General features: G+C 44.2%; 42 protein-coding genes (2 of these 42 cut by a window edge). 40 read left to right on the top strand and 2 right to left on the bottom strand.

Features of this window, described 5'->3' with window-relative positions; translation table 11 throughout:
* The 38 genes from VNM22_09155 to VNM22_08970 all read left to right on the top strand — a co-directional run.
* A protein-coding gene (locus VNM22_09155; protein ID HWP47315.1) for a glycosyltransferase crosses the window boundary here: on the top strand, positions 1 to 841 show its 3' portion. Its footprint begins 275 nt before the window's first position; 841 of the gene's 1,116 nt are visible here — the last part of the coding sequence; the start codon falls outside the window, past its left edge; its stop codon occupies positions 839 to 841.
* 185 nt (positions 842 to 1,026) lie between these two features.
* The gene (locus VNM22_09150; GenBank protein HWP47314.1) at positions 1,027 to 1,869 is read left to right on the top strand and encodes a class I SAM-dependent methyltransferase; all 843 of its coding nucleotides are present in this window, start codon (positions 1,027 to 1,029) and stop codon (positions 1,867 to 1,869) included.
* 10 nt (positions 1,870 to 1,879) lie between these two features.
* On the top strand, positions 1,880 to 3,781 hold the full coding sequence (gene asnB / locus VNM22_09145; protein ID HWP47313.1) for an asparagine synthase (glutamine-hydrolyzing): 1,902 nt from the start codon (positions 1,880 to 1,882) through the stop codon (positions 3,779 to 3,781).
* Positions 3,772 to 4,152: a hypothetical protein gene (locus VNM22_09140; GenBank protein ID HWP47312.1), complete on the top strand. Its 381-nt coding sequence runs from the start codon at positions 3,772 to 3,774 to the stop codon at positions 4,150 to 4,152. The genes asnB (VNM22_09145) and VNM22_09140 overlap by 10 nt, the downstream gene beginning before the upstream one ends.
* A gap of 104 nt (positions 4,153 to 4,256) precedes the next feature.
* Complete coding sequence (locus tag VNM22_09135; GenBank protein ID HWP47311.1) at positions 4,257 to 5,831, top strand: hypothetical protein; 1,575 nt, start codon at positions 4,257 to 4,259, stop codon at positions 5,829 to 5,831.
* A gap of 178 nt (positions 5,832 to 6,009) precedes the next feature.
* Complete coding sequence (locus VNM22_09130; GenBank protein HWP47310.1) at positions 6,010 to 9,513, top strand: FG-GAP-like repeat-containing protein; 3,504 nt, start codon at positions 6,010 to 6,012, stop codon at positions 9,511 to 9,513.
* Positions 9,514 to 9,809: 296 nt separating this feature from the next.
* On the top strand, positions 9,810 to 10,784 hold the full coding sequence (locus VNM22_09125; protein ID HWP47309.1) for a glycosyltransferase: 975 nt from the start codon (positions 9,810 to 9,812) through the stop codon (positions 10,782 to 10,784).
* A gap of 8 nt (positions 10,785 to 10,792) precedes the next feature.
* Complete coding sequence (gene asnB / locus VNM22_09120; GenBank protein ID HWP47308.1) at positions 10,793 to 12,721, top strand: asparagine synthase (glutamine-hydrolyzing); 1,929 nt, start codon at positions 10,793 to 10,795, stop codon at positions 12,719 to 12,721.
* 43 nt (positions 12,722 to 12,764) lie between these two features.
* Entirely contained in the window at positions 12,765 to 13,937 is a 1,173-nt protein-coding gene (locus VNM22_09115) for a glycosyltransferase family 4 protein (GenBank protein HWP47307.1), read from the top strand.
* A 106-nt stretch (positions 13,938 to 14,043) separates the two neighbouring features.
* Positions 14,044 to 15,522 (top strand): sugar transferase, encoded by a 1,479-nt coding sequence (locus VNM22_09110; protein ID HWP47306.1) that lies wholly within the window; start codon positions 14,044 to 14,046, stop codon positions 15,520 to 15,522.
* Positions 15,523 to 15,543: 21 nt separating this feature from the next.
* Entirely contained in the window at positions 15,544 to 16,551 is a 1,008-nt protein-coding gene (locus tag VNM22_09105; protein ID HWP47305.1) for a Gfo/Idh/MocA family oxidoreductase, read from the top strand.
* Positions 16,551 to 17,024: an acyltransferase gene (locus VNM22_09100; protein ID HWP47304.1), complete on the top strand. Its 474-nt coding sequence runs from the start codon at positions 16,551 to 16,553 to the stop codon at positions 17,022 to 17,024. The genes VNM22_09105 and VNM22_09100 overlap by 1 nt, the downstream gene beginning before the upstream one ends.
* A 127-nt stretch (positions 17,025 to 17,151) precedes the next feature.
* On the top strand, positions 17,152 to 18,285 hold the full coding sequence (locus tag VNM22_09095) for a hypothetical protein (GenBank protein HWP47303.1): 1,134 nt from the start codon (positions 17,152 to 17,154) through the stop codon (positions 18,283 to 18,285).
* Between the two features lie 136 nt (positions 18,286 to 18,421).
* Positions 18,422 to 19,684 carry a Wzz/FepE/Etk N-terminal domain-containing protein gene (locus VNM22_09090; GenBank protein HWP47302.1) on the top strand — a complete coding sequence of 421 codons (1,263 nt, stop codon included), beginning with the start codon at positions 18,422 to 18,424 and terminating at the stop codon, positions 19,682 to 19,684.
* A gap of 128 nt (positions 19,685 to 19,812) precedes the next feature.
* Positions 19,813 to 21,399, top strand: coding sequence for a Gfo/Idh/MocA family oxidoreductase (locus tag VNM22_09085; protein HWP47301.1), 1,587 nt, complete (start codon positions 19,813 to 19,815; stop codon positions 21,397 to 21,399).
* Positions 21,400 to 21,495: 96 nt separating this feature from the next.
* Complete coding sequence (locus VNM22_09080; protein HWP47300.1) at positions 21,496 to 22,629, top strand: DegT/DnrJ/EryC1/StrS family aminotransferase; 1,134 nt, start codon at positions 21,496 to 21,498, stop codon at positions 22,627 to 22,629.
* Positions 22,630 to 22,652: 23 nt separating this feature from the next.
* Positions 22,653 to 23,093, top strand: a complete 441-nt coding sequence (locus tag VNM22_09075; protein ID HWP47299.1) for a Uma2 family endonuclease — start codon at positions 22,653 to 22,655, stop codon at positions 23,091 to 23,093.
* A 261-nt stretch (positions 23,094 to 23,354) separates the two neighbouring features.
* Complete coding sequence (locus VNM22_09070; GenBank protein ID HWP47298.1) at positions 23,355 to 23,915, top strand: Uma2 family endonuclease; 561 nt, start codon at positions 23,355 to 23,357, stop codon at positions 23,913 to 23,915.
* An 86-nt stretch (positions 23,916 to 24,001) separates the two neighbouring features.
* A complete protein-coding gene (locus VNM22_09065) occupies positions 24,002 to 25,516 on the top strand; it encodes a flippase (GenBank protein HWP47297.1) in 1,515 nt (504 codons plus the stop codon).
* A 1-nt stretch (position 25,517) separates the two neighbouring features.
* Complete coding sequence (locus VNM22_09060) at positions 25,518 to 26,768, top strand: glycosyltransferase (protein ID HWP47296.1); 1,251 nt, start codon at positions 25,518 to 25,520, stop codon at positions 26,766 to 26,768.
* Between the two features lie 95 nt (positions 26,769 to 26,863).
* Positions 26,864 to 28,837 carry an asparagine synthase (glutamine-hydrolyzing) gene (gene asnB / locus VNM22_09055; protein HWP47295.1) on the top strand — a complete coding sequence of 658 codons (1,974 nt, stop codon included), beginning with the start codon at positions 26,864 to 26,866 and terminating at the stop codon, positions 28,835 to 28,837.
* Positions 28,838 to 28,847: 10 nt separating this feature from the next.
* Positions 28,848 to 29,945, top strand: coding sequence for a UDP-N-acetylglucosamine 2-epimerase (non-hydrolyzing) (gene wecB, locus VNM22_09050; GenBank protein HWP47294.1), 1,098 nt, complete (start codon positions 28,848 to 28,850; stop codon positions 29,943 to 29,945).
* Between the two features lie 14 nt (positions 29,946 to 29,959).
* Positions 29,960 to 31,147, top strand: coding sequence for a hypothetical protein (locus VNM22_09045; protein ID HWP47293.1), 1,188 nt, complete (start codon positions 29,960 to 29,962; stop codon positions 31,145 to 31,147).
* Positions 31,144 to 32,220: a glycosyltransferase gene (locus VNM22_09040; protein HWP47292.1), complete on the top strand. Its 1,077-nt coding sequence runs from the start codon at positions 31,144 to 31,146 to the stop codon at positions 32,218 to 32,220. Before VNM22_09045 ends, VNM22_09040 begins: the two co-directional genes overlap by 4 nt.
* Positions 32,217 to 34,709: a glycosyltransferase gene (locus tag VNM22_09035; protein ID HWP47291.1), complete on the top strand. Its 2,493-nt coding sequence runs from the start codon at positions 32,217 to 32,219 to the stop codon at positions 34,707 to 34,709. Before VNM22_09040 ends, VNM22_09035 begins: the two co-directional genes overlap by 4 nt.
* A complete protein-coding gene (gene asnB, locus VNM22_09030) occupies positions 34,697 to 36,589 on the top strand; it encodes an asparagine synthase (glutamine-hydrolyzing) (GenBank protein HWP47290.1) in 1,893 nt (630 codons plus the stop codon). Before VNM22_09035 ends, asnB (VNM22_09030) begins: the two co-directional genes overlap by 13 nt.
* Positions 36,590 to 36,618: 29 nt before the next feature.
* A complete protein-coding gene (locus tag VNM22_09025; GenBank protein ID HWP47289.1) occupies positions 36,619 to 37,521 on the top strand; it encodes a class I SAM-dependent methyltransferase in 903 nt (300 codons plus the stop codon).
* Positions 37,509 to 39,668: a bi-domain-containing oxidoreductase gene (locus VNM22_09020; protein ID HWP47288.1), complete on the top strand. Its 2,160-nt coding sequence runs from the start codon at positions 37,509 to 37,511 to the stop codon at positions 39,666 to 39,668. The genes VNM22_09025 and VNM22_09020 overlap by 13 nt, the downstream gene beginning before the upstream one ends.
* Entirely contained in the window at positions 39,658 to 40,851 is a 1,194-nt protein-coding gene (locus tag VNM22_09015; protein HWP47287.1) for a hypothetical protein, read from the top strand. The genes VNM22_09020 and VNM22_09015 overlap by 11 nt, the downstream gene beginning before the upstream one ends.
* A gap of 9 nt (positions 40,852 to 40,860) precedes the next feature.
* Positions 40,861 to 41,607: a WecB/TagA/CpsF family glycosyltransferase gene (locus VNM22_09010; GenBank protein ID HWP47286.1), complete on the top strand. Its 747-nt coding sequence runs from the start codon at positions 40,861 to 40,863 to the stop codon at positions 41,605 to 41,607.
* Between the two features lie 168 nt (positions 41,608 to 41,775).
* Positions 41,776 to 43,206: an undecaprenyl-phosphate glucose phosphotransferase gene (locus tag VNM22_09005; protein ID HWP47285.1), complete on the top strand. Its 1,431-nt coding sequence runs from the start codon at positions 41,776 to 41,778 to the stop codon at positions 43,204 to 43,206.
* 396 nt (positions 43,207 to 43,602) lie between these two features.
* The gene (locus VNM22_09000; GenBank protein HWP47284.1) at positions 43,603 to 44,781 is read left to right on the top strand and encodes a tetratricopeptide repeat protein; all 1,179 of its coding nucleotides are present in this window, start codon (positions 43,603 to 43,605) and stop codon (positions 44,779 to 44,781) included.
* Positions 44,778 to 46,832 (top strand): hypothetical protein, encoded by a 2,055-nt coding sequence (locus tag VNM22_08995; protein ID HWP47283.1) that lies wholly within the window; start codon positions 44,778 to 44,780, stop codon positions 46,830 to 46,832. The genes VNM22_09000 and VNM22_08995 overlap by 4 nt, the downstream gene beginning before the upstream one ends.
* Positions 46,833 to 47,473: 641 nt before the next feature.
* Entirely contained in the window at positions 47,474 to 48,205 is a 732-nt protein-coding gene (locus VNM22_08990) for an ABC transporter permease (protein HWP47282.1), read from the top strand.
* 92 nt (positions 48,206 to 48,297) lie between these two features.
* Positions 48,298 to 49,593: an ABC transporter ATP-binding protein gene (locus VNM22_08985; GenBank protein HWP47281.1), complete on the top strand. Its 1,296-nt coding sequence runs from the start codon at positions 48,298 to 48,300 to the stop codon at positions 49,591 to 49,593.
* A 185-nt stretch (positions 49,594 to 49,778) separates the two neighbouring features.
* Positions 49,779 to 50,516, top strand: coding sequence for a class I SAM-dependent methyltransferase (locus VNM22_08980; protein ID HWP47280.1), 738 nt, complete (start codon positions 49,779 to 49,781; stop codon positions 50,514 to 50,516).
* On the top strand, positions 50,509 to 51,282 hold the full coding sequence (locus VNM22_08975) for a glycosyltransferase family 2 protein (protein ID HWP47279.1): 774 nt from the start codon (positions 50,509 to 50,511) through the stop codon (positions 51,280 to 51,282). Before VNM22_08980 ends, VNM22_08975 begins: the two co-directional genes overlap by 8 nt.
* Positions 51,282 to 52,781 carry a methyltransferase domain-containing protein gene (locus VNM22_08970; protein ID HWP47278.1) on the top strand — a complete coding sequence of 500 codons (1,500 nt, stop codon included), beginning with the start codon at positions 51,282 to 51,284 and terminating at the stop codon, positions 52,779 to 52,781. The genes VNM22_08975 and VNM22_08970 overlap by 1 nt, the downstream gene beginning before the upstream one ends.
* An 8-nt stretch (positions 52,782 to 52,789) precedes the next feature.
* Here VNM22_08970 and VNM22_08965 read toward each other — a convergent pair whose 3' ends face one another.
* Complete coding sequence (locus tag VNM22_08965; protein ID HWP47277.1) at positions 52,790 to 53,392, bottom strand: DedA family protein; 603 nt, start codon at positions 53,390 to 53,392, stop codon at positions 52,790 to 52,792.
* 436 nt (positions 53,393 to 53,828) lie between these two features.
* A complete protein-coding gene (locus tag VNM22_08960; protein ID HWP47276.1) occupies positions 53,829 to 54,914 on the bottom strand; it encodes a lysylphosphatidylglycerol synthase transmembrane domain-containing protein in 1,086 nt (361 codons plus the stop codon).
* 612 nt (positions 54,915 to 55,526) lie between these two features.
* Between VNM22_08960 and VNM22_08955 the strand changes: the two genes are divergently transcribed.
* Together VNM22_08955 and VNM22_08950 are read left to right on the top strand one after the other, a co-directional pair.
* The gene (locus VNM22_08955) at positions 55,527 to 56,930 is read left to right on the top strand and encodes a radical SAM protein (protein HWP47275.1); all 1,404 of its coding nucleotides are present in this window, start codon (positions 55,527 to 55,529) and stop codon (positions 56,928 to 56,930) included.
* Positions 56,931 to 56,986: 56 nt separating this feature from the next.
* On the top strand, positions 56,987 to 57,671 hold the 5' portion of the coding sequence (locus VNM22_08950) for a DegT/DnrJ/EryC1/StrS aminotransferase family protein (GenBank protein ID HWP47274.1). It continues 605 nt past the right edge of the window; the window shows 685 of its 1,290 coding nt (coding positions 1–685); its start codon is at positions 56,987 to 56,989; its stop codon lies beyond the right edge, outside the window.

Genomic DNA, 57,671 nt, shown 5'->3' with positions numbered 1-57,671 from the left:
GCCACCGGCCAATACCTTTGCGGTCATAGCCGGGCTAATAACCTGGCGGCCTGTAGTTATGGGTGTCCGTGCCTCTAACGCGGGTTATCCAACTCTTCGTAGCAAGTTATATCTACATACGGATGGCCTGCTAGGTCGTTGGATGGCTCGAGCGATAGTTTGCAACTCCGAACGAGGTCGGCTTTACCACGTTGGTATTGGCTATCCAAAAAATAAATTACTTGTAATTCCTAATGGAATTGATATACCCGAGGATTATAAGTTCCCCCCACCTTTGGCTCATGAGCCCCCCTGGCATATAGGAATGCTGGCACGTTTCGATCCCATGAAAGACCATCCTACCATGTTTCAGGCTCTGCGCATTCTCTTGGATCATGGAGAGAAAGTGATACTTCACCTATATGGAGATGGACCGGTAGATTACCGCACAGAACTTATGATCCTGGCAAAAAACCTTGGAATCTCCGAATGTGTGAAATGGTATGGGCCGGTGGAGGATATCTGGTCAGTTCTGGCTGATATGGATATTCTTGCCTCCTCCTCTTATGGAGAAGGAATGTCTAATGCTTTACTTGAAGGAATGGCAGCAGGACGGATAATAGTGGCGACAGATGTTGGAGATGCCAGAGCTTTGCTTGGAGGTTCCCATGGTCTTTGCGGTTACCTTGTTCCTGCCAAAAATCCAGAAGCTTTAGCCTTCGCCATCAAAAAGGCATTGAAAAATCCAGAAAAGGCCCGGCAATACGCTCAACGGGCCCAAAGTATCGTTAGAGAGTATTACGATAAGACGATTATGATTGAACGTTATCATCACCTATACGATCAGATTTTATCAGGTTAAACGACCATAGGATAATCCCAGAAGGATGGAAGAAAATGAAGCTGCAGTTATTGGAGTTCTTAGTTTGTTCAGATTGTAACAGGTCCCTTGATTTAAGCGGTAATACCTGTAGGGAGGGTGAAGAGTTGGTAAAAGGAACCCTAACCTGCAGGGGTTGTAAGCGCTGTTTCCCCGTATTAAAGGGTGTGCCACGTTTTGTTCCTGATACGAATTATGCGGATTCTTTTGGATTGCAATGGAATCGGTTTGCAACGACCCAGCAAGATAGCCTGAACCGTACAGAAATTTTCAGGGGGCGTTGGAATCGAATTATTGGGGAAGGACCGGAAGTTACGAAGGGGAAAGTAGTCTTAGATGCCGGGTGTGGTGCGGGACCTTTTATAGAGCTGATCTCAGACTACGCCCAGGAAATTCTTGCCGTCGATCTATCTTCCGCTGTGGATGCCTGTTATGAATTACATGGAAAAAAGTCGAATGTACATGTTATTCAAGGGGACCTCTTTCATCTTCCACTTCGTGACGGGATTGCAGATCTTATCTATGCCATCGGTGTGCTTCAGCACACCCCAGATCCTTTAAGAGCCTTTATGGGTATTTTATCAAAGGCAAAGCCTGGGGGGATGGTGATCATCTGGAATTATCCTTATCGTTGGTGGCGATGGCTGACACCGCGTGCCTGGTGGAGGATGTGGGTTTCGCGGTTATCACCCAGAACCACTTATGATTTTATCCGTATTTATACCCCTATAGCTTTAGGGTTGCGCAGATTGGCAAGAAAAGTACCGGTTGTCGGGAGAAAACTACAAAAGATTATCTTTGTTTGTGATTATGAAGAAATTTACCCGGAACTTAGCGAGGTTCAGCTTTACGAATGGGCATTGCTGGACACTTATGATTCTCTTGCTACCCGCTATGAGAATTGCTTACCCGATGAAGCTTACATAGAGATAGCAACTAAATCAGGCTTCACCCTTTATAGCCGGGGAATCGATGGTAAAGGGCCGGTCTTACGTTTTCAACGTAATTAGGAGTATTTTTATGTGCGGCATCACAGGTTATTGGGCCAGGGAAGGACAATCAGAAGACAAATTCTGGGAGGACCTTCCCCGGGCAGTTACTAGCCTTCATCATCGCGGGCCTGATGACAAAGGACTTTGGAGAAATTCCCAGGGTGTTGGATTAGGGCATACCCGTTTATCTATTCTAGATTTATCAGAACGCGGTCACCAACCCATGGTAAGTCAGGATGGTCAGATCGCTATGGTTTTCAATGGAGAGGTTTACAACTTTCGTGAAATACGTAAAGATCTGGAAGCTAAGGGGTATACCTTTTGTGGGAGTGGTGACTCAGAGGTAGTATTGGCCGCGTTTTGTGAATGGAGAGAAAAAGCCGTTGAGCGCTTCATCGGTATGTTTGCCATTGCCTTTTGGGATGGGAAAAATCAAAAGTTATACCTATTTCGGGATCGCCTGGGGGTCAAACCCCTGTACTATGGCTGGGATGGGCGGAATTTTTGGTTTGGTTCCGAGCTGAAAGCTTTACGTGCTTTTCGCCACTGGCAGCCAGATATAGACCGACAGGCTCTTGGTGAATTCTTCCAATATGGATACATCAGCGATCCAAGAAGTATTTACCGGCAGGTTCGTAAACTCCCGCCGGGCCACTGGCTGATATTGAGAAAAACCGGGGAACCTATCGTTCAGCCATACTGGTCTGTACTGGATGCTCTGGATAATCCCCTTCGGGGTCCTGAGAAAGAACTGGAAAATCAGTTGGAATCCCTTCTGATCGATGCCTTTCGCTACCGCCTGGTTTCAGACGTGCCCGTAGGGGTTTTCCTTTCGGGAGGAATTGACTCGTCCACGGTTACAGCCATTTTGCAGCGCCACTCCGGCCAGTCTATTCATACCTTTACCATCGGCTTTAAAGAAAATCAATTCGATGAATCCCCATGGGCACGGCGTGTAGCAGAGCACCTGGGAACCCACCATACCGAATATTTACTTTCTGTGGATCAAGCCAAGGATATTCTCCCCCGGTGGGCTACCCTGTATGATGAACCTTTTGGAGATTCGTCTGGAATTCCCACATGGCTGGTATCTAAGGTGGCCCGGGAGCAGGTAAAAGTCGCCCTATCGGCGGATGGAGGAGATGAACTGTTCGGAGGGTATACCAGTTATGATTTCATACCCAGAAAAGTTGCCACCTTGCAACGGATTCCCGGCTGGCTATGGAATATGGTAGGAACCCCGTTGAAGGTTATACCAAGGGATGTTCTGATTTTATTAGGTCGGATTTTACCGGCGGGCAAAGGTTATAAAATGATCGACCGCCTGATTAAGCTGAAATATATACTTCCTACCCTGGATCCTGCTCAATTTTTCGATTTAGCCTCATCCCATTGGATAGTACCTGAGATTGATGACCTGATAGGAGGTTATTCTCCCCAAAGACACTTGTTGGACGTTTATACCGGTTCTTATGAAGAACAAATGATGTTGTGGGATCTTCATTATTACCTGCCTGCCGATATTCTTACTAAAGTAGATAGGGCCAGTATGGCCGTAAGCCTGGAAGGACGGGAGCCTTTGTTAGACCATCGGTTGGTAGAATTTGCTTTTCGTCTCCCTTTGAATTTACGCCGGGGTCATTTAGGCAGTAAGCACCTTCTGCGTAGAATTCTCTATAAATATGTCCCCCGTGAATTGGTGGATCGGCCTAAACAGGGTTTTGGTATTCCTCTCAGAGAATGGCTGCTAGGGGATCTCTTGGACCTTTTGGATTACTACCTGGATCCAATACGCATCCGCAATGCGGGAATTCTGAATCCAAAACTGGTTCAACGAACTGTTTATGAATTTAAAAGAGGGCATAGTATCGATGTAAATAGAATATGGCTCCTGTTGGTATTCGAAATGTGGCGGGAGAAATGGGCCTGAAAAAAGCCAAGAACCTTTTCCTTAACCTGGGTCTGTTTTTTATTGCATTATCTCTCACTTTGTTTTGTATCGAAGTCTATTTAACGCTCTTTGATAAACCCGAGTTAGTAGGTACCAGCGGCCCTAAATTTTTATATCGTTACCATCCCCAGGCAGGCTATGCATTGAATTACAACTTTTACTCCAAAGACATTGAAGTGACCGATAAAAATAATCATTGGGTAGCCACCTATACGAATAAATTCGGTTTTAGAAGCTGGAAAGATATCAAGGAAAAAAACGATATTCTGCGTGTGATGATGTTGGGGGATTCATTTACTTTCGGATATGGGGTGCGAGATTACGAAACCTTTTTTACTAGATCAGGGTAGAAGTATCTTTGTTACAAAACCTATAGGCAGAGTAAAAAATTTAAAAATTGAGCTTTATAGACCGTCGGGAACAAAGGCCTTTGCTTTAAGAGGGTTTACCTTCTATGGTGAGGTTTTATAAGAATCCACTTTGGGCAGCCATGGGACCTATTCCGGTTGTAGGTACGGGTAAAAATTTCTTACTGTTGTCCTCTTTATTATTAATTCTCATCGGTCTCAACAAGCACTTTGCCTGGGTTCCAGAAATCATCTTCCTGATCCCGATTCTCTTATTTATAGTCACCTCATTTATATCAGGTTCTCCTATCAGCAGGTTACTTTCTATTATCCTGGTAGTATTTACACCTTTTGAGTATTTAGCCTATATCATTCCGTTCTTATACATTCCCAGGGTTTTGCTTTCCCGGCATAACTCCAGATTGTCTAAATCTATAAAATTTTTTTTGTTGCTTTTACTTTGTTGGGTCCTCATCGACTGGGGAGTTAGTCAGGTCAGGGAGTTAAATTTACTCTCCTTAGTTTTATTTTTCATCACTTTTTTATCACCCTTTATAGTTATGGTAGGAATAAGTATGGAGAGAATATCCTGGAGAGAAGTAGAACTTTTATCACATGCTTTTATAAGGTTCTCCCTCCTTCAGCTCATTCCTGTTCTTGTCGGTCAGATCTTTCGTAAGGACTGGTTTCCTGGCGACTCAAACTTCGGATCTTTGAGATCTACTAACGAAATAGCATTGATCATGATTGTTGCCCTCACGGTCATTTTATTCGATCGAAGTCGAAGGATTTCAAATATAACTTCCTGGAGAGAAGGGGTATTAATTCCATCAATTGGATGTGCTTATCTCCTATTCGAAAGTGAAACTAAACATCTCTTGATTTCTTTGATTATTGCAGGATTTTTGTATATTATCATAAGAATTATCGCTTCAAAAAAACTACCCATAAAAACAAAGATCCTCTTTTCAGGTTCCCTGGTATTTGGAAGCCTCTTTATAGCTTTTATTACTCCGTATGTTGGAAATCTTTATATAAAATATCTAGTCGGGGATGAAAACAGAACCCTTCAGGATTACCTTGCAACATATACAGATCCTAACCATAAGTTAGTTTTTGCACAACGCATACTCTCAAGAGATTATCCATGGCTCATTGGGGCCGGTCCGGGAACCATTTCCTCAAAGGCTTCAAACAGTCGAGCTTCTGATACCATGTACAAGGAACAGGGGAGTCGATTATTCAACCTCGTTGAACCTTTCACGAGTAAACTGGCAAAGGAATATTATGTAGATTTATATGACGAGGAGTGGGCTGTCCAGGCACAATGGCGGAGCGCTGCTTTGACAAATCCCTTCTCTTCCCATCTGGCGATTATTGCAGAACTCGGAATCATGGGATGGTGGCTTGTGGCTTCCCTCTATCTTTCTATGGTGCTAAGTGCTGAGGGTTTGAAAACCGGGGATAGCAGGAAAGATTCTATTATTGTTGCAGGGCAGGTGTGCGCCCTGCTGATATTTGTAGCATCTCTTTTTGATACTTATATGGAAGTAGCTCAATTTATGTTGGTTACGATCCTGTTTGTAGGATTACCCTATGCAAGTTTAAAGCCTATGGTTTCTATACGAAGCCGGATTAAAGTAATAGAGAACAATATAGATGGGCAGTATGGAACAGTCTAATTTTGATCAATAAATCCCTGAGAGATGATCTCAGGCTATATCTGCTAAAATAACGACAATGAGAGAAGCTATAGATCCGGGGCCTTCAAGGGTATCTTCCATCCCCCATCGTAGAGTTTCAAAAAAATTCTTATATATTGGATTGTTACCGGTAGTAATGTTGGGAGGGATTTTATTTTTGCTATTTAACAGATGGGTTAATTCCTCTATTTACCTGTCTGGGGAATTCCTTCAGAGCGATTGGTCGGGAGGTATTGGGACAGGAGCTAAACAATTTGAATCCAGTCAGAATATCATCACAACCGCAGCCGGACATCTCCAACTTGCTGAAGGAGCTATAACGGGTGTATTAACCAGTCGGATTTTTGATGCAGGTAAACCGGCCGGCTTTGGGCGGGTTGAAATTACCGGAACCCAGGGATTAGTGAGTATTCCTGGAACCCACAATCTACTCCCCAATGCCAGTTTTGAGTGGGGACCTCAGGGGAGTTTGGAATACTGGGAGGCAACCGGTTCCGAAAATGGTTTTATAACTCATACTTTGGTGAGTGATCTACCCTTCCAGGCCAGCGCTGGGCATTGGGCTTACTTGGGCCAGAACAGTATTCAACCTTCTATTGCTCCTGTGGAGGTTGGTTTACGTACCAGCATACCCATTGCCGTTAACCCCTTTCTCACGTATGCGTTAAGTGTCGATTTTAGAACCCCCGATGGGCCATCAGGTACTTTAACCGGTAGTGTAATCGCTTATGATAAACTGGGGCAAGAAATTGGGAAAATTGTTGCTTTCACTCAGACTACAACATCAACAGAATGGCAGCGCTACACAGGTACGATCTCTTTTTCATCTATACCTTCTGAAGTAGCAACCGTACGTCCACAATTCATCTTCAATGCACCGATCATTATGCGTTTTATGTTAGATGCCATCCAATTCGAACCGGGAATAGCGACTCCCTTCCATGAAGGTTATGACCGATCCACCTTTGCCCTGTATGTTCGTACAGGTCCTACACCTACTCCGGATACCAGTTGGACACGCTGGCAAGAAGTAAGTACCTATGTGCCTACCGAACTCGGTCAGAAGCGATATTTACAATATCAAATTAAAATGACAAGGACCAACACTGAAGCTCCTTCTCCATTGGTTACACGAGTTCGAATTAAGTATATAACCCCATCGGTCTTGGATTGGCCGGTTATAGGACGAGACCTACAGAAGACAAGTTTTCAACCAGGATCTTCTGATATTACAAAACCCATGGTTCGCTGGCGAGTCTCTACGGGAGGCCGGTTGCGAAGTTCAGAAATGACCGACCTTGATGCCGATGGATTTCCGGAGTTTATTTTTTCTGAAGCCGGACGAATACGTGCAGTATCCATAAAGGATGGACGGGATCTATGGGTTTCTCCTTATCTCCAACCAGAGGTATCCCTGGTCCGTGTAATTGACGTAAACGGAGACAACCGGAAAGAAATTCTGGTGACCGCAACACCCCGGTTCACCTTTATAGTACTGGATGGACTGACTGGCCAAACTTTGTGTCACTTTGAAAACGGGTGGCTTCATGGTTATGATGCCGTTTGGAATACCTTCAAAGATGTTTCTGGAGATGGGATTACAGATTGGGTTTCCACAGCCTTTAATGGAACCAATTGGGTCACCTATATGTGGAGCTTTGCCAAAGGCTTTGGAGAGGGCGGTATATGTCATCCGGTCTGGCAAACCCCTCATCCGGGTTGGAATCACCATGCTACAGAAGCCGGGGATTTAGATGGAGATGGTCATAACGAAGTCGTTGTATTTGACCCACCCATCGTTAAGGTTCTGGATGGATCAACGGGTAAAATACTGGCAGAATATTCACAACCTGGAATTTACGGAGAATTAACCGAATTAGTTCTTCAAGATATGGATAACGATGGTTCTTTAGAAATTATTGCCCATTCCTGGAGTGGACGGGTTATTAATGGAGGTAATCTCTCTGTGCTGAAATACACAAAGAATCAGTTAACTCCCCTTTGGACTATCTCAAATGATACGACGTGGTATTATGAAAATACCCAAAAAATTGTAGATGCTTCCCACGATTGGAATGGAGATGGGTTCCCAGATGTGGTTTTTAATGTTTCGTTAAGAGATATGGTACAACATGTATATATTTATGATGGACAAAATGGTCATCTCATTAAGGATTTAATAAGATGTTGGGCCGTGGCCGGAGCTGATTTTGATGGAGATGGACAGATTGAGTTACTAACGGTTCTTAATAAACCGGTCAGAGCTTTACAGTTGCTGAAGTCGACGAATTCGAAATGGGAGAAGCGTTGGTCCTTGGAGGGCACATTGCTGGGAATCCTAAGGCTGGAAGAGGGAACTATCCCCTTGATTGGGTTATATCATCAAGGAAAACTCTGGATCTATCAGGATAAGAATAACGAGACTCCCCGGTTAGTAAAAACATTGCCTGTTGATGTACCCATATCCGGTTTATATATAACCGAAACAAATTCTGGAATCTTCCTGGGAGTTTCATACCAAAATGGTAAGGTTACCTTCTGGAATTGGGAGACAGGCCTTCAGCAGAGTGAGTTCCAGGTTGGAAATTGGGCAGCACCGGTTTGGGCTATACCGGAGAGACAAGCCAGAGCTACTCGCTTGATTTTTTGGAGCAGTACGGATCAGACCGCTCAAGTAAAGTTTCCCTCTCATACCTGGCGAGAAACTGTAGATCCCACATCCGTATCTAATAACCTTCTTTATCCGCTTTATTTAACTGATAATTTAAATTTACAGTATTTTACCCAACTAGGACCCCAAGAGAAATTGATTCGATCAGATACAGCCCAGGTATGGGAAACCCCGATACATTTAAAGGTACTGGGATACGGAAATTTTAATGGAAAAGGACGATTAGATATTTTTGGGTTAAGCCCTCTGGGATATATAGCCTTAGATGGGGATAACGGCAAGATTCTATGGACACGGGCTTTTTCTGCCTACTTCCCAAATGTATTGGCAATTAACGACTTGAATAATGATGGTTATGATGACATAATAGGAATCTGGGGCTATGCCATGAGCGGAATAGATGGAACCCTCTTTCGGCATTACCCCAGTCATGAAGATGCTCGTTTCTTTACTGTTAATTTAAATGAAGATCCTGAACCGGAGATTATCTCTGCAGCAGGAGGTTATCAAGTAGGAGTTTTTGCGCAGGATGGCCGCCTGCTGTGGTCACTCCCTTTAGCCGATGACGGCTATGAGACGACCGACATCCTGCCGACCTTTCTGGACGCAGACGGCGATCAGATAATGGATATAGCTATCCCCAATGCCAGTGGGCGATTACGGATCTTACGGGGGAAAGACGGAAAAGTCTTGCAGGATTTATTCCTAAGCCAGGGTAAAATCGTTTCCCCTGAAACCCAGAAACCGTCTGCCTTGAGCAATGCGGTCAGTACAGATATAAATGGAGATGGCCAGGTTGAAGTCCTGGTAGGGAGTGGAGACGGCTGGTTATATGCCATTCGGGCCAGGGATGGTCAGATTGTGTGGACCTATAATTTTGTTTATCCGATCCAGGACTTGATCCTGGCCGATGTAGATGGAGATGCACAGGTAGAAGTCATTGTCAGCGTTAGTGATGGTTACCTTTATGTAGTGGATCAAACTCCATAAGAGTCAAAGAGCCGGTTATACATATTAAAACCAATGCCATAAATTCAAAGGTTTTCTCTTACTCCGGGCTCTGGTAGAAGGATATTAAGAGAGGAAATTCCTACCGGAGAGGTTTCCACCTGCTCTTTTCCACCCTAGAAGGGAAAGAACCTGATTTTAACGTTTCTTCCCCTTGCGACAGTGGACAAAGTTGAAGGAGAAACCTTAACCTCGCACCAGCGTAGATTTTACTACCATTGATGCAAAACCTGGAAAGGTAGGCGAGGGAACTCCTTGAGTTATCGTCTAAACGCAGAATGAAAGTCTTACATGTGACCGGTGTATATCCCAGTCCAGAAAATCCCCATACGGGATCCTTTATTGGCTTCCAGGTTGATTCCCTTAGAAAAAAGGGCATACAGGCGGACGTTTGCGTTTTGAAGGGACGTGGTCTCAAAAAATACCTTGGGGGTATCTACCAGGTCAGAGAAAAGCTCAGATCGAAGGAGTATGATATTGTACACGCCCACTACATGTATGCAGGCTGGACAGCAAGGCTCGCCACAACCCTTCCTCTTGTTGTTTCCTATATGGGGAATGATGTTTTAGGCAATTGTGATGATTCAGGAAGATATACCCTGAGAACGATTCTAAGCCATCGTTTTTTGAGCAATTTACTGTCTATTTTATCCTCCTATAGTATTGCTAAATCCCATGAACTTGCAAACTGCTTAATAACCAAAAAAAAATCCGTGATACCCAATGGGATAGATCTGGAGATATTCCGGCCAAAGGAAGTAGACCGCCTGGAATTAAATCTCCCTGAAGAGAAGTTCTATATACTTTTTGCAGGTAGGAAGTCTGACCCGGTAAAACGTTATCCGTTGGCGAAAGCCGCTGTAGATTTGCTCAGACAGTCAATCTCTTCGGTTGAACTAATCACAGTAGAAGGAAAACCCCCTTCTATGGTTGCAGACTATCTAAATGCTGTGAATTGCCTGCTTTTAACCTCTGCCCATGAAGGGTCACCTAACATTGTGAAAGAAGCCTTAGCCTGCAATCTTCCGATTGTTGCAGTAGATGTGGGAGACATCCGTGAGCGTTTGGAAGGCGTAGAAAATTGTTACCTTGTTAAACATGATCCTGTTCATATCTCCTCGGCTCTTCAGAAAGTTTTACAGACTAACACCCGTTTAAGAAATGGTCGTAATAAAGTTCTGGCATTAAGTTTAGAAGCGGTAGCAGATAAAATTATTGAAATTTATAAAATAATTCTCAAAAGAACAGGGTAACCTCAACTATGTGTGGTATTGCAGGGGTATTCATCTTTAATTGGGCTCAGACCCTTAATCGGGAATTGCTGACCCGGATGTGTGATTGCATGACCCATAGGGGGCCTGATGATGAAGGCTTCTTTATCGATGAAACCCAAAAGGTGGGGCTTGGCCACAGACGACTGAGTATCATTGACCTGGCAACAGGTAAACAACCCATGTCCGATCAAGAAGGTAGAATTTGGATAGTGTTCAACGGAGAAATCTATAATTTCCGTGAATTGAGGAAAGAATTAGAGCAGAGAGGCCATATATTCCAGACAAAATCAGATACCGAGGCTATCATCTACCTATATAAAGAATATGGTGAAACCGCTTTTGCACGCTTGAATGGAATCTTTGCCTTTGCAATTTACGACCAACAAAAACATGTTCTCATATTGGCCAGAGACCACTTTGGGGTAAAACCAGTTTATTACACCATAAACAACGGAAAACTGCTGTTCGGATCTGAAATAAAAGCTATTTTTCAGGACCCTTCCATAGAAAAAGAACTGGATTATGAAGCCCTCCATAGCTTTCTTACCTTTCGATATAATCCTTCCCCCCAGACGCTTTTCAAAAATATCAAAAAATTGAGTCCTGGACACTATTTGAAACTAGATTTTCGAGGGAACCTGGAACTGAAATCTTATTGGGATTATATACCTATTCCCCACCCGAAGATCTCTGAAGCAGAGGCAATTCTGGAATACCAAAGATTGCTCGAAAATGCAATCAGACGTCAGATGATAAGCGATGTACCTGTGGGTTTGCTATTAAGTGGTGGTATTGATTCGGCTGTGGTAGGGTATCTCATGCAAAAAGAGGCTTCTGGCAGAATAAAGACTTTTACCATTGGATTTGAAGGTAAAGGGGATTACAATGAACTGCATAAAGCCCGACGTACAGCAGAATTGATCAATTCTGAACACTATGAGATCTGTTTATCACAAAAGGAATATTTAAATTTTTTTCCTCGCTCCTTTTATTACCTGGAGGAGCCTTTCGCTGTGACGTCAACCACAGCTTTATATTATGTTTCTAAACTTGCAGCAACCCATTTAAAGGTGGCATTGGCTGGTCAAGGTGCCGATGAACTATTAGCAGGGTATGCAAGGTATTTTGGAGAATACTACCTGAGTAAATATGCCCGATTCTTACGTTTACTTCCCCTCCTAACCCTGGTTCAAGTACTCCCACGCAATGAACGCCTGAAGCGTGCAGCGTTTGCCTGTCAGTTTGAAAATGAATTAGAAAGGTTCTTAGCGATTTATACCATCTTTACCCCTACTCAAAAAGCCCGATTATTCAACGAAGAGATCAAGAAGAGAGTAATCAATGTAGATCTGGGATTAGTCGAACGCTGGTACCAACAAACTTTTCATCTTAAAGATTCTCTTGCGAAGATTTTATATATCGATACCCGCATGTCTTTAGCCGATAACTTGCTTTTGTTGGGGGACAAAATGTCTATGGCAAATTCTTTAGAGATGCGTGTTCCTTTTTTAGATATAGAGCTGGTTAAGTTTCTAGAATCTCTGCCCTCCACCTTAAAGTTAAAGGGAAAAGTTCATAAATACCTTCATAAAATGGCCGTTAAAAAATGGCTTCCCCAGGAAATCATCCTCCGAAAAAAACAAGGATTTGCAACGCCTATGGATTTATGGTTACAAAATAATCTAGCCATAACTGCAAAAAAAATATTTAATAGTAAGGATTCAACTTGCAGGAACTACTTTAATATGGCATATATTAATCGACTTATTGACCTACATCAAAGTCGTAAACAAAATTACCAACGTCAGATTTTTGCCCTTTTGTCTTTCGAATTATGGCATAAGGTGTTTTTCGAAAATCGAATTTTAGATTTCGAGGAAATGGTTCCTGTAAAAAAGTCGAATAACCTGTCATAAGAATTTTATTTCAAAAAAGGGAAAAGATAAGGTTGATTTTATCATGGAGAAGAAACTTTGTCATGTATTCTTTGATGAATTTCCAAAAGACTCCAGAATTCGAAGATACACCAATACGCTGTTAGCCCATGAATTTAAAGTTTTTATTGTCTGTATTAAGGGGGATTCCAAAAAAATTTTAGAACATAATGGGAATATTAATATTTATCGGGTTCCCTTAAGGAAGAAAAGATCTTCCTTTATGAGAAGACTCTGGGAGTATTTTCTTTTTGAGGTTTTTAGTTTTTTGATTGTTTCTTATCTTTGCCTTCGACATCGGATAAGATTATTCCATGTGCATACTCTACCAGATTTTTTGGTATTTACTTGCTGGATCCCTAAAATTCTAGGCTCAAAAATCATCTTAGATTTCCATGAACTATTTCCCGAATTCATGTGTCAGCACAAACCCTCCACTCAGAACTCTTTTATCATGAAGATCTTGTATTTTCAAGAGAAGGCATCTTTTGGATTTGCGGATGAAGTGATAGTTTTTCATGATCTTGCCCGAGGGATATTAGAAAACAGAGTCAAGATAAAAAAAAATATTACCGTTGTCATGAATGGAGTGGATCCCTCCGAGTTACCTCTAATTCAGAGAGAAAAAACAGATAAATTTAATATTGTTTACAATGGGACTATAAATTTTAATTTAAATCTTTCATTGATTGTAAAAGCTTTAGAAATAATTAAGAGGAAATATCCAGAGATTTATTCTAAAATAGAATTCCATTTATATGGGGACGGTCCAGACCTGGAGAATATATTAAACCTGGCAAACAAGTTAGCTATTCATAATGTTCGATATCAGGGAAGACTGAGATTTAAGGAAATGATGGAAAGACTCTCTACCGCATCGGTTTGCATTCTGCCGCCCAAAAAGGATATTTATTCCGATTTATACTATTCCCTTAAATTAACGGAAATGATTTATCTTAAAATTCCGGTAATCGCAACGAAATTAAAAACCTATTTATATTACTTCCCCGAGGATTGCGTAATTTATTTTGATTCTGATGACGCTGACCAGTTGGCTGAAAAAATAGTTTTTGTTTATCGCTACCCCTCAGAAGTTCGTAAGTTTACGGAAAACGCCTTTAATAGATATCAAGCTTACAAGTGGGAGATTATGAGGGCAAGATATATCAAGCTAATTAACTCCTTAATCTGTCAATAAAAATTTCTTTTATTTTCTATGCTCCCATTTGGTTTCCTATATTCTCGGGCTAATCAAAGCTTCAGTTTAACGGAGATCCCTGCTCTAGGAAGGAATTCTTAGGTTTATGAAACGATATCCACCTTATAAATATATTCTTGCACTGCTGGACTGGATATTGATCAACATAGCGTTTACTGTAGCGCTAAAGTTTCACAGTCCAAAAATGGATATATTTCCGCTCTATTTTCCTTTCATAACCCCTGAGGTTTTATTCTTCTTGGTGTATGCTTTAGGGATTATTTTAATTTTCCAACATCACTGTCTTTATAGAATAAATGTATTTCTTACTGTTTCAGATCAGGTAATCGGGATTAGCCGGGCGCTCTTCCAGGCTGCAGTGGGTTTTGCTCTACTGTCCTTCTTCACAGAGTCTCGAATGGAGGGAATCTTCCACATTGTAGATCGCCTTATTGTGGATAGTCGACTCATAATTCTCTATTTTGCCCTCATAAGTTTTGGATTATTGCTTTTTTTTAGAGTTTTTCTTTTTCGAAATCTATTTTTGTTTCTTACGAAGAACCACCTTTATCATCGATCACTTTTGATCATCGGAGCTGGGAGGACGGGAAAATCGGTTGCAGCCAATCTTCGTTCCAATAACCCTTATGGCTTACAGGTAATCGGCTTTCTTGATGATAAGAAACCTGTTGGTTCGACCATCTTCAAAGGTCTTAAAGTACTTGGGAAAGTTTCCGATACCCCCTATATCGTTGACGAACACCGTATCAATGAGATCCTGGTGTGTTTAGACAATGTCTCCCACATCCGTCTCCTGGAGGTTATCGGAGTATGTTTAAAAACCCGTGCCTTGATCAAGATTGCCTCTCCTCTCTACGAGATTATTCCAACTCTTATCCCTATAGAACGCTACGGAAATGTGCCCGTGGTTGCCGTCAGTAACTCTACGCCGAATACCTTACAGCGGATTTCCAAGCGGGTATTCGATTTATTTTTTACAAGTTTGGCTTTACTACTTTTGGCGCCTGTTTTAGTTATAATTGCTATCGCCATTAAGATTGATTCACGGGGCCCTATCTTATTTAAGCAGACCCGGATTGGAAAAAATGGGAAGCCATTCCAGTTTTATAAGTTCCGCTCTATGTACTTGGGGAGTGATAAGGATGAGACTCGAAAGCAAAGATATGAGATCTTCATCCGTGAAAAGAAAAACTATAATCCTCATCAGAAATTGACAAAAATTATCGATGAGTCCAGGATTACCCGTGTTGGAAGATTCATTCGCAAAACAAGTCTCGATGAACTGCCCCAGCTTATTAACGTTCTTAAGGGTGACATGAGCCTAGTGGGCCCTCGTCCCTGTCTTCCCTATGAATGGGAGCGTTATGAGGACTGGCATAAAAAACGTCTTAGCGTCACCCCCGGCTGTACAGGAGTCTGGCAGGTGAGCGGGCGAAGTCGTGTAGGATTCGAGGACATGGTGATTCTTGACCTTTTTTATATCCATAATGCTTGGTGGCTTTTAGATTTACAACTTATCCTTAAGACAATCCCGGTCATGATCTTTGGGAGAGGGGGAAAATAAACCATTTTCGAGGAGATAAAGATGAAAATAGGCGTCGTTGGGCTTGGTTATTGGGGACCAAATCTTGTTCGAAATTTTTTGGCCGTGGAGAACATCCAGGGAGTAGTATGCTGTGATATTCAAACCAGACATCTCCAAAGGATCAAACAAAAATTTCCTAACGTTGAAGTTACACCGGTCTTTGAAGACCTTTTGAAACGAAAGGATATAGATGCTATTGCCATTGCGACACCGGTCTCAACCCATTATCCTCTAGGTATGAAAGTTCTTAAAGCTGGAAAACATCTTTTCATGGAAAAGCCCATGACAACCAAAAGTACGGAGGCTTACGAGCTTTTGGATCGTGCTGAAAGTAAAGGATTAACCCTCATGGTAGATCATACCTTTGTTTATACCAGTGCCATAAGGAAAATAAAAGAAATCATAGATCGAGGAGACGTCGGGGAAATACTCTATTTCGACTCCGTACGGGTGAATCTGGGATTATTCCAGCATGATACCAATGTGATCTGGGATCTGGCTCCCCACGATATATCCATCATGGATTATCTCATTGATAAACGGCCTGTGTCGGTTTCGGCTGTCGGCGTGAATCATTTCAATGATCTGGAAGACATGGCCTATTTGACGGTTCACTTTAACGATAAACTTATAGCGCACTTTCATGTGAGCTGGCTATCCCCCGTAAAGATAAGAAGAATTCTGTTAGCCGGAACCAAACACATGGTCGTCTATGATGATGTAGAACCCAGTGAGAAGGTGAAAGTATACGATAAGGGTGTGGAAATCAAAGGAGAAGAGGCCGTGTACAATACCCTGATCCAATATCGAGTCGGGGACATGTATGCCCCCAAAATTGAACAAACCGAAGCCCTAAGCTTTATAACCCAAGAATTTGTAGAATGTGTTTTAACCGGAAAGCGCCCCACTACCGATGGGCGGGCAGGGTTGAATGTTGTTAACATTCTGGAAGCAGCCGAACGCTCTCTGCGCTCAGAAGGGAGAATGGTGGAGCTTAAACAGAATTAATGGAACTCTATCAACGCATAGCCCCAGATGTAAAGTTGGGAAAGAATGTCAAAATCTTTGCTTTTGTAAACCTCTACGGGTGCGAAATCGGAGACAACTCAAAAATAGGAGCTTTTGTGGAAATTCAAAAGAATGCAAAGATCGGTCGGAATGTCAAAGTCTCCAGCCATACCTTCATCTGTGAAGGTGTCATCATCGAGGATGATGTCTTTATAGGGCATAACGTTTCTTTTATTAATGATAAATATCCACGCTCTACCAATCCTGAAGGCCAACTTCAGACCGAAAAAGACTGGAAAGTAATTCCTACACTGGTAAAAAGAGGTGCTTCCATTGGAACAAGCTCAACGATTTTGTGCGGAATTACTATAGGTGAGAATGCCATAGTGGGAGCAGGTAGCGTTGTGACCAAAGATGTCCCCCCAAATGTAATAGTGGCAGGTATCCCTGCACGGATTATCCGTAGTTTGTAAAGCTTATCAATTTATCATGCTGAGGATTAACTTCAGAGATCTTCTAAAAATACCCTGGAAATGGAAAAGCTTAATTATAACTGGAACCTTTCTTTGTTTAATTATCACAATGGTTGTAAGCTTTACCATGAATTTGAGAGTACCTAAAATTTATCAGGCTACCGTCTCACTATCTACAGATCTGAATAAAAACTCTGAGGAGATAATCAAAGACCCGAAGGTGAGCCTGATTAAGGATCAAGCAGTGGCTACCAGGGTTATAGAAAGACTCGGATTGGATAAACCTCCTCACCTATTGAATCCGGAAACTTTGATTGGAATGATATCTGTTGAGCCCCTACCGGGAACTCCTCTTATCACTATCAGGGTTAAATACACGGATCCTGAAAAAGCCCGAGATATAGCAAACGCTATAGCAGCTTCGGTAGTTGAATTAAATAAGGAACTCACCGAGGCCGAAATAGGTACTTATCTGGAAAGACACCAATCCGATCTGAATTATTGGGAGACCAGGGTAGCTAAAGCAAATGAGGAGTTATTAACCGCTCAGGAGATTCTTGAAGTCAGTAAACTTAAAAAGGAAGTGCTCCTGGAAGAACAGAAAAGGATCAGGTTAGAATTCCTGGAGATAGATCGGAAGCTGGAAGAGCAAAACACCAACTTAGAAGTATTCAGCCAAAAACTTAATCAGGAAAAGAAAATTCTTGTACTTTCCCGTTCTTTATCTAGAGACTTCGTAATACAAGATAATACAAAGGAATTTCTGACTTTTTCACCGTCTGATTTTCCAGAAATTCAGATAAAAGACGAGCAGATAAATCCTTTATATAAGGACTTGGAACCTAAATTGGTGGAGGCTATCTCTAATTTGGAAGGGTTAAAGACCAGAAAATTATCCCTGGTCAGAGATATAGAAATTAATGAGAAACAATTAACCAATTTACAGAAAGAATTGATCCAAAATGAAGTAAAGCTAAAAGACGCAATGAAAGCTCTCCAGCAAGCTGAAGAAATTCGCCGACGTGCCCAGCAATACCTGGAAGACGCCCTCAAGGTTGTTGCTGTTAAGAGGGATCAGATTTTAAAGGTGGTAAATTCAGCCAGTCTACCTAAAAACCCTCTCAAATCGGATTCTATTCTAAGAAATGTATGGATTGTAGGAATAGGATTTCTGATTCTGATTATCCTTACTTTTCCTCTGGAGCATATCTCACGTTCTAAAACTAAAGAATCAATTAAATCTCATCAGAAAGGCCACTAGTAGAATAAAACTCTTGACAAAGCTCTATATTCTTGTTAGCTATACTATTCTGGTTCTGTTTTCGATCGAAAAATCCCAAAATGGGATAAGTTTTGACTCTATAATATTCAACCAAAAATTCTAAGAAAACAGGATTATGGCCGAGGTAAGTGAAAAATCTATAGTAGGAAGAGCGAGGTCAGAAGATAAAGACGAAAGGGATTTGATGGAGTATTTAAAAGTACTATGGAAGTGGAAAAGCTTTATCCTGGGAGGAACTATTCTTTTCGTGATAATCGCGGTCATTCTAAATCTGGTGACCCCTAAGGTGTATCGGGCTACAATCTCATTGTTCATCTCCAATCCAGATAAAAGCTATGCTGAGGCCATCAAGAGTCAAGCGGTAATGGCCAGGGTCCTGGAAAGGCTTCAATTAGATAAGCCCCCCTACCAAATAGGCCTGGAAAATTTGACCCGGATAATATCCGTTGAACCTATTCCAAAAATGAATCGCATAGATATTATAGTGGACCACACAGATCCTGAAAAAGTCGGTAATATAGCCCATGCCGTAGCGATTTCGGCTGTAGAGCTGAATCAAGAAGCTAATGAAAAAGAAATTGCCACAGCGATGAAGAACAGGGATTCCATCAAGGATGAAATGGAAGAAATAAATCGTCAGTTGGCTCAGGTGGAGCAAGAATTATTAACTGCCCAATCTATGGTCGAGGTTACCAGGCTAAAAAAAGAGATCCTCATGCAAAAGCGGAAGAATACCGAACTGGGACTTCTTGAAACCAACCGAACCATAGAAGAAAAGAGTGCTATAATAGCTACCCTCACCAAGAAATTAGGGGAAGAAAAGAAAACTCTGTGGCTTTCCAGATCCTTATCCAATGATCCAATACTGCAAGATTCGGTTAAAGAGACTTCGGGTTTACCTGCCTCAACCCTATTAAGCCTCCAAATAAAAGATGAACAAATAAATCCTTTACATGCTATCATGGAACCGAAGCTGGTTGAAACCCTTGCAGATTTGGAGAGTTTGAAGGTTAGAAAGCTTGCCCTGGTTAAGGATTTAGAAGATAATGATAAGCAGATAGCGGAGTTACAAAAGGAATTGATCAAAGAAGAACTTGAACTATGGAACATAACCAGGCATTACAATTCTTTGGAGGAAAACTCTAAATCCCTCAAAGAAAAGTGGGATCAAATCCAGACCCTTGTCAATACCAGGAAGTCACAGCTGGAAATGGCAAATCCGGTTGTGGTATCTAAAGGTCCTGTTAATTCAAATAGCAAAGTAAATTTGCTCCTGGCAGGTGCAATAGGGTTTTTTGCAAGTCTGGTTATCCTGGTTTTTCTCCTGGAATATGTAACTCCGGCGGTAAAGTCAGAACGACAATCAAATCCCGTCTAGAAGAGGAATTTTCCTTTCTACGTGAGGTTCCTTCTCTCCAGGGGCGCAGACGTCTCGCCTGCTTTACCCGGTCGGGTGTAGGGGCGCAGACGTCTCGCCTGCTTTACCAGTGGATGAATACTAACACCATGAAGTTAGCCATAGTCGGATGCGGTCGTTGGGGAATGAATCATGTCAGAACGGCTCATCGAATTTTTGGCGAGAAACTCAAGTATGTCTGTGATGTGGATAAAAAAAACCTGGAGAAAATAAGGGAGATCTCCCAGAAAATAAAAGGTGTCACCGACCTCGAAGAAATCCTCAACGACCCAGAAGTCCAGGGGGTGGTTGTGGCGACCCCGGCAGAAACCCACTATGCCCTCGCCAGACGATGCCTGGAGGCCGATAAAAATGTGTTGGTCGAAAAACCCCTTGCCCTCTTCTCCTATCAGGCCAGGGACCTGGATCATCTGGCTATACAGAGAAAAAAGATTTTAATGGTCGGCCACCTGCTCCTCTATCATCCGGCCATCCGAAAAATTAAACAGTTGATCCAGGACGGTACCCTGGGAAAACTTCAATATATCTACAGTAATCGCCTGAATCTGGGTACCGTGCGAAAAGAGGAAAATATCCTCTGGTCCTTCGCACCCCATGATATCTCAGTCCTGCAATACCTCATCGAAGAAGATCCCGTGGAAATCGATGCTAAGGGAGGAATATTTTTACAACCCGGCATCCATGATGTTACGCTGACCATCCTCCGTTACCCCAGAAATATCCATGCACATATCCATGTATCCTGGCTTCACCCCTTCAAGGAACATCGCCTGGTCGTCATCGGAGATAAAAATATGATCGTGTTCGAGGATTCGAAAAAACAAGATCGGTTGATACTCTATCCCAAAGGGATCGATTGGGTGCAGGGAGAACCCCAAAAGCGAGATGCTGATTACCAGGTTATCGAATATTCAGATGAAGAACCCCTCCAACTCGAACTCGAACACTTTATGCAGTGTGTGACCACAGGAACTCAACCGCTTACCGATGGAAAGAACGGTATCAAAGTCCTGGAAATTTTGGAACAGGCACAGGCCCGATTAGAAAATAGGGAAACCCGGAATGAAAATATCCGGGTAAATCTCCAAACACCCCCCAATCAGAAGTTCTTTGTTCATGAAACCGCAGTAATAGACGAAGGTTGTCAGATCGGAGAGGGAACGAAAATCTGGCACTTTAGCCATGTCCAAAAAGGGGCCGTAATCGGTAAAAATTGTACCCTGGGACAGAATGTCAATATCGGTAATAATGTTCGTATCGGTAATTTTGTGAAAATTCAAAATAATGTATCGGTCTATGAAGGGGTCGAGCTGGAAGATTATGTCTTCTGCGGACCTTCCATGGTCTTCACAAATGTTCTGAATCCCCGATGTGAATTTCCCCAGCGAGGGCGTGAATACTATCAACCTACCCTCGTGAAATACGGAGCCTCCATAGGCGCCAATGCAACCATCCTTTGTGGAACTACCATCGGTCGTTTTGCCTTTATCGGAGCCGGAGCTATAGTTACAAAGGATGTTCCAGACTATGCACTGGTGGTTGGTAACCCCGGACGTATCGTCGGATGGATGTGCCGATGCGGAACTAAGTTGAAGTTTGTCAATGACAAGGCTCAATGCTCCCGATGTAAACGGGTTTACAAAAAGATAAATGATTCGGTTAGCTGTATCCATTAGAGGGGCGCACGGCCGTGCGCCCGTACAAGGAAGTGATCTCCCGGTAAAAAGTGGGGTATTCTTAAACCAAAACCAGGGACTTGCTTGAGGAGAAAAATGATTGCCACCGGAAAACATAAAATCGAATTTATCGATCTGAAAGCTCAACAAAATCGTATCCGTGATATCCTGGAAAAACGCATAAAGAGGGTTCTTGACCATGGTATTTATATCCTGGGACCCGAGGTACAAGAATTGGAAGAGCGACTCGCCCACCTGGTGGGTAGTAAATACTGTATCACCTGTGCAAGTGGTACCGATGCCCTCCTGATGGCACTCATGGCCTATAACGTAGGACCCGGAGATGCCATTTTTACGACACCTTTTACCTTTATCGCTACGGCAGAAGTTATTTCACTCCTGGGCGCTACGCCCGTTTTTGTGGATATAGACCCTAAAACATTTAATCTGGATGCCCAAAAATTACAAGAAACCCTCCATACCTTTATTCAAAGAAATGGGTCGCTTCGACCCAGGGGAATTATCCCGGTGGATCTCTTTGGTCAACCCGCCGATTATGAAGCTATCCGAAAGGTTGCAGAAGTCTATGGGTTATTTGTCCTGGAAGACGCAGCCCAGTCTTTTGGCGCAGAGTACAAAGGGCGGAAAGCCGGAAACCTGGGAGATATCGGAGCTACTTCATTTTTTCCTGCAAAACCCTTGGGATGCTATGGAGATGGGGGGGCTCTGTTCTGTAATGATGATACCCTCGCCGAGAAACTTCGATCCATCAGAGTGCACGGGAAGGGACTCGATAAGTATGATAATATTCGGATTGGAATCAACGGAAGGTTGGATACTCTGCAAGCAGCAATTCTACTGGCTAAGTTGGAAATCTTCGAAGAGGAAATTGCTCTTCGCCATGAAGTTGCCCGGAAATACTCTGAAGGACTGCAAGGAAGGGTCATAACCCCCTGGATAGAACCGGATCGAACCAGCGTGTGGGCCCAATATTCTGTACTGAGCGATAATCGGGACAACCTGATGAAAAAACTTAAACTGAAAGGAATTCCAACGGCCATTTATTACCCTAAACCTCTCCATTTACAGGAAGCCTTTCGTAGTCTAAGTTATAAACAGGGTGATTTTCCGGTGAGCGAAAAGATAGCTAATTCCATCTTTAGCCTGCCGATGCATCCGTATTTAAGCACCGAGGACCAGGAATACATCCTGGAAGCTTTTACTGATTAACCTTTAAGAGGGATCAAACTCCTATGGCCGTATCTTTACTAACCAGACCGATAATCTATCCAGAAAGTGATGGACGACCCATAGCCGATAATACCAAGCAATTCCGTTGGATTGTAACCATTGAGAAGGGACTGGAGGCGCTCTTTCGCGAGCGGGAAGATGTGTTTGGAGCCGGCAACTTGTTGTGGTATCCTGTGGAAGGTCGACCTGATATTCGTACGGTTCCGGACATAATGGTGGTCTTTGGACGACCCAAGGGGGACCGGGGTTCGTATTTACAATGGCAGGAGGGGGGAATCCCGCCCCAGGTTGTGTTTGAAATTCTGTCACCCAGTAATACCCTGGCCGAGATGACACGCAAGTTCCGCTTTTATGAACGTTACGTAGAAGAGTATTATGCGTACGATCCGGATTTGGAGGGGCGCACGGCCGTGCGCCCGTACGCAGTTGGCCAGATTTGGTGAGGAATTGGAGGAAATTGAACAAATGGTGGGATGGGTCAGCCCCCTTCTGGGAGTATAGTTTGAATTGGAGGAGGGGGAGCTGCGATTATATCAACCCGATGGTGAACCTTTCGCTACCTAGTACGGGCGCACGGCCGTGCGCCCCTCCAGTTGTAGCACAACGTGAGCAGGAACGACAACGCGCAGAAAGTCTGGTAGCCCAACTGCAAGCTCTGGGGGTAGAACCTAAAGATTTGTAACCTCCTTATAACGAGGCTGGTCATGTCCACGCAAGTTTCAAAGCGTCTTTTTACGGTAGAAGAATACCATCAAATGGCAAAGGCCGGAATCCTCTCGGAGGATGATCGGGTGGAACTCATCAAAGGAGAGATTGTAGAAGTGCCTCCGATCGGCAGTCAACATGCCGCTTGTGTAAATCGTTTGACCCGACTCTTCTCTCAATGGGTAGGAGAACGTGCTATAGTAAGTGTTCAGAATCCCATTTATTTAAGTGAACACTCAGAACTGCAGCCAGATCTGGCCTTGCTTCGACCACGTAGCGATTTCTATGCTCAAGCCCATCCCCAACCCCAGGATGTCCTGCCTGTTGTGGAAGTAGCCGACACTCCTTTAACCTACGACCGAGAAGTAAAGATACCTTTGTACGCAAAGTCTGGGATTCCGGAGGTCTGGCTGGTAGACCTGACCGCAGATTGTATCGAAGTCTACCAGAAGCCATCACCTCAAGGATACCTGGAAATTAAACGATTTCAGTGTGATCAAAACCTTTTTCCTCAGGCCTTCCCCGATGTGGGATTGGCCGTCCAAGATATCCTGGGATGAAATAGAAAAATTTGGGATTCCAGATGACCCCGGGTCCATGAGAGGGTTCGTAACACCCAACCTTCGTAACAAAATTTACATAAGCCATGAATAGCAAAGAGGGTTCGTTGGAAAATTCCACCATCTGGTCTACTACCAAAACCTCGTTGTGGTTCAGTAGCCTTCATACCCTGGGAACCAGTGTTATTTCGATCCCATTAGGACTCGTAAGCAGTATTTTGATTGCTCGAACACTGGGTCCGGCCGGCAAGGGTAGCTATGATCTGGTATTGGTAACCACGACGTTATTAAGTATGATACTGGGTTTTTCAATCCCATCGGGTATAACCTACGTGGTGGCACGAGGGAAGGCGGCTCTCGATTTACTGTTTTTGAAGTTGATATTGACCGCTCTGCTGCAAGGTCTTCTAGCGGTCATGTTGCTATATACTCTTCCATATACCGGTTATTCTACTCTGTTCTTACCTCCTCAGACGGGAAACGGGATCATCACGGCCATCGTTATTTCTCTTGTTTTTAGTCTGTTATCCGGCTACTGGCGTGCCATATTGATCGGTCTTCAACAAATTACCCTGGCTAACAAGGCTGATCTCTTGAGTCGGGTACTGCAACCCGTTTTGCTACTGGCCGGAATTGGAATTCTGATCTTACTAAAACACCAACCTTCGCCACCCATATTTATATGGATCAATGTAGCCGTAATAATTTTAACCAATCTCATCTTCTTGAGAGTATTATACCCCTCCTCCCCCCCTCTCCTGAAGCTTCAGGAGAGGGGGAAAGGGGGTGAGGGAGTCGGAGAGGTCAGATCCAACAAACCTACCCCGGAAAGCCCCTCACCTTCCTCTCCGTGGAGGTCTTTATTCTACTTATCGACACGGGATACCAGTGGCTTCGGAGAGATTCTGAGATATGCCTTTCCCTGTTACCTGGCTAACCTAATCCAGTTCCTTAACTATCGTCTGGATGTTTTCATTGTCAGCTTCTTCGTCGGTGTAAAAGGGGTTGGACTTTATACGCTTGCCGTCAGCCTGGCCCAGCTCATCTGGTTAATCTCTAATGCAGCGGCTACCGTCCTGCTGCCTAGAGTCGCTGCTTTGCAGGATATCGTCTCGGAGAATGTGACCCGTACAACTCAAATCACCCGTGTCAGTTTCTGGCTAAGCTTTATATCGGCTCTATTCTTGGCTTTACTTGCCGATCAGATATTGCCATGGGTATACGGTGAAGCTTTTCGACAAAGTATAACTCCGCTTCTGGGGTTGTTACCTGGGATTGTCGCCTTTAGTGTGGTAAATGTTCTTGCCTCATACATCGCCGGAATCGGAAAACCCCAGCTTAATTTGGCCGTTTCTTCGGTGGGACTGGTTGTAACGGTTATCTTCGATTTATGGTTAATTCCACGCTTCGATATCTTCGGGGCTGCAATAGCCAGTACTTTCTCTTACTCTATAAGTGCTCTTTTGACCCTGGAAATCTTCACCCGAAAATCGAAAGTACCTGTCCGGCAGGTCCTGTTACTGACTTCAGAAGATATAGGAGGGGTTATTTTATTATTGCAGAAGCTAGTCAAGCGTACATCCCCTCAAAAGGAAGGTTGAGATGAAGCGAAAAGTTCTCATTCTGGCCTCCTGGTATCCCACTGATACTTCTCCGGTTAGCGGTATCTTTATTCAGGACCAGGCTGTAATTTTATCCAGGAAATACGATGTAACGGTCTTGGTGCCGAAACCGGCCGGATGGCGGGAAGTTTTAAAAGGGCGTGCAGGACCAAAATCGCACATAGAGCAGCGTGCAGGATTAACCGTTTACCGTGAGCGAGGATTGATCTATAAGCCCCGGGTCCTGGCCCAGGTGTATGAGATCTATCATCGGGTGACCAGACACCATCCTGAAATTTATAGGGATGTTGAAGATATTATTTATGCCTGGTATTTTGATAGTTATGGTCGGGCAGCCAAACGGGGTTTTGAGGCAATACTCGCCACATGGGGCAAACCGGATATTATCCATGCCCACGTGGTCTTGCCTGGGGGATGGGCCGCTGCCAATTTAGGGAAACGATACGGTGTTCCCGTGGTGCTGACTGAACATTCCGGCCCGTTTTCCGTGCACCTGCAAACCCACTATCAACGGTATTTGGTGAAAACAACATTCCAACAAGTTAACCATGTTATTGCAGTAAGTCCTGCTCTGTTACGACAAATCCAGGCCGTCCAGAATCCCATTCCGGTCAGTGTTATAGGCGAAGTTGTCAAGACGGAATTCTTTGTAGTCTCAGGCGATAAAGCCGGACAACCTGCTGGATCCTTAACGCGCTTTCTGTCTATCGCGTTACTGACAGAAGTCAAGGGACTTGTTTATCTGCTGGAGGCTGCAAAACTCCTTGTGCAGCGGGGAGTACAGTCCTTTGAATTGATCATCGGCGGAGATGGCCCGGAACGGCCCAGGCTGGAACAGATGGCCCGGGCCTCAGGGCTATCGGATCGATGTCGTTTCTTGGGTTTACTGACCCCCCTGGAAGTCAGGAACTGGATTCAGCAATGTGATGTTTTTGTGATGCCCAGTCTCCATGAATCTTTTTGTATTGCGCTGTGCGAGGCAATGGCCTGCGGTAAACCGGTCATTTCAACCCGCTGTGGAGGTCCTGAATATACGGTAACGCCCAATACAGGGATACTGGTGGAAGTGGCCAATCCAGAAGCCCTTGCCGATGCCATGGAAAGGTTTATTTTAGGAAAAGTTAAATATGATCCCCACCTGATACGCCAGAGTGTGAAAGATCGATTTGGTGAAGAGGCCTTTCTGCGAAATATATCCCGAGTCTATGAGGAGGTATGGGTAAAACTTTAAATTAAAGTTTACAAAATTTGCAAAATAAGGAAACTAGTACGGGCACAAGGTATTGCGCCCCTACCGGATAGACGGTTTTTAGAAGGAGTTCAATCATGTGCGGGATCTTTGGTATCTGGTATACAGGTAACAAATCGGTAGATCTGGAAATGGCTCAACGGGTCACAGCCTGCCTGCGCCATCGTGGACCGGATGATGAGGGTTATTTACTGGTCCATGTGCCATCCGGGAGAAGAATACCCTGTGGGGGTAGAGATACCGATCCACGACTCAGTCTACCCGGTATTGAGGAATTCTTTGATCACCCGTTCAACGGGGTGCTAGGTTTCCGACGTCTGGCCATTCTGGATCTTTCCCCTGGGGGTCATCAACCCATGGGGAGTCCAGATGGTCGGTTTTGGATTGTCTTTAATGGGGAGATATATAATTATCTGGAATTACGTCGGGAGCTGGAAACTGCCGGATATCGGTTTTATACCCATTCCGATACGGAGGTATTGCTCACGGCCTACTGTCACTGGGGACTTCAGGCCCTCACTCGATTGACCGGCATGTTTGCATGGGCCATCCTGGATACCCGGGAACAAAAGGTATTTTTAGCCCGTGATTTTTTCGGTATTAAGCCCCTGTACTATACTTTTCTGCAGGAGGGCTTTGCCTTTGCCTCTGAAATCAAAGCCCTTCTTGAACTTCCTGAAGTGGACCGTCAGGTTAACCCGCAGCGACTCTATGATTATTTGCGTTTTGGCCTTACTGATCATGGTCGGGAAACTCTTTTTGCCCAGATCTACCAACTCCCCGCAGCCCATTATCTCGAAATTCCTTTGGACCGTCCCCAGGGGGTTAAGCCCCTACGTTACTGGCAGATAGATCCGAATTCACGGCTTGAACTTTCATTTGAAGAAGCCTCCCGGCAATTGCGAGAACTCTTTTTGGAGAACGTTCGACTCCATTTGCGAAGTGATGTCCCGGTAGGAGCGGCCCTTTCCGGTGGTATCGACTCTTCTTCCATTGTCATGGCGATGCGGCATATCCAGGGTAAAGAGCTTGAACTTCATACTTTCAGCCATATAGCCGACCATCCAACTATCAATGAGGAACCCTGGGTAGACCTGATAGGTAAAGCCTCCGGAGCGGTAGTCCATAAGATCCAACCGGGACCCCAGGAACTCACCACAGATCTGGAACATCTCATCTCTATCCAGGATGAACCGTTTGGTAGTACCAGTATTTATGCCCAGTACCGGGTATTCCGGCTCGCCCATGAAGCCGGCATCAAGGTTATGCTGGATGGACAGGGAGCCGATGAACTCCTGGGGGGATACCGACCTTATCTGGCCTCCCGACTGGCTTCTCTATTAAACCAGGGACAATGGATCAAGGCAGGTCGGTTCTTACGCCATGCTTCAAAATTGCCCGGATCCAGCCATCTGGATCTTCTTCTTAACACCGCAGGAGTACTGATCCCTGCCCGTTTCCAGATTTTAGCCAGACGATTGATCGGAAAGGATCTGGCTCCTCCCTGGTTGAATGCCACCTGGCTCGGTGAACGAGGTGTGATCCTCAGACCTCTTCAACAAAGTTACCGGCGAGAAGTCTTACGAGAACACCTTTATCAGACGGTTACAGAAACAAGCCTTCCTATGCTGCTCCGTTATGAAGATCGTAACTCCATGGCCTTTTCCATCGAGAGTCGGGTGCCTTTCCTGACACAAACCTTGGTAAACTTTATTCTTTCTCTACCCGAAGAATATATCATCGCTCCAGATGGTACCAGCAAATCTATATTTCGACGGGCTATGCGGGGTCTGGTCCCGGATACGGTTTTGGATCGTCGGGATAAAATCGGCTTTGCTACACCCGAGCAGGACTGGCTAATCGGCCTGCAATCCTGGATAGAAAAAGTCCTGCAAAGTGAAACGGCTTTACAGATCCCGGTGTTGAACTTGAAGGAAATAAAAAGGGAATGGCAGGCCATTCTCCAGGGAAATAAGCATTTCGATTTTCGGGTATGGCGCTGGATTAACCTGATCCGATGGGTTGAGCAATATGGGGTTAATTTCAAGTAAGGAGGGTAAAGTGCTACGGATTATAACCATCGTTGGGGCGCGACCTCAGTTTATTAAAGCAGCAACCATCTCTCGAATCACAGGTACCACCCAGGGAATAAAGGAGATATTGGTTCATACAGACCAGCATTATGATGATAATCTGTCCAGGATATTTTTTGAGGAACTGGAAATTCCTCAACCGGATTATCACCTCGGAATAGGTTCGGGAACCCATGGATTCCAAACTGGACGAATGCTGGAAGAGATTGAGCAGGTTTTGCTCAAGGAAAAACCTCAATGGGTATTGGTTTATGGCGATACCAACTCTACACTGGCCGGAGCCCTGGCCGCTGTCAAACTCCATATTCCGGTAGCCCATGTAGAGGCAGGTCTACGTTCGTTCAATCGGCGGATGCCGGAGGAAATCAATCGGGTTCTGACCGATCATGCTTCTGATTTGCTTTTCGCTCCAACCCAGACTGCGGTGAACAATCTACACCGGGAAGGAATTTCTGAAAATAAAATCCGTCTGGTCGGAGACGTCATGTACGATGCAGCCCTCTATTACGGAGCTAAAGCCGAGAAGGAAAGCCGCATTCTGGAACAACTGGGTCTGGAATCGAAGGGATATATCCTGTGCACCATCCATCGGGCGGAAAATACCGATAATCCTGCCCGATTACGGACTATTTTTGAGGGGTTGGTTTCTGTGGCCAGGGATATCCCCTTCATTTTACCTCTTCACCCCCGTACCCGTACCGTGCTCCAACAAGAAGATCTGTTGGGAGAAGTATCCCGTTTTGTCCGATTTATGGAACCGGTGGGATATCTGGATATGGTTCTGCTGGAGAAACAGGCCCGGGTAATTGTTACAGACTCGGGAGGGGTCCAAAAGGAAGCCTTCTTCTATCGGGTTCCCTGCATAACCTTACGAGAGGAAACCGAATGGGTGGAATTGGTAAATTTAGGCTGGAATCAACTGGTTCCTCCTGTGAGTGCCCAACTGATAGCTGAAAGTATCAAGACGGTACTAACCTCCCCAAGGGAATTACCTTATCCTGTGGGGCTTTATGGCGATGGAAAGGCTGCCGGATTAATCATTTCGGAACTGTTAAAGGCCTCCTGAATGCTTTGTAAAAGATGAAAAAATCCGTCTGTATTATCTCTTTTTCGCCTATCTACCGGGATGGACGGGTGCTGAGGCAGATTAAATATCTTTCCCGGGTGTACGACTTAACCGTTATCGGCTACGGCCCGCCTCATCCGGACTGGAAGGATAAACAAGGCATTAAGTGGATATCTGTGGTTAGAAAACCCCTCACCCTGACCCAGAAGTTTAGTGAACTGATTTTACTGATGCTATTGGGAAGATTGCGACCCTCTTTCTATGATTATTGGTACTGGAGAAGACTACATCACAGGCAGGCGCTTGAACATGCCATGGCAAGTCCAGGTGATGCCTTTCATGCCAATGATTGGGAAGCCCTGCCGGTAGCTGCTGAGGCAGCCAGAAGACATCAGGCCAGACTGGTGTTTGATGCCCATGAGTATGGACCCCTTGAGTTTGAAGATCGCCGATACTGGCGATTGCTTTATTCACCGGCTATCCGTTATATTCTGCACAGATATGCCCACTGGATAGACGCTTCGACGACCGTAGCTCCGCTTCTTGCAAAGAGATACCGGCAAGAATTTAATTTAAATCCCCTGGTGGTACTCAACGCGCCGGAGTATGTAGATGTGGCACCTAAGAAATTAAATCCCGATGACATTCGATTAATCCACCATGGTTCTTCGATACGAGATCGACGGTTGGAGAGGATGATAGAAACATTAGCTTGGTGTGATCGACGGTATAGTCTGCATTTTATGCTTATGGATAATGATCCCTCTTATTTGCAATATCTCAAAAAGCTGGCCGATGAGGTGGCTCCAGGTCGGGTCTTTTTCCATAATCCGGTGGCCCCTGGAGAAGTTGTGGAACGAATCTCGGAGTATGATATGGGTTTCTATCTCCTTGAGCCCGGTAATTTCAATAATAGCGCAGCCCTTCCTAATAAATTTTTTGACTTTATCGTAGCAGGTCTGGCAGTATGTATTGGACCGTCACCCTCCATGGCCGAACTGGTTCGTCAATATGGCTTTGGTTGTGTGGCGCCGACCTTTAATCCTTCCGATGTAGCCCATATGTTGAATCAACTGAACATAAACCAATTAATGGCTATGCAACAGGCTGCACGGGAGGTGGCCAGGCAGCTCAACGCCGATACAGAGATGGGTAAAGTGGTTGAGTTATATCAACAGCTTTTAGGAGAAACCCGCCGATGAAAATTGCTTATCTCATCCATTGGGATTTAAGCCGGGAAAGCGGCATTCTGAAGAAAATCCTGGACCAGATAGAGGTTTGGATCCGGGAGGGAAATGAAGTGAAACTCTTTGCCCTCTCACCGGGCTCCCAAATCTGGGAAGACTTAAACCGGCTTTCCATGGAAGTGGTTTCCAGGGGTACCCTTCTCAGCCGGTTTCTTAAGGCCCATGAGATCGTCCAGCATATCCTTGCCTGGAAACCCGACCTGACGTATCTGCGCTTTAGCACCTATTATCCTTCCCTGGAACGGCTCATGGCCTCTGTTCCCACTTTTCTGGAGATGAATACCGATGATCTTGCAGAGGCCCGTACCCGCTATTCCAGGTTTAGATATCTCTATCATCTTTTAACCCGAGACCGGATCTTAAGAAAAGCCTGTGGTTTGGTTTGTGTTTCCCATGAAATTGCGGAGAGACTGAGCCCCTACCGAAAGCCCATGGTGGTAGTCGCAAACGGGATCGATCTTTCCCGCTATTCTCCGCTTCCTGTTCCCAAAAATCCCAATCCCAGGCTTGTTTTTTTAGGTTCTCCCGGACACTCCTGGCATGGGATTGACCAAATCTTCTGGCTGGCCGGTCACTTCACCTCCTGGCATTTTGATTTAATCGGTGTGGAAGCCTCCGATCCTGATTTACGGGGGAAATCGCTTCCCAATCTATCGGCACATGGTCTGTTAAACCGTACCCGGTATGAGAAAATCCTGGCTCAATCCGATATAGCCATAGGAACTTTAGCCCTGTATCGAAAAAAGATGGATGAAGCCTCTCCCCTCAAGGTCCGGGAATACCTGGCTTATGGAATTCCGGCCATCATCGGCTATCAGGATACGGACTTTCCACAACCTGTACCTTATCTGCTCCGTCTACCCAATACCCCTCAAGGGGCCAGAGAACAGGTCTCTGCTATAGAGCAATTCGTAAATACCTGGAAAGGTCAAAGGGTCCCCCGCCAGGAGATAACCCACCTGGATGTGGGCCTTAAAGAAAGGGAAAAACTTTTGTTTTTCCGTAAAGTCTTGGGAATATCCCTATGATCGGTAAATCATCTTCGATCAGCTCTGGACTTTATGTCCTCTTATTTACTGCTTTGAGTACCATTTTCCGGGTTTCTTTCTTGCTTTATTTTATTTTGCTCAGTGTGTTGAGTTCGACTTTCGCTAAATATGTCCTGGTTCCCGGAAGTATTCCTCTTCTTCCAACCGAGCTTCTTATTTTCATATGGTTCCTTTATAAGGTTTCCCAGGCCCTCAGGGGAGAAAAGTTTTTAGTCTATCCTTTCTCGGTTACGGTTGTTTCCGGAATTCTGGCCCTGGGAATTCTAAATCTCGTGAGAAAGCCAGATGCTTTTGCTTTGAGATATTCTACGATGTTTTTCTATATCCTCCTGGCCTTTGTCACCTGTGACTTTCTAAAGTCGAGCAAGGATGTTAAAAAGATTATCCAGGTGGCCAAATTGTCCGTTCTATTCAGTTGGATTCTTACCCTTATAAACCTACCGACCAGTATATCCGGCATCCATTTTGGGTCTATAACTTCTACCCCGGGTATTTACTACCTTGGGCTTGGGAATTTTGGAGTTTACTTTTTTGTTTTCTCCTGGGCTCTCTCAGAAATTTTAAGCCGAAGACGAACTCCGATCAGACCCCTTATCTGGCTAATCCTCTGTCTCTGTTGGGTACTACTCTTTTATTTTCATCGATCTGCTATAATAGCCTTTGCCGTTACGCCTGTAATGTTTGTCTTAACAAGACCTGTACGTTTTTTGAAAGGACTTCCCAGGATCATAGTCCTGGGGGGCTTGGGGAGCATAATGCTTATCCTTTCTGCTGGTTATTTTGGCAAGACCGGATTGACGGGTGTGTCGGCCATATATAATCGACTGTATTCTGTTTTTACCCCAAAGGATGATCCCAATGCCGCCGGAAGGCTGGCCTATTGGCAAAAGGTTTTATCAGACATTTCTACAAATTCCGGCGACTTATTGTGGGGTAAAGGGTTTTCCCTCACTCCACTGGAGTTAGCAGATAAACCGGGGAACCTGTTGACGGCAGCGGTTATTGGATTCCATAATAGCTTTATTGCAGTTTTGTACAAAACGGGCTTCCTGGGTCTATTTTTTATAGTCCTCTTTTTTGGACAGGCCCTCAGGATAAGTTTGAAAGAAAAGGATCCGTTCATAATAGTAGCCGGCATGTCCCTTTTAGCCATGACCGTATTTGCTTTTTTCAACGTTGTATTAGAGAATCCCTATTATGGATTTTTTATGTGGTTTTTTGCGGGAATGGTATACAAATTAAAATCGCTTAAGAAACGGGAAAAAATGCAAATCGGTGATCAAAGTGTCGGCATAGACTCGGGGGCTGAAGGTTCTAAAAAGATGAAAATTTTATTAATCGGGTCAACCCCACCACCTTATCATGGCTCCAATATTTATTTTAAAGATTTTTTAGAAACCCTGGCGACCTGTCCGGCACTTGAAGTTCTCCACGTGGAAACATCGGATAAAAGAAATGACCTTAATAACCTGGGAAAATTGGATTTTAAAAATCTCTTTACCGCCTTTAGTTCCCTAGTCCAGGAAGCTTATTTTTGTATAAAATATAAACCGGAGATTATTTATATTCCTATAGCCCAAAATACCCTCGCTTACTTACGAGATGGGCTTTTTATACTCCTGGGAAAAATGTTTAAAACCCGGCTAGTAATCCATCTCCATGGAAGTTATTTCCGTAACTTCTACGATCAATCTCCCGGATATATTAAAAAATTCATTGATGTGACCCTAAGGGCCTGCGATGGGGCCATCGTCCTGGGAGATAAATTACGATGGATTTTCGAGGGATGGCTACCTCCTGATAGAATCTTTGTACTTCCTAACTTTGTTGTCTTTCAGGATAGTCAAAATTTTCAGAAACACGATCATAAACAGCAAAAAGTCCTGACTTACTTGGGAAACTTATACGAATCGAGGGGAATATTCGATTTACTTGAGGCCATTAAAATGGTAAATGAAAAAGCGCCGGGAGAATTTATCTTACAAGTAGCTGGAAAGTTTGTAGATGATCCCTTTACCTCCCTGAGGTGTGAAACCATTCAACGTAAATTTGATGAGTCTGTAAAGGCTTTAAAGGGAGCCGTGGTATACTTAGGTCAAATAACAGCAGCGGAGGACAAATTCCGCCTGCTTAACGACACAGATTTATTTGTGTTCCCCAGTTGGTACGAAGGACAGCCTTTAGTAATTCTTGAGGCCATGGCCGCAGGCTGTCCAGTTATTTCCACAAAAAACGTGGGGGTTATTGATGAAACGGTCATCGATGGGGTTACGGGGATTCTGGTAGAAAAGCAAAATCCGGAAAAACTTGCAGAAGCTATTTTGTTTCTCCTGAAGAACCCGAAACTTCTCACCCAAATGGGAAAGGCCGGAAGAAAAAGATACGAGGCGTGTTACACCCCCCGGCGTATTCTGGAAAAGGCAATCCAGATCTTCAAAACCGTCTTAGATCCCGTATGTGTGGCATAGCAGGTATCATTCACGGAGGAAATTACGAGGCCCTGCGCCGCATGGTTTATATCCAGCAACATCGGGGGCCCGATGATGAAGGTATCCAATGGTGGGATGATCTCAGAACCGGAATAGGACATCGGCGATTAAGTATTCTGGATCTCTCGCCGCTGGGCCATCAACCCATGTCCAATGACTCCGGTAATCTGTGGATTACCTACAACGGGGAGGTTTACAACTACCGGGAAATTAGAAAAGAGTTGCTAAACAAAGGATACAGGTTCAAGTCCCAGAGTGATACCGAGGTCATTCTGAAAGCCTATGAAGCCTGGGGAGAAAAATGCCTGGAAAAATTCAACGGGATGTTTGCCTTTGCCATCTATGATACCCGTTCACGAAAATTATTTGCCGCCCGGGATCGAATGGGGATTAAGCCATTTTACTATTACCATAAAGATAAAACCTTCATTTTTGCCTCCGAGATCAAAGCTATCCTGGCTTCCTCTCTGGTGGAAAAAAGGCCGGATTATTATGCCCTTCATACTCCTACACGGTTTCAAATTTCCCCCTATACGGGATTTGAAAACATCCTCAAACTCCCACCCGCCCACTATCTTGTTTTCAAAGATGACCGATTAACCATTACCCCCTACTGGGAGATCAAAGCCCTGGAAGATGAGGATGTTTCCGAACGGAAGGTATGGGAACGGTTAGATGGGCTTCTTCAAGATGCCGTCCGTCTCCAGATGATAGCAGATGTTCCGGTCGGCGTCTTTTTAAGCGGTGGATTAGATTCTTCTCTTATCGGCGCAGGAATGAGACAGAATACCCGCCAGGATATTCACTCCTTTACCATAAAGTTTTCAGAAGCCGATCAGAAATTCGAGAAAATCGTTGAGGATCATATTTATGCCCGACAGGTTGCAGAACAACTGGATTTTCGGTACCATGAATTTGAAATAAAGCCGGACCTTGCAGAATTACTTCCCAAATTAGTCTGGCATTTAGACGAACCTCTGGCAGATCCGGCGGCTATCAATACCTATCTTATCTCAAAAGCTGCACGGGATCTGGGAATTGTGGTGTTGCTCAACGGAATGGGAGGAGATGAAATTTTTGGAGGCTATCGAAAGCAACTGGCCTGTTTACAGGCAGACGTCTATCAAAGCCTAGTACCCGGCATTCTGAGAACCTGGATTGAAAAAATCTTTGATCATATCCCAGTGGCAACCTCGACCCGGGGATTAAAAACACTCCGCTGGTCTAAACGTTTTTTCTCCTTCGCCTCGCTCCCACAAATGGAACGGTACCTCACTTCGGATTTATCCCTTTCTCGAGGAGAATATCAGAAACTTTTTCTAAACGGCCCTCGCTATGAAGAGACTTACTTTTATCAATCCCAAAAAGAGGTTTTTAATCTTAAAGGGATTTCCTACCTTACAAAGATGTGTCTGAATGATACCAAAGTCTTTTTACCTGAGCACAATTTAACCTATTCCGATAAAGCAACCATGGCAGCCGGTATAGAAAGTCGTCCCCCCTTAACAGACCACCGGATCGTAGAGTTTATGTTTTCTCTTCCACCGAAATACAGGATTCGGGGGTATACACAAAAATATTTACTGAAAAAAGTGGCCGAAAAGTATTTACCCAGACATATTGTGTATCGTCCCAAGGCACCCTTCGGCTCGCCTCTCCGTTCCTGGATTCGTGGCCCTCTTTCAACCATGGTGGGAGAGTTGCTTTCAGAAGAGTCCTTAAAAGCCCGAGGGCTTTATAATCCCGGCTATGTTTCTGAATTGATTGAAAAAGACCGGAGCGGGTTAGAAGACAACGCCCATATTTTATGGACTTTGCTTACCTGTGAGGTTTGGTTTCGAATCTTTTTTGGGAAATAGGTAGGTCAAACGTCCCCGTTTGACAATCGATGAATACCGGAAAGTTTACCTCTGAGCAGATTGCCCAATTCTGGGAAAAACATCCCGTTGGAAGCAACTTTGTCCCCGTTTCCGAGTGGAAGGATTTTTTTATCCGTTACGATCGTTTCAGATATAACCACGAACCGCATATTTTAGAGGAAATAGAAAAAATCAATTTTAAAGGGAAGCGCGTTTTGGAAATAGGTATGGGCCAGGGTGCTGAGGCCCAGAAAATTATTGAAGCCGGAGCTATTTATAATGGAATCGATCTGACCCAAGAAAGTGTTACCCGGGTGAGGCTGCGATGTGAATTATTCTCTCTTCCCTACGAAAGCCTGCAGGTCATGGATGCGGAAAGGTTAGATTTCCCGGATGAATCGTTTGATATTGTTTTTTCCCATGGGGTCCTGCATCATTCACCCTGTATCAGAACTATTATCCGTGAAATTCATCGGGTTTTACGGGAAGGGGGTCTGGTGGTCGTTATGCTGTACCATCGAAATTCCATAAATTATCAGATATCCATTCGATTCATCCGGCGGCTGGGGATTTTTCTTTTATTCTTCCCGGGCATGTCCAGGCTGGTGGCGAAATTGACCCATGAAGACATGGAAAGATTGGAAAAACATCGCTGTTATCTCCTGCAAGACGGCCTGGCTTATCTGAAAATGGAGAATTTTATTCATAAGGCTACCGATGGTCCTGATAATGTATTTTCTTCAGTCTTCAGCCAATCCGAAGCGGCAGAACTGTTTTCAGGGTTTAAACATCTAAGTTTCTCAAAACATTTTTTGAATGAACGGCATTTTCCGATCCTCCGAAGTCTTCTTTCGGCGAACATGAAAAAGAAAATAGCTTCCCGATATGGCTGGCATTTGTGGATCAAAGGGATCAAATCATGCTCCAGATAATCCAATATCAAAAAACCGGAGAAATGTTTATTGAAGAGGTTCCGGCCCCCCGGTTAAAGGACGGTGGGGTTCTGGTACAAAATGTTTTTTCATTGATCAGCTCGGGAACAGAAAGAACCTCTGTCGAGACGGCCCAGGCCTCTCTGATCGGTAAAGCCAGATCACGTCCCGATCTGGTCAGGCAGGTGATAGATAACGTAAAAAGGGAAGGATTACTGGCTACCTACGAGAAAGTCCAAAACCGGCTGGATAATTATAAAGAGTTAGGATATAGCTCTGCCGGTGTGGTGATGGAATCCTCGGTTACTGCTTTTAAACCGGGGGACCGGGTGGCCTGTGCCGGCTATGCCTACCATGCCGAGTTCGTTTTCGTGCCTAAAAATCTGGTTGTAAAGATACCTGCTGAAGTTTCCTTTGAAGAAGCTGCCTTTACGACGCTGGGAGCCATTGCTTTACAAGGCGTACGCCAGGCGGATGTACGACTCGGTGAGCAGGTAGCCGTCATCGGCCTGGGATTGATAGGCCTGATAACGGTACAACTCTTGAAGGCGAATGGATGCCGGGTGATCGGTCTGGATATTTCTGAAGACAACTTTGAACTTGCAAAGAAGCTCGGCTGTGAGGCGTGTACCCCCGGTACCCCAGATGCCGAAAAAGTTGTTGAGGCTTTTACGAAGGGTTATGGAACCGACGCCGTTATTATTACCGCGGCAACAAAGTCCAATGAACCCTTAGAATTGGCCTTGCAATTTGCCAGAAAGAAATCCAAAGTGGTGGTGGTGGGCGCAGTGGGAATGGACGTTCCCCGTTCCCCCTTTTATGAAAAAGAACTGGAATTAAGGATCTCCTGCTCCTCCGGGCCCGGTCGATACGATCCAGAATACGAGGAAAAAGGAAATGATTATCCCATCGGCTATGTGCGCTGGACAGAAAACCGAAATATGGAAGCGGTTCTGGACTTAATCTCCCAAAAAAAGCTCGATGTGCAATCCTTAATCACCCATAAGTTTCCCCTTCAAGAGGCCCTTCAGGCCTATGATATCCTGACCGGAAAGGTTAAAGAGAAGCACCTGGGGATTCTGATCGAATATCCCGGTAGCGAAAAAATTAAGAAGCCGGACATAAAAAAGATCGAATTATTCCAAAAGGCAAAGGCTGATTTTTATCCCCCTCGGTTGGTGGCAGGTTTTATCGGTGCAGGAAATTTTGCACAATCTTATTTGATACCCCCCTTGCAAAAGTTAGGGGTCCGACTCAAAGGCGTTGCAACCTCAAAACCGATCAATGCCCGATCGGTAGGTAAGAAGTTTCGATTTGAGTACTGTACAACCCAGGCCGAGGAGATCATTAATGACCCGGAGATCAATACTATTTTTATAGCTACCCGACATGATTCCCACGCTCACTATGTAATGGAGGCTCTCAAGAAAGGTAAACATGTTTTCGTAGAAAAACCTCTAGCCATCTCTGAAACTCAATTAAAAGAAATAAAAGATCTGTACGAAACCCAATCTGCTCTCCAGGGTTCACATCTCATGGTCGGTTTTAACCGAAGATTTAGTCAACCGTTCAAAGAAATAAAAGATTTTTTCAAGGATACTCCAGAACCCTTTGTGATAACCTATCGCGTTCATGCCGGGTTTATTCCTAAAACAAGCTGGATCCAGGATCCTGCACAAGGAGGAAGAATCATCGGGGAGGGGTGTCATTTTATAGACTGTATGATGTTTCTCCTTGAAGCCAAGCCGGTCCGGGTCTACGCAGAATCCATAGGCTCTCAGAATTCGCAGGTAGAAAATCACGATAATATAACCGTGAGTCTTAAATTCTCTGATGGTTCGGTTGGAAATCTTTTGTATTTAGCTAACGGAGATCGTTCGGTAGAAAAGGAGTACTGTGAAGTCTATTCAAGTGGTAAAACAGCCATCCTGGATAACTTCAAGGAAGTTTTCTTTTATCATAAAGGCAAAAAGAAAAAAGTAAAGTATGACGGTACCAAGGGTCACAAACAGGAGATCGAACATTTTGTGAAGGTTATTTTAGGCGAACAAGTGCCTCAATTTTCATTTGAATCGATTTACTCTACCACCTTAACCACGTTCAAGATTGTAGAATCCTTGCAAAGGGGTATTCCTTGTGAAATTTAAAGTGCAGACCGAGAGACGTAGACTTCTTGAGGCTTTATTAAAATTAGAACACTATATTCTGCAGGAGAGGTATAAGGGTTATGATCCCTACGATGCCTTAACCTCACCTATCTTCCGATTGCCCATTTTGAAGAACCGTAAAGTGATAAGACTTGGGACCCAGCAGCTCTTAAAGCGGTTTCCAATCAATGTGAGACCTTTACTGGGAATTAAAAAGAGTTATGAGCCTACCACGTTAGGTTTATGCCTGCAAGCCTATGGGTATTTACTTTCGGTCTTTCCTGAAAAAAAAGAATGGTATTTAAAAGAGATTCAATTTTGTATCAACGAGTTAGAAAGGCTCCAATCCAAGGGATATAGCGGTACTTGTTGGGGATACAGCTTTGATTGGGAAGCACGATATGCAAGGGTTCCGGCATTTATTCCAAATATTGTGGTAACCGGTATTATCACCCAGGCTCTGTTTTCTTTATATAAGCATGCGCAGGCAGAGGTAAAAACTATCCCTGACCGGGTACCTTTACAACTTTGTCGAAGTGCCTGTGATTTCGTTTTATACGATCTCAATCGAACTTACGAAGATGACTCTTTCTGTTTTTCTTACTCCCCCTTAGACAGGCAGCGGGTTTACAATGCAACGATGAAGGGGGCCCGACTTCTGGCGCAGGTATATTCCGTCACAGGTGAACCGGATTTGAAAGAAGCAGCGACACAGACGGTAAAGTATGTTGTAAGAAATCAAAAACCGGATGGATCCTGGTCTTATGCCAAAGGAGATACCCGCACCTGGATAGATAACTACCATACCGGGTATGTTCTCGATAGCTTACAAGAATTTATTCTTTCCACCGGAGCTAGCGGGTACGAGGAAGCTTTACAAAGAGGATATCGGTATTACCGTAAGACGTTTTTTACAAGTGAAGGTATTCCGAGGTATTACTCAACCAAAACTTATCCCATTGACTCTACGGCTATTGCCCAATCTATCCTGACCCTTATCCATTTTGGAGATATGGATCTGGCCATGCAGGTTGCCTTATGGGCAATTCAGCATATGCAGGCAAAGGAAGGTTATTTTTACTATCAAATGAAAAAGTGGGGGACCAACCGAATTCCTTATATGCGTTGGTCCAATGCCTGGATGTTCTTAAGTTTAGCTTCATTGGTATCCCAACTTAGGTAAAATTAATGTATGCGACCCCCCATTCAGATGATGGGGGTGCCCATGCACCCCTGGACCATGAAGGAGACGGTGGAGGAAATTGCCAGGCGTCTGGACGCCGGACTTTTTACCCAGCATGCGGTGGTAAATGTGGCAAAAATGGTAAATATCCAAAGGGATCCGGCTCTACGCAATGCCGTTTTGCGTTGTGATATTATCAATATCGATGGAATGGGAGTGGTATGGGGAGCCTGGTTATTAGGTCTCGATGTGCCTGAACGGGTTGCCGGGATCGATCTGTTTTATCGCTTACTCGCCCTGGCAGAGGAACGCGAAGATCCGGTCTTTTTTCTGGGAGCTGAATCGGAGGTGGTTATACGTGCGGTTGAAAGGGCACAAAAGATCTATCCTCGCCTGATTATCGCAGGCTATCACCATGGGTATTTCTGGGATAATGAAGAAGAAGTAGTACGTAAGATCCGTGAATCCGGAGCCCGCATGCTCTTTGTAGCAATTACCTCACCTAAAAAAGAGCAGTTTATCGCACGCTGGCAAAAGCAACTCGGCGTTGGCTTTGCGATGGGAGTCGGAGGCGCCTTTGACATCATGGCCGGGAAAACCAAAAGGGCGCCGAACTGGATGCAAAAGATGGGATTGGAGTGGTTCTATCGTATCGTTCAAGAACCCCAGCGAATGTGGAAGCGTTACCTCGTCACAAATAGCCTATTTGTTTGGATGCTCCTTCGGGAGAAATTGGGAAAACGTAATAAAGTATAAATTAAATTTATCTTTTGTCTTGACAATTCTATCTATTTTGTGATTTCATCCCTTATTACGTAAATCTCGGATATACACCCGAAAACGGCTGGTCAGAATAAAAAACCTTCTTCTCTGTGTTTAAAACAGAAATCTGATATTTAACGGATTCTTTGTCATATCGACCCTATGTTAAAAGAAAGAGCTGTTTTAATCGGATCGACTTTGGTAGCTGTTGATATCCTCCTTATCGTAATTTCTTTTATCCTTGCCGGTCATGTTCGGAATTCCTTTCTCTTTACCTATTATCACGAGGTCGGGGAAATTGCTTCCTTTGAACCCTATTTCTGGTTGGTCTATTTAGCCATCCCTCTCTGGTTGTTTGTTCTTTTCCGGCAGGGAGTCTATCACTCTCAATTAACCATAAAACTTTCGAATCTCGCATGGAAAATTTTTAAATCCAGTTTCCTGGGCACCCTGATTTTAGGTACGATTATATTTTTCACTAAAGCCGATTACTACAGCCGGCCTTTAGTTTTGTTATTCGGAATTTTTAATTTCCTTCTGCTAACCTCTGCACGCATCCTCTTTAAAATAAGCTCCGACCATTTTTACAGAAAAGGATTTAATTTTAGAAATGTTCTCCTGGTAGGGACCGGAGAGAAAGCTCAGGATCTGGCCACTCTGATGATGGAACACCCTGAATGGGGATTCCGGGTCATGGGATTCATCGGCAAAGATCCGGATTCGATAGGTAAAGAGATCAAGGGGAAAAAAGTTATAGGAACCCTGAAGGATATTCCTTTCCTTTTAGATCGGGAAGTAGTCGATGAAGTCATCTTCACCTTGCCCAAAGAAGACTTAGCAAGCATCGAAGAAGCTCTAAAAGTCTGTGAGGAATTCGGCATCCGTACCCATCTGGTTGCCGATTTTTTCAACATGATCATCGCCAAAACCCGACTGAACGAGATTCATGGGGTCCCGCTCCTGACCTTTACAACGACTCCTTACAAAACCTCTCACCTGGTGATCAAACGGATTATAGATATTGTGGTCTCTTTCGTAGCCCTGGTTCTGCTCTCACCTTTGTTTCTGATCGTGGCTTTGGCTATTAAACTGACTTCCCCAGGTCCTGTCCTCTTTAAGCAGGAACGTTGTGGACTAAATGGAAGACGTTTTACCTTTCTTAAGTTTCGCTCTATGGTTCAAGATGCCGAACAGCGACGAGAAGATTTACTCCATCTCAACGAAATGCAAGGCCCTGTTTTTAAAATAACCAACGATCCGCGGGTCACCAAACTTGGAAAGTTCCTCCGAAAGACCAGTATCGATGAATTACCCCAGTTATGGAACGTCCTGAAAGGAGATATGAGCCTGGTAGGTCCAAGGCCTCCCATTCCATCTGAGGTAGAAAAATATGAGAGGTGGCAGCGGCGACGACTCAGCATGAAGCCGGGTCTGACCTGCTTCTGGCAAATTCGGGGGCGTAACGAAATTGATAGCTTTGAGGAATGGATGAGGCTCGATCTCCAATATATCGATAATTGGTCTTTAAAGCTGGATTGGAAAATCTTACTGAAGACTATTCCGGTCGTATTATTGGGAAAGGGAGCCAGGTGAGGGACACGGAGACGCGGGGATGGGGGGGGGACGCGGGGGGACGCGGAGACACGGAGATACGGGGATGGCTTTCAAGGTTAGCCCCAGCGGGGCAACCTGTTTAACAGGCCACTCCTTAATTCCTCCCCCATGCGGGGGAAGGGGGGCTTCCTTCGGAGCTTGAAAAAAATTCTGAATCTCCCGACTTATGTCGGGGGCTATCCACTGTTCGCCCCTGACAGGGTTTTTCAGCTTATCCTGGCGCGGATCCCTTCGACTCCCTTTCCCTGTGAGGGAAGAGGAGAGGGGGGACATAGGTAACCCCCAAATTCCCCCTTCCTGCATCGGGAAGGGGGTCAGGTTAATAAAAAAGATATCCTTGGAAAGCCAGGAGAAGGAGGACAGGGAAAGATAGAAATGCAAGGAGATACGGAAAAGCAGGGAGAAAGGAATAATCCCCTCATCCCCGCGTCCCCGTGTCCCCCCATCCCCCGCACCTTCCGCGTCCCGATTCTCGGGTCTCTCCCCTTACTTTTTTATCTGGTCCTTGTAGCCAACGCTCCCTTCTACACCCCTCCCTTTCTTCGCCATGCCTCTCAATCTTCTTTCCTTGAAAAAGCCACCGATATCCTTCTTTTTGGATATTACTATCAGAAAGGACTTTTCCTCCAACTCACCCAGGGTTCAGAGCTGGCCTACCGAGATTTTGCAAAGGCTGGCTGGTACCGTCCGGATTTTCTTTTCCAATTTTTTGGAATCGATCCTCAAGATTACTTGCAAACAGGCCGTCTATACGAACAGGTTTATCTCCAGGAACTGGCAGGACACTTCTATACTTCCTGGCTAATAACCCATCCTGAGGATCCGGCAGCCAATGAACAAATTAGAAACTTTTTTATACGAACAGAAAACTGGCCCGAGACCATTAGAATTACCCGACAACTTCTGAACCTTAAACCCAAAGATCCCTACGAGTATTACCTTCTGGGAATGGCCTATACCTATACCGGGGAATGGGAGGCGGCAGTAGCTGCTTTTGAAAAGAGCCTGACCTTGAAGTCGGACTTTGCAGAGGTCTATTTTCAGCTTGGAAAAATCTGGAAAACCTCTGGAGACCTTACCGCGGCAGAGTACTTTTACACACAGGCCAGGGAAATACTCCCACCTCCCCTGAGAGAAGACCTGGCCGGGAAAAATATAAAAAATATCTATCCTGTATCGTTAATAAGCTTATTACCTATACAAGGAAAATTTGATTCCCAGACCCATAACCAGATCGTTATGTTATGGAATGTTAAATTCAAAACCCTCCCTTTTGATAAGGGAAAGTACCTGTTAAATATCTCGGCCAGAGGCTCTCCGGCGGAGGGGGTATTTGCAAGATTAAAGGTTTACAATAATGAAAAACTTATTGAAACCCTTTACCTGGAAGAAAATTATAAGATTTATAGATTAAACGTCGAAAGCAAGGAAAAATTTAGCATTTTTTTTGAGTTTGATAATGATGGAGGTTCCCCTCAAACCGGCGAAGATCGAAATATTTGGATGAACGGAGTTTATCTTGAAAAATTAATAGATGATGGCCGAGATCCATGAAAGTACTTTATATTTCTCTGGTTAGTGTGATTCTCTTAACGTGGATAGCTCATGGGGTCATCCTACCTCCCTGGCAGAATCCCGATGAGCCGACCCATTTTGAATACCTGAAAATCCTCCTGGATCAGAAAACCTTTTCACTGAAGATCCAACCTAACCTTTCGGTTCAGCAGGCTATTATTAAGTCTATGGACCGCCATCGCTACTGGGAACATGTTCAAATTCCCCGTCCGGACCCACTGCCGGGTTCTTTTGCAGAAATCCCTTTTCTCTTTGTCAGTCGAACTCAGATCGGAATTACTCCCCCTTTTTACTATGTTTTAGTTTCTTTTCTTCTCTCCCCGGCCCGTGAAAAGAGCTTAGAAACCCAATTTTATCTGGTCAGAGGGATTTCCCTGGGTTTTGGACTTGTTACCTTACTTCTCAGCTATCTTATCGCCAGGGAATTACTTCGAAATGAGTCCGAAAGAATAGCAGCCGTTCTGGCTTTTATCGGCCTGCTCCCCCAATTTGATCTGGTAACTACCTCGGTAAATCCGGATAGTCTGGCCAATCTGCTGGCTACCGGCGTTATTTACCTGCTGATCCTTTTAATCAGAGACGGAATCTCTATGCCCAGGCTGATTTTGTTAAGTTTTGGCATTCTATTGGGTTTAATGACCAAGCGAACCGTTTTTATGACCCTTCCCCTTGCCGGGATAGCTTTACTCCTTGTGAGTTGGAATCATCTGAGACATAAAGGCCTCCGATTCTGGGTTCTGACTCTTTATAAGGTCGTAAATGTCGTTCTTTTACTGGCAGGCCTATACGCCTTGGGGATCTGGTATTTCCCCGAGGCTATCCAGACTCTCTCTCAAAGAGTCATTCCGGTGCTCTATGCAATCCCGGTATTCCTTTCTAAATTTCTATTTCAACCTCCTGTTCCCCAAATAAAAATGGTTCTGCTTCACCTTTTTCAAAGCTTCTGGTATACCTTCGGATGGATGAAGTACCCCCTGGCAGATCCCTGGTACCTGGGTTTACAGATACTCTGTATACTGTCCCTGACGGGTTTGATGATATTCTGGATCCGGGTGTTTCAGAGAAAGATCCGAATGGAAACCTGGCAGCTACAGGGATTGCTTATTTTGATTTTTGCTTGCTTCCTGGTTTTTTTCGGTACTTTTCTGGATAGTGGAGGATTTACCATTTTTACCCAGGGTCGCTACCTCTTTCCGGCCATCTCTGCCTTTGCAATTCTCGGAGTCCTCGGCCTTTATCAGCTCGTTCCGAAGAGGTTATACCGTCCTTTCACGATGGTTTTTCTCCTTGGATTTCTTACCTTTAATATGCTGACTTTCTGGAGGTATACCTTGCCCACCTTTTATGATTTCCCTTTTCAAGTCGTATCTCATCAACTAGCCTTTGATCAAACGGTTGGTGAGATCTTTGGTGATAAAAAAATCGGTCAAACCTTCCGGGCAGAGGCAAAGAACTTAACCGGAATAGAGGTATTTTTAGCTACTTACGCCAGAACCAATACCTTTCCAATAATCTTTCATCTGAAAGAAACTCCCGATGCACCTACGGACCTGTTCACACAAACCCTTCCCGCCTGGCAGATTCGTAACAATGCCTATCATCGTTTTCGGTTTCCGGTAATTCCAGATTCCCAAGGAAAATCTTATTATTTCTCCCTCGAATCCCCTGAATCCAGACCCGGAAATGCCATTACTGCCTGGCGCCATTCCGAAGATCGTTATAAAAACGGTAGTTTATGGATTCATGGAGTTGAAGAAAAGGGAGATCTTACCTTCAGGACCGTGTATGAATCTTCCCTTGGTACCTTTGTGGAGGGTTTGATACAAAATAAACCTTTTCCCTTAAACAGGGGGATATTTTATCTAATCCTATTAAGTATCCATGGATTCAGTGTCCTCTCCCTGGTTATTTCGCTCAAAGTTTTCCGGCCCTTATCTGATACCCCGGTTTCCAGCCCATCCCCACCTCACCTCCCATCCCCCTCTCCTGAAGCTTCAGGAAAGGGGGAGCAAGGGGTAAGGGAGCGGTGAAACCATCTCTTTAATTCTTCCTGTATCTCATCAACGGATTTGTCCTTACTGTTACCCATCGTAAGACCAAGTTTATAGGATAGGAACCAGCCTCATCCTGGTCCTTCTAGCATGTGGGAAGGGAAGCTCATAAGGGTATCTTTTTTATTGTCCCAACCCCCTGACCCCATAGGTACCAGAATAAGAAGGTTAGCTTCAGCGGAGCGACCTGTTTAACAGGCCGCTCCTCCGGAGCTTGAAGAAAATTCTGAAAGATTGAATCCCCCGACTTGCGTCGGGAGCTACCCACTGTTCGCCCTTTGACTTTTAACACAGTTGCTGACGGGGCTTTTCAGCTTATTCTGGTGTCTATGGGGAAAGGGGATGTTGCTTCCTCCACCTGCTAAATTGATACAGGTACTTTCTGAAGTAACTGTAACTACTTAGTAGGCATCACTTTTCTGTCTGAACACCCCCCCTGACCCCCTCCAGGGGGTGTTTCTTTTTCTACCTAAAGTCAAACGAGACGTTTAACCTACTAAATTGATACGGATACCTTTCCGAAATTGGAAATTGACAAACTCCAATGAAAAATTTATCCTGGGACTGTGAAGAGTTTTTTAACCAGGATTAGAAAAATATTCACGTATCAGGAACTTATCTTGAACCTGATTATCCGCGACCTAAAGGTGAAATACAAGGGATCGATATTGGGGATTTTTTGGTCCCTGTTAAATCCCTTGTTGCTGCTCCTGGTCTACTCCGTAGCTTTTAAGTATGTCATTCGGATTGAGGTTGAAAATTTTCCCCTTTTTTTTATGACCGGCTTCCTTCCCTGGACCTTTTTAACGCTTTCCCTTTCCTCCTCCGTTAATGTCATGGTGGATCATCGGCACCTGATTAAAAAGATCTACTTCCCCAGGGAAATCTTACCCGTATCTCTGGTTTTATTTAACCTGGTTCAATTTCTCCTGACCTTCCTGGTTTTATTCGTAGCCTTACGTTTATTTAAAATTCCCTGGGGATTCTCCCTGGTTTGTCTTCCCCTGATTATTGGGCTTCAAACAACCTTCATCACCGGAATCACCCTGGTTTTATCCAGTTTAAGCGTTTATTTTCGGGATATTAAACACTTAATCGAAGTTTTTTTGCAGATGTGGTTTTGGTTGACACCTATTGCTTATCCTTTTAACTTAGTTCCAGATAAGGTAAAATTTTTATTCAAATTTAACCCCATGACCCTTTTTGTTATTGCTTATCGTGAGATCTTATTAGAAGCCAGATCTCCGGATATAGTTTTGATCGGTCAGTTGTTTCTCTGGTCTTTAGGAGTTTTACTGTCCGGCTATTGGTTTTTTAGCAAGCACGAAGTGAGAATTGCTGAAAGTATTTAAGGGGAAGCGTGGAAGGATGGGAGTGTGGAAGTGTGGGAGGGAGAATATACTCCCATACCACCATACCCCATGCCTCTATTCTTTAGTTAGAATTGATCTCTCTACAGGGTGTTTCTAAAAAATTTATCCTTCGCCACCATAAGGTATCCCGGCTCAAAGAACAAATTATTGACTTTTTGAAAGGAACTCGATATATCTCTGAAGAGTTTTGGGCCCTCAAGGATATCACGTTTACAGTAGACAGAGGAGAAACGGTGGGTATCCTGGGTGAGAATGGATCAGGAAAGAGTACTCTTTTACAATTGTTGGCCGGGATTTTGGTCCCCGATCAGGGGAAATTAGAGGTGAAGGGGAAAGTAGCTCCGCTGATAGAGCTGGGAGCGGGATTTAATCCAGAACTTACAGGTCGAGAAAATATTTATTTAAACGGTTCTATTCTGGGATTTAAACGGAAAGAGATCCATCACAAACTGGAGGATATTATCGCCTTCTCCGGACTTCAGCGTTTTATTGATCAGCCTGTAAAAAATTACTCTTCCGGCATGTACATGCGCCTGGCTTTTTCCATATCGATCCATGTAGATCCGGATATCTTATTGGTAGATGAAATCCTGGCCGTTGGAGATTTACCTTTCCAGCAGGAGTGTTTTAAGCGAATCCAGGATTTTAAAAATAAGGGGAAAACCATTATTCTGGTATCCCACGATCTCCATATCCTTTCCACCTTCTGCGATAGGGCCCTTCTCTTACATAAAGGAGAGCTTATAGCCCAGGGAAATACCCGGGAAGTTATTGCCCGTTACGTTGAAATCCTTAAAAAACCTGACCGCTCAGAGGATGTAAAACAAGGTACCGGTCCGTCCAGCAATGGAGAACTACAGAGAGATGACCCATCGCCCCAGATGGGGAAAAGATGGGGTTCGGGAGAAATCGAAATTACCCGGGTTACTTTCCTGGATAAAGAAAGAAACGAGACCTGTCAGTTCAAAACCCATGATCCGTTCATTGCGCGAATCTACTATGTCGCCCATCGGCGAATTAAAAAACCGGTTTTTGGACTTGCATTAATTTCTGAAAAGGATAATATCCAGATCAACGGACCTAATACCAGGTTTGATAATCGTGTGATAGAGTATTTGGAAGACCGGGGATATGTAGAATATATCATTGATCGGCTTCCCCTGTTACCCGGTGATTACTGGTTGCTGGTATCGGTTTGGGATTATGAGTGTCAACAAGTCTTCGACGCCCAGGACCGAATGCACAAATTTAAAGTTATCCCCGGAGGTACTCCCGAGAGGTACGGATTGATTTCTATTCCGGCTCGATGGGAATATTACAGAGATCAGAATTCAGAGGCTAGAAAGCCAGAATCCCTTGAATCCTGAATCTTAATTCTGGGTCTCCCATGCAAAGTGCCTGTATTCTTTGTGGTAGTCAAAAAATAAGTCTTTTATATCCTGAAAAGCGGCAAAAACAGCCTGTGACCTTTCCCCATAGACCCCCGGGGTACTATAAAATTACCCGGAGTTCCGGAGTACAAAAGAACATTTTCCGGTGTGAAGGGTGTGGTTTGATTTTCCAGGAAGTCAACCTGGACAGGTCAGAGATTTTAGATTGGTATGTGTTGGGTCAAGATGACCAGTACCTGCGGGAATTTAAGAACCGGGTAGGCAATGCAAAACGGATCTTAGACCTCTTATCTCAGGATGGAGCCAGTAAAAAACTTTTGGATGTGGGATGCTCCACGGGGATTCTCCTTTGTGCCGCAAAGGAAATGGGTTATGATATCTACGGAATTGAACCTTCTAAATGGGCGGTGGAGTATATCGAAGCCCGGTTGGGTTTCAAAAATATCTTTTGTGGAAGTCTGGAAGATTATCCCGTTCGGGAAAATTATTTTGACGTGATCACCCTGCTGGATGTGATTGAACATTTCTCTAACCCAAGACGTAATTTAGAAATAATCCACCGACTTCTCAAACCGGAAGGTCAAATCGTCATCCTGACTCCGGATATTGGAAGCCTCATGGCCAGAATTTTCAAAAGCAGATGGTGGTGTATTATTCCTGAGCATTTATTTTATTTCTCCAGAAAGACCCTGAAATTACTGCTGGAGCAGACCGGATTTACAGTAAAAAAGCAGATGAGCATCGGAAGAACCTTTAATCTGAGCCATTGGGCTTACAAAGTGGTCGGAGAACGATATAAACCTTTCATTGAAAGCTCGATTCTTTCTAAGATTCCACTCCATATCAACTTAGGAGACCAGATGCTTGTAGTTGGGTCTAAAGGGGGGATATATGCTTGAAGTAAAAGAAAAAAAAGTTGTAGTGGTTATGCCTGCCTATAACGCAGAAAAAACCTTAAGGAATACCTATTCGGATATTCCCATGGAGAAGGTAAGCTCGATTATTTTGGTAGATGATGGCAGTACCGATCGTACAATTAATTTAGCTAAAGAGCTTAACCTTAAGGTCTTTGCCCATAAGAAAAACTATGGATATGGAGCTAATCAAAAAACCTGTTATATTGAAGCTTTGAAGGACGGTGCCGATATCATCGTCATGCTCCATCCCGACTATCAATATGATCCTAAATTGATACCGGAAATGATAAAGCCCATTGAGGAGGGAAAAGCGGATATGGTTCTAGGGTCCCGGCTTTTGATAGATAATGCCCTCAAGTCGGGAATGCCCTGGTGGAAGTATATCGGAAATAAAGTGCTGACTAAACTGGAAAACCTGGTCTTGGGAAAAAAGTTTGCCGAATATCATACGGGTTATCGAGCCTACAGCCATAAACTTTTAGCTTCTCTTCCCTTTCAACTCAACTCAGATAAATTCGTGTTCGATCAAGAGATCATTTTTCAAGCCGTCCACAACGGATTTCGTATTGTAGAAATTCCGGTTCCTACCCGCTACTTCCCGGAAGCCTCTTCGGCAAGCTTTGTCAGCAGCGTCATCTATGGATTTGGCATTCTAAAACTCATTGTCGAATATCTCCTCCATAAATATAAGCTGATCAACGTGAAGAAATTTGAAGTTTTAGCCCAACGGTATGAACCGGTAAAATAATGGATTTACGCGAGCTTCCCTTTGATCAATATCAACGTTATCGAGACGCTCAAGAGATCGTCTCTATCTTAAAACGAGGTCCGGAAAAGTTATCCATTCTAGATGTGGGTGGATACTTTCGATTCAGGGGTGAGGATCTTTTACCGGCCCCTCTCTTTCTTTCAGAAGAAAAGGTAACCGTTCTTGACGTTGTGGATTGTCCCCTGCCTGGATATGTAAAAGGCAGCGGTACGCAACTGCCCTTTCCGGATAGCTCCTTCCAGATAGTAATGACCTGTGATACTTTAGAGCACATCCACCCCAATGAACGAAGTACCTTTATCGAGGAGCTTCTCCGGGTCGCCGGGGATTATGTACTCCTGGGAGCTCCCTTCTATCAAGAAAGTACCCAGATAGCGGAAAAACTGCTCTACGAGTTTATTATCCGGGAAACAGGTTGGGTAAATGTCCCTCTGACCGAACACCTTCAAAACGGTCTGCCCCGGCTGGAAGAGGTTTGTGAAATTTTAAAACAAAAACAACTGAATTATATCCTCTTTCCCAGTGGATATTTATATAACTGGCTTTTCATGATGATACTTCGGCACTTTATCCTTTCTCTTCACGATCCTGAACCCCTGGACCTGATGATCAATAAACTTTACAATCTACATTTTTATGAATCAGACCATCGGGCACCGGGCTATCGAAGTCATCTGTTAATTTCAAAGAAAAAAGATAACCAAGAGCTCCTTAAATCCGTTGAAACTTACTTTGCCTCCATGGCGGGGAAAGCCTGGGAGTATGGGGGTATATTCTCCCACACCCCCACACTCCCACACTCCCACACCTCTCTACCCTCATTCCCCTATTCTCCACCCAAAGGGAGCAACTGGGAACTTGTCCAATTGCTTTTAGATTTAATTCAGGTAAGGAAAGAAAATCAACAACGGGAGGTTTTGGATGTAGTTCAGGATAAGTCCGAAGCAACCCTGGGGAGTTTACTTTATCCGCGGGTCGTGGGCCAGTCATTTTTAGCGACACGGCCCAATTTATGCAGAATAGATATCATGCCCGGCGCTTACAACCGGCTGAATACCTGTGATCTGACTTTTAGACTGAAAGTTGATCCGGAGGCTAAGGAAGACCTGGTGATGATCAAGGCAGATGCCCGCTTCATTCGAGATGGCTTCTGGTATACTTTCCGATTTCCACCCCTGGTGGATTCACAGGGTAAGTTCTATTATTTTTCTTTGGAGTCCTCTACAACCGATCCTGAGAATGCCTTAACTCTTTGGTACACTCCAACTCCTGTCACGCCTTCTGGAATACGATATGAAAACGGCAAGCCTGCCGTCGGCTGTTTACGATTCAGAACTTATAGCTTTGCGCCTCAGGGTTTTGAAAAGGAATATGCTCGACTTCGGGATGAATTTACTCTTCAGCTCTTGGCCCTCAAGCGGGACTATGAAGAAAAACTCCAAAATATACTGGCTGAATTGGGAGAGGTACCTCACTAGACGGCTTCTCAAACTTCTTTACTCCTGAGCCGGGTTAGAATGAATAACAATACCACGATCATCATAATTGCCAATAAAGCATGTTCGGTTTGTTTAACAATATGGATGAACCGGTCGATATGGTCTCCGAGATAGTAGCTGAGAGAGATAAGTAAAGGGACGGTAATAAAAGCCGCGGCCAGGTCTACTAAAACAAATTTTACAGGCGGCATTCGAACCATTCCGGCTGTAAAGTAGATAGGAAATCGAAGTCCGGATAAATGCCTGGCAATAAATACCGCCTTGGTTCCATATTTAGCAAAATATTCCCTGGCTTTATAGACCCTCTCCTTGGTAAGAACCCTGGAAAACCGATGATGACTAATAATTTGTTCCCCCCATCTTTTTCCGATCAGATAAATGACAAAATCCCCCAAAACAACTCCAACCAGACAGACCAGAATTGTGTAAGAAAGACGAATATATCCCGTATAGACTAAATACCCGCTCGTAATCAGAACAATATCTTCTGGTATCGGAATTCCCATTCCGCACAAAAGGAGAACGGTAAAAATACCCAGGTAGGTAAAATGTTCAAAGTAACCCACTAAAATCTTTTCTAATCCACTCAAGATAGGCCTTTTATTTTAAGATTCTAGAGGACAGTTGAAAAACCCGGTCTTTATCTGCCCTCATTTAAAGGATTATTGGGTTCTCACGTGATTAATAGAGTTATTAAACTAATTTATAACATTTGCCTTACCTTGACAATATAGAGAGTTTTTAGCCTTGATTAGAAAGGAATTCAACCTTTCTTTTTGTTCACTCAAAAAAGTTTCATCTTATACTAAATCTAACTAAATGGAAATGTCGTATAATCTGCAGGGTGATCACCTAGAATCGCCCTTAAACGGGGCAGCCGTAAGAGGCTACTCCTGCAGTTTATGCGATGTTTCAACGTAAAAATGGGATTACATGGGGAAGACAGGGAACGATAGTCAGTTTTCCCTATAAGATAAGAGGTAAAGCCGATCTTTACCTCACATTACTGAAACTGGCAGAGTATATCTACTCAGAGCTTACCTGGTTTTCTCTATTATAGGGTAACTTATTAATTTCTTTTCGAAGTGTTCTCCATGTAGTTCCACTATAACTCATGGCCAAAAAGCCAATTATCCATATTGGACCGGTTAAAAGGATGAAAACGACCATGGAGAAACCTGCTGCCAGGGGTTTTTCAACCCCAAAGAGGGTAAGACCTACCATACAAAAGAATTGATAAGTTCCTACGTTAGCAGGAGCAGTTGGAATAGCAGTTCCCAGATGGACAATAAGAAAAACTGCCGCTCCCACCCAAAAAGGTAGCCTTAATCCATAAGCCCACATAACCAACCAAAAGACCAGGGCTTGTAGGGAGAGGACCAAAAAAGAAAGGCTAAGGGCTAAATAAAAAAAGCGTGATAAACCGATGTTTTGAAGCCCATGGATTAAATTTCCAAGAAAGGATGTTATTAAGCAGCGTAAGGAGAGGGTATTCACCGACAAATTTGAAGATATTTTTCGATCTTTGTCTGTGGGAGTTTTAGCGCTTTTACGGAAGATGACATAGATGAACGGGCTTATAACTGTCAAGACCAACATTGCTGACAAACCAGCGGTTTCTAAAAGGTCTTTAGGCAGTGGAACAAAAATAGTCATCAGGCCCAGGGTTATTATCAACCAAATCCCATCTAATAAACGCTCCATAACCAGAGAAGGAATTACAGAGCTAAATACAACGGAAAGCCAACGAGAAACAAGATAAGCACGAACCAGTTCACCCAAGCGCATTGGTAGAATTTCATTTATGAACAGACCTGTATAAATAGCTTGAGTGGCCTGCCAAATCGATAAAGTCCCTACAGGTCGGAGAAGAAATTGCCAACGTAAACCCTGACAGAGGTAACTGAGGATATCCAGCATAATGGCCAATAGGACCCATCTCCACCGAATGGTGGGAATACTTTTCAGAAATTCGTTAAATCGGAAACCCCGAAGAACCCATACCAAACAGACGAAAGCAAATAAGTATCCTGAGGCCTGTTTTATCAGTTGTAAAGTAGGTCTTACCAGTGAAATAAAAGCTGGGTTCAACGGGTTATTTTGGCTATCCATGGTAGTCCTTCATATAGTACATAGAAAAATTCCTCTATATAGCCGTCAAAACCATGATTTCAAGCCTCAATTAAGGCAAAGCGTTTCGGTTCCAAGGCCATAGAGAATAGTTGTCTGGCCGTTTCTAAAATATATTTATCTCGACTCGATAGATCATCAGCAACGGAAGAGGGGCAATTCCTGGCAAGAAAGTACAGGCAATCGGTCGATCCTCCCAACGGGTTAGGTCCTGTTGGATCCTTTTTATAAGATCCAACTGGACATCAATGATACCTTATCCTGCCTAATCTGGTTTTCTCTCCGGCTACTTCATAAATCCGGGAAGATATACCCGATTTAAGGTAGAACAAAAAAGTTTACCTTTTTTAAGGTATCTCCGAGAAAATTAAAAAAATCTTTTTAAGATTTATAATGATTCAAAAAGCTTACCAGACATGCTCTTTCCGAAGTTCTTATCCCTTCATAGGTAGTTATCTGAAATATGGTATAGGATTTGCGGAAATATAGGTTAGTTCATTTTTCAATGTGTTAATGGGCTTATAAAGAAGTGGTTATGGAGTACTTTTGAAGGTATTCTCGAGAATACTATATACTGGAAATGGGGAGGGATTTATGCGAGTAGTCTTGGCAGATTTAAAAGGACAAAACGGAGTGGTCAGTAAAGATACTATTGCCGGGGGTTATGGGTCCCGGTTTCGGGGTATTTCATGGACGACTCGTGTGGTGGAACGGATGCGGAAGCTTTATCGGAATTTGCCCAGTATTCAACTCGGTTATCTGGCTGCTATTTTTGCCCAGGCCGGACACGAGGTTTATGTAACGGATAACAAGTGGATACCGGGAGATCTGGCCCTGGTCTTAACCTCAATTGTAGATTTTCGACATGAGATTCAATGGGCGGAAGAAGCCAGGCGAAGATATGGAATGCAGGTTGGATTTTTTGGGACTTTTGCAACCCATGTCCCAGAAGTATTAGCCGGTCATGGGGATTTCATCATTAAAGGAGAACCCGAGCATGCTGCCCTGCGGTTAGCCCAGGGCGAAATCTTGAAGGGTCCCGTTGTCAGTTCGACCATCCAGGATCTGGATTCTTTACCGTTTCCTCGATGGGATTTAGTGTACCGAAGAAGATTCGGCCATGCCGTAGGTCATTCCCTCTTCTCCATGCGATCGGTTTTTCCTTTACTATCCAGCCGAAGTTGTCCGGAGTTCTGTACGTATTGTCCTCATCGTATTACGGCAGTTTATCGGGCCCGTAGTCCCCAAAATGTGCTTGAAGAGATTGAGCAGATTTGCCGTCAATACGGTAGAGTTTTCCTGGTCTTCCGGGATCCTCTCTTTACAGAGGAAAGAGACCGGAGTATGGCGATTGCCGAAGGAATCATCCGCAAGAACCTTCCGGTCCGATTTGAGTGTGAGACCAGACTGGATAGTTTAGATAAAGAGTTGATTGATCTCCTCTATAGAGCCGGATTGCGTGCTCTAACCTTTGGAGTAGAGTCGGTCGATTCCAATACCCTCAAGCGCGTTGGCCGAAGACCTATCCCTCCGGAACACCAAAAGGACATCATCTCTTATTGTAGTAAAAAAGGAATCATGACGGTGGGGTTCTATGTAATAGGGTTCTTAACCGATACCATAGAAAGTATCCAGGCTACCATTGATTATTCCATCGATTTAAATAGTACGATGGCCCTGTTTAAGATTCTGACCCCTTACCCCGGAACCCCTCTTCGTAAACGCATGGAGTCTCTTATTACCGAAACTGATTTAGAGAAATTCGATGGCTATACTCCTACTTTTAAACACCCTAACCTAACCCATGAACAACTTCTATTTATGCTTACGACCGCCTATAGCCGGTTCTATATCCGACCCTCCTGGGGATGGAATTATCTGGGGCTTCCAAATTGTTTTGCCAAATGGGTCCAACGCTGGGATGCGTATGCCCAACGGCGTCAACGTGAGATTGAAATGGCTTATTTTACCTCTCAGGAGCCTAAAGCGATTAGCTGATACCGTCCATTGTCCAGGGTTCTTTATACTTGACAAATCCTGAAGGCCCATGGACAATGGACAAAGAGAATATGATTCGAACTATCGCACGTTATGGCGCCCGGCAGGTCCCCGGAACCACTCAGGCTTTACTTAAAACATTTTTGAGGGGTCAGGGGGTTCAGGGCCCCGCCATTCGACAATTTGAAGAGAAGTTTGCTGCTTATCATGGTGTTCGCCATGCTATCACGGCTTCATACGGACGTATGGCCTTTTATTATATCCTTCGGGCGTTGGACCTGCCCCCCGGCTCCGAAATTATCTTCCCTGCCCTGACGTTTTGGGTTATTCCTGAAATGGCACGGGTGGCAGGATTACGGCCTGTATTCGTCGATATTGATCCTTATACCTACAATTTGGACCCTCAGGCTCTTTCGACCGTAATAACCGAGCGAACACGAATCATCGTACCGACTCATCTCTACGGACAACCCTGCGATATGGACCCTATCTTAGCCATTGCAAAACAGCATGGACTTTATGTCATCGAGGATTGCGCCCATGCCATTGGAGCTACCTATCGAGGATCTAAAACTGGAACATTTGGTCATGCTGCTTTCTTTAGCTTTCAAATGCTCAAAGGATTGAATACTTACGGGGGAGGAATGGCCATCACTAACGATGACCGGCTGGCCGAACGAATTCGGCAACTGGCCGAAGCAGAACCCTGGCCTTCAACCAGGGAGGTTATATCGAAACTGT

The organism is Candidatus Limnocylindrales bacterium, from assembly GCA_035559535.1.
In the GTDB taxonomy this organism is placed as follows: Bacteria; Moduliflexota; Moduliflexia; order Moduliflexales; family JAUQPW01; genus JAUQPW01.
The sequence above is the reverse complement of the archived record's forward strand: the minus strand, read 5'-3'. Positions and strand labels throughout refer to the sequence as shown.

What these genes read in the sequence shown, in the direction of transcription:
- asnB (HWP47313.1), top strand. Translation starts at nt 1,880, where the DNA reads ATGTGCGGCATCACAGGTTATTGGGCCAGGGAAGGACAATCAGAAGAC.
- VNM22_09140 (HWP47312.1), top strand. Translation starts at nt 3,772, where the DNA reads ATGGGCCTGAAAAAAGCCAAGAACCTTTTCCTTAACCTGGGTCTGTTT.
- VNM22_09135 (HWP47311.1), top strand. Translation starts at nt 4,257, where the DNA reads ATGGTGAGGTTTTATAAGAATCCACTTTGGGCAGCCATGGGACCTATT.
- VNM22_09125 (HWP47309.1), top strand. Translation starts at nt 9,810, where the DNA reads ATGAAAGTCTTACATGTGACCGGTGTATATCCCAGTCCAGAAAATCCC.
- asnB (HWP47308.1), top strand. Translation starts at nt 10,793, where the DNA reads ATGTGTGGTATTGCAGGGGTATTCATCTTTAATTGGGCTCAGACCCTT.
- VNM22_09115 (HWP47307.1), top strand. Translation starts at nt 12,765, where the DNA reads ATGGAGAAGAAACTTTGTCATGTATTCTTTGATGAATTTCCAAAAGAC.
- VNM22_09110 (HWP47306.1), top strand. Translation starts at nt 14,044, where the DNA reads ATGAAACGATATCCACCTTATAAATATATTCTTGCACTGCTGGACTGG.
- VNM22_09105 (HWP47305.1), top strand. Translation starts at nt 15,544, where the DNA reads ATGAAAATAGGCGTCGTTGGGCTTGGTTATTGGGGACCAAATCTTGTT.
- VNM22_09100 (HWP47304.1), top strand. Translation starts at nt 16,551, where the DNA reads ATGGAACTCTATCAACGCATAGCCCCAGATGTAAAGTTGGGAAAGAAT.
- VNM22_09095 (HWP47303.1), top strand. Translation starts at nt 17,152, where the DNA reads ATGAATTTGAGAGTACCTAAAATTTATCAGGCTACCGTCTCACTATCT.
- VNM22_09090 (HWP47302.1), top strand. Translation starts at nt 18,422, where the DNA reads ATGGCCGAGGTAAGTGAAAAATCTATAGTAGGAAGAGCGAGGTCAGAA.
- VNM22_09085 (HWP47301.1), top strand. Translation starts at nt 19,813, where the DNA reads ATGAAGTTAGCCATAGTCGGATGCGGTCGTTGGGGAATGAATCATGTC.
- VNM22_09080 (HWP47300.1), top strand. Translation starts at nt 21,496, where the DNA reads ATGATTGCCACCGGAAAACATAAAATCGAATTTATCGATCTGAAAGCT.
- VNM22_09075 (HWP47299.1), top strand. Translation starts at nt 22,653, where the DNA reads ATGGCCGTATCTTTACTAACCAGACCGATAATCTATCCAGAAAGTGAT.
- VNM22_09070 (HWP47298.1), top strand. Translation starts at nt 23,355, where the DNA reads ATGTCCACGCAAGTTTCAAAGCGTCTTTTTACGGTAGAAGAATACCAT.
- VNM22_09065 (HWP47297.1), top strand. Translation starts at nt 24,002, where the DNA reads ATGAATAGCAAAGAGGGTTCGTTGGAAAATTCCACCATCTGGTCTACT.
- VNM22_09060 (HWP47296.1), top strand. Translation starts at nt 25,518, where the DNA reads ATGAAGCGAAAAGTTCTCATTCTGGCCTCCTGGTATCCCACTGATACT.
- asnB (HWP47295.1), top strand. Translation starts at nt 26,864, where the DNA reads ATGTGCGGGATCTTTGGTATCTGGTATACAGGTAACAAATCGGTAGAT.
- VNM22_09045 (HWP47293.1), top strand. Translation starts at nt 29,960, where the DNA reads ATGAAAAAATCCGTCTGTATTATCTCTTTTTCGCCTATCTACCGGGAT.
- VNM22_09040 (HWP47292.1), top strand. Translation starts at nt 31,144, where the DNA reads ATGAAAATTGCTTATCTCATCCATTGGGATTTAAGCCGGGAAAGCGGC.
- VNM22_09035 (HWP47291.1), top strand. Translation starts at nt 32,217, where the DNA reads ATGATCGGTAAATCATCTTCGATCAGCTCTGGACTTTATGTCCTCTTA.
- asnB (HWP47290.1), top strand. Translation starts at nt 34,697, where the DNA reads ATGTGTGGCATAGCAGGTATCATTCACGGAGGAAATTACGAGGCCCTG.
- VNM22_09025 (HWP47289.1), top strand. Translation starts at nt 36,619, where the DNA reads ATGAATACCGGAAAGTTTACCTCTGAGCAGATTGCCCAATTCTGGGAA.
- VNM22_09020 (HWP47288.1), top strand. Translation starts at nt 37,509, where the DNA reads ATGCTCCAGATAATCCAATATCAAAAAACCGGAGAAATGTTTATTGAA.
- VNM22_09010 (HWP47286.1), top strand. Translation starts at nt 40,861, where the DNA reads ATGCGACCCCCCATTCAGATGATGGGGGTGCCCATGCACCCCTGGACC.
- VNM22_09005 (HWP47285.1), top strand. Translation starts at nt 41,776, where the DNA reads ATGTTAAAAGAAAGAGCTGTTTTAATCGGATCGACTTTGGTAGCTGTT.
- VNM22_09000 (HWP47284.1), top strand. Translation starts at nt 43,603, where the DNA reads ATGCAAGGAGATACGGAAAAGCAGGGAGAAAGGAATAATCCCCTCATC.
- VNM22_08995 (HWP47283.1), top strand. Translation starts at nt 44,778, where the DNA reads ATGAAAGTACTTTATATTTCTCTGGTTAGTGTGATTCTCTTAACGTGG.
- VNM22_08975 (HWP47279.1), top strand. Translation starts at nt 50,509, where the DNA reads ATGCTTGAAGTAAAAGAAAAAAAAGTTGTAGTGGTTATGCCTGCCTAT.
- VNM22_08970 (HWP47278.1), top strand. Translation starts at nt 51,282, where the DNA reads ATGGATTTACGCGAGCTTCCCTTTGATCAATATCAACGTTATCGAGAC.
- VNM22_08960 (HWP47276.1), bottom strand. Translation starts at nt 54,914, where the DNA reads ATGGATAGCCAAAATAACCCGTTGAACCCAGCTTTTATTTCACTGGTA.
- VNM22_08955 (HWP47275.1), top strand. Translation starts at nt 55,527, where the DNA reads ATGCGAGTAGTCTTGGCAGATTTAAAAGGACAAAACGGAGTGGTCAGT.